41 protein-coding genes and 1 other annotated feature are annotated in these 41,823 nt (G+C 59.9%); of the genes, 25 read left to right on the top strand and 16 right to left on the bottom strand.

Annotated elements, in window-relative coordinates; genetic code table 11:
• Both topA and dprA read right to left on the bottom strand, forming a co-directional pair.
• On the bottom strand, positions 1-1,957 hold a 1,957-nt coding region (topA, locus tag ACLTXB_RS11925; protein ID WP_428227147.1), incomplete at its 3' end, for a type I DNA topoisomerase.
• 52 nt (positions 1,958-2,009) lie between these two features.
• Positions 2,010-3,242 carry a DNA-processing protein DprA gene (dprA, locus tag ACLTXB_RS11920; protein WP_428227146.1) on the bottom strand — a complete coding sequence of 411 codons (1,233 nt, stop codon included), beginning with the start codon at positions 3,240-3,242 and terminating at the stop codon, positions 2,010-2,012.
• Positions 3,243-3,362: 120 nt separating this feature from the next.
• Between dprA and ACLTXB_RS11915 the strand changes: the two genes are divergently transcribed.
• Positions 3,363-4,604 (top strand): MFS transporter, encoded by a 1,242-nt coding sequence (locus ACLTXB_RS11915; RefSeq protein WP_428227145.1) that lies wholly within the window; start codon positions 3,363-3,365, stop codon positions 4,602-4,604.
• A 36-nt stretch (positions 4,605-4,640) separates the two neighbouring features.
• On the opposite strand, the gene ACLTXB_RS11910 is transcribed toward ACLTXB_RS11915, so the two are convergent.
• From ACLTXB_RS11910 to ACLTXB_RS11855, 12 genes are all read right to left on the bottom strand, one after another.
• Positions 4,641-5,402: a TrmH family RNA methyltransferase gene (locus ACLTXB_RS11910; protein ID WP_428227144.1), complete on the bottom strand. Its 762-nt coding sequence runs from the start codon at positions 5,400-5,402 to the stop codon at positions 4,641-4,643.
• Complete coding sequence (locus ACLTXB_RS11905) at positions 5,399-6,049, bottom strand: potassium channel family protein (protein ID WP_428227143.1); 651 nt, start codon at positions 6,047-6,049, stop codon at positions 5,399-5,401. Before ACLTXB_RS11905 ends, ACLTXB_RS11910 begins: the two co-directional genes overlap by 4 nt.
• Positions 6,050-6,065: 16 nt before the next feature.
• On the bottom strand, positions 6,066-7,421 hold the full coding sequence (locus ACLTXB_RS11900) for a TrkH family potassium uptake protein (protein WP_428227142.1): 1,356 nt from the start codon (positions 7,419-7,421) through the stop codon (positions 6,066-6,068).
• Positions 7,422-7,913: 492 nt separating this feature from the next.
• A complete protein-coding gene (locus ACLTXB_RS11895; RefSeq protein WP_428227141.1) occupies positions 7,914-8,426 on the bottom strand; it encodes a DUF4358 domain-containing protein in 513 nt (170 codons plus the stop codon).
• 107 nt (positions 8,427-8,533) lie between these two features.
• A complete protein-coding gene (locus tag ACLTXB_RS11890; RefSeq protein WP_428227140.1) occupies positions 8,534-10,189 on the bottom strand; it encodes an ATP-binding protein in 1,656 nt (551 codons plus the stop codon).
• A gap of 27 nt (positions 10,190-10,216) precedes the next feature.
• On the bottom strand, positions 10,217-10,891 hold the full coding sequence (locus ACLTXB_RS11885) for a response regulator transcription factor (RefSeq protein ID WP_428227139.1): 675 nt from the start codon (positions 10,889-10,891) through the stop codon (positions 10,217-10,219).
• 37 nt (positions 10,892-10,928) lie between these two features.
• On the bottom strand, positions 10,929-11,570 hold the full coding sequence (gene phoU, locus ACLTXB_RS11880; protein WP_302667339.1) for a phosphate signaling complex protein PhoU: 642 nt from the start codon (positions 11,568-11,570) through the stop codon (positions 10,929-10,931).
• Positions 11,570-12,331 carry a phosphate ABC transporter ATP-binding protein PstB gene (gene pstB, locus ACLTXB_RS11875; RefSeq protein WP_008981077.1) on the bottom strand — a complete coding sequence of 254 codons (762 nt, stop codon included), beginning with the start codon at positions 12,329-12,331 and terminating at the stop codon, positions 11,570-11,572. The genes phoU and pstB overlap by 1 nt, the downstream gene beginning before the upstream one ends.
• A gap of 30 nt (positions 12,332-12,361) precedes the next feature.
• Positions 12,362-13,270, bottom strand: a complete 909-nt coding sequence (pstA, locus tag ACLTXB_RS11870) for a phosphate ABC transporter permease PstA (protein ID WP_008981078.1) — start codon at positions 13,268-13,270, stop codon at positions 12,362-12,364.
• Between the two features lie 3 nt (positions 13,271-13,273).
• Complete coding sequence (gene pstC, locus ACLTXB_RS11865; protein ID WP_428227138.1) at positions 13,274-14,188, bottom strand: phosphate ABC transporter permease subunit PstC; 915 nt, start codon at positions 14,186-14,188, stop codon at positions 13,274-13,276.
• Positions 14,189-14,344: 156 nt separating this feature from the next.
• Positions 14,345-15,217: a phosphate ABC transporter substrate-binding protein gene (locus ACLTXB_RS11860; protein ID WP_151076085.1), complete on the bottom strand. Its 873-nt coding sequence runs from the start codon at positions 15,215-15,217 to the stop codon at positions 14,345-14,347.
• A gap of 295 nt (positions 15,218-15,512) precedes the next feature.
• Positions 15,513-16,187 carry a Crp/Fnr family transcriptional regulator gene (locus ACLTXB_RS11855; protein WP_428227137.1) on the bottom strand — a complete coding sequence of 225 codons (675 nt, stop codon included), beginning with the start codon at positions 16,185-16,187 and terminating at the stop codon, positions 15,513-15,515.
• A 165-nt stretch (positions 16,188-16,352) separates the two neighbouring features.
• Here ACLTXB_RS11855 and ACLTXB_RS11850 point away from each other — a divergent pair, with 165 nt between their 5' ends.
• The 9 genes from ACLTXB_RS11850 to ACLTXB_RS11810 all read left to right on the top strand — a co-directional run bounded on the left by ACLTXB_RS11850 (position 16,353) and on the right by ACLTXB_RS11810 (position 25,513).
• Positions 16,353-16,583 (top strand): hypothetical protein, encoded by a 231-nt coding sequence (locus ACLTXB_RS11850; protein WP_428227136.1) that lies wholly within the window; start codon positions 16,353-16,355, stop codon positions 16,581-16,583.
• 18 nt (positions 16,584-16,601) lie between these two features.
• Positions 16,602-17,267: a cytochrome c biogenesis CcdA family protein gene (locus ACLTXB_RS11845; RefSeq protein WP_428227135.1), complete on the top strand. Its 666-nt coding sequence runs from the start codon at positions 16,602-16,604 to the stop codon at positions 17,265-17,267.
• A 14-nt stretch (positions 17,268-17,281) separates the two neighbouring features.
• Complete coding sequence (locus ACLTXB_RS11840; RefSeq protein ID WP_428227134.1) at positions 17,282-17,893, top strand: TlpA family protein disulfide reductase; 612 nt, start codon at positions 17,282-17,284, stop codon at positions 17,891-17,893.
• A 161-nt stretch (positions 17,894-18,054) separates the two neighbouring features.
• Positions 18,055-19,347 (top strand): adenylosuccinate synthase, encoded by a 1,293-nt coding sequence (locus ACLTXB_RS11835; protein ID WP_428227133.1) that lies wholly within the window; start codon positions 18,055-18,057, stop codon positions 19,345-19,347.
• A 73-nt stretch (positions 19,348-19,420) separates the two neighbouring features.
• A complete protein-coding gene (locus ACLTXB_RS11830; protein WP_428227132.1) occupies positions 19,421-21,295 on the top strand; it encodes a S41 family peptidase in 1,875 nt (624 codons plus the stop codon).
• 36 nt (positions 21,296-21,331) lie between these two features.
• A complete protein-coding gene (locus ACLTXB_RS11825) occupies positions 21,332-22,519 on the top strand; it encodes a CobW family GTP-binding protein (RefSeq protein WP_428227131.1) in 1,188 nt (395 codons plus the stop codon).
• A gap of 11 nt (positions 22,520-22,530) precedes the next feature.
• Positions 22,531-23,478 (top strand): GTP-binding protein, encoded by a 948-nt coding sequence (locus tag ACLTXB_RS11820; RefSeq protein WP_428227130.1) that lies wholly within the window; start codon positions 22,531-22,533, stop codon positions 23,476-23,478.
• 225 nt (positions 23,479-23,703) lie between these two features.
• Positions 23,704-24,567 (top strand): transketolase, encoded by an 864-nt coding sequence (locus ACLTXB_RS11815; protein WP_428227129.1) that lies wholly within the window; start codon positions 23,704-23,706, stop codon positions 24,565-24,567.
• Between the two features lies 1 nt (position 24,568).
• Positions 24,569-25,513 carry a transketolase family protein gene (locus ACLTXB_RS11810; RefSeq protein WP_428227128.1) on the top strand — a complete coding sequence of 315 codons (945 nt, stop codon included), beginning with the start codon at positions 24,569-24,571 and terminating at the stop codon, positions 25,511-25,513.
• Positions 25,514-25,573: 60 nt separating this feature from the next.
• On the opposite strand, the gene ACLTXB_RS11805 is transcribed toward ACLTXB_RS11810, so the two are convergent.
• Positions 25,574-26,497, bottom strand: a complete 924-nt coding sequence (locus tag ACLTXB_RS11805; protein WP_328245606.1) for a 4Fe-4S binding protein — start codon at positions 26,495-26,497, stop codon at positions 25,574-25,576.
• Positions 26,498-26,664: 167 nt separating this feature from the next.
• Positions 26,665-27,579: a LysR family transcriptional regulator gene (locus ACLTXB_RS11800; protein ID WP_428227127.1), complete on the bottom strand. Its 915-nt coding sequence runs from the start codon at positions 27,577-27,579 to the stop codon at positions 26,665-26,667.
• Positions 27,580-27,712: 133 nt separating this feature from the next.
• Between ACLTXB_RS11800 and ACLTXB_RS11795 the strand changes: the two genes are divergently transcribed.
• The 15 genes from ACLTXB_RS11795 to ACLTXB_RS11725 form a co-directional block, all read left to right on the top strand.
• Positions 27,713-28,297 (top strand): chromate transporter, encoded by a 585-nt coding sequence (locus ACLTXB_RS11795; RefSeq protein WP_428227126.1) that lies wholly within the window; start codon positions 27,713-27,715, stop codon positions 28,295-28,297.
• Positions 28,298-28,873 (top strand): chromate transporter, encoded by a 576-nt coding sequence (locus ACLTXB_RS11790; protein WP_110440326.1) that lies wholly within the window; start codon positions 28,298-28,300, stop codon positions 28,871-28,873.
• A 109-nt stretch (positions 28,874-28,982) separates the two neighbouring features.
• Positions 28,983-30,071, top strand: coding sequence for a DUF2974 domain-containing protein (locus ACLTXB_RS11785; RefSeq protein WP_428227125.1), 1,089 nt, complete (start codon positions 28,983-28,985; stop codon positions 30,069-30,071).
• A 73-nt stretch (positions 30,072-30,144) separates the two neighbouring features.
• Complete coding sequence (locus tag ACLTXB_RS11780; RefSeq protein ID WP_428227124.1) at positions 30,145-30,888, top strand: DUF554 domain-containing protein; 744 nt, start codon at positions 30,145-30,147, stop codon at positions 30,886-30,888.
• 108 nt (positions 30,889-30,996) lie between these two features.
• Positions 30,997-31,536 (top strand): RNA polymerase sigma factor, encoded by a 540-nt coding sequence (locus tag ACLTXB_RS11775; protein ID WP_428227123.1) that lies wholly within the window; start codon positions 30,997-30,999, stop codon positions 31,534-31,536.
• Positions 31,533-33,110, top strand: coding sequence for a hypothetical protein (locus ACLTXB_RS11770; RefSeq protein WP_428227122.1), 1,578 nt, complete (start codon positions 31,533-31,535; stop codon positions 33,108-33,110). The genes ACLTXB_RS11775 and ACLTXB_RS11770 overlap by 4 nt, the downstream gene beginning before the upstream one ends.
• Positions 33,111-33,215: 105 nt before the next feature.
• On the top strand, positions 33,216-34,055 hold the full coding sequence (locus ACLTXB_RS11765) for a fumarate hydratase (RefSeq protein ID WP_428227121.1): 840 nt from the start codon (positions 33,216-33,218) through the stop codon (positions 34,053-34,055).
• A gap of 14 nt (positions 34,056-34,069) precedes the next feature.
• Positions 34,070-34,639 carry a Fe-S-containing hydro-lyase gene (locus ACLTXB_RS11760; RefSeq protein ID WP_008981101.1) on the top strand — a complete coding sequence of 190 codons (570 nt, stop codon included), beginning with the start codon at positions 34,070-34,072 and terminating at the stop codon, positions 34,637-34,639.
• A gap of 3 nt (positions 34,640-34,642) precedes the next feature.
• The gene (locus ACLTXB_RS11755; RefSeq protein ID WP_428227120.1) at positions 34,643-35,275 is read left to right on the top strand and encodes a DUF1847 domain-containing protein; all 633 of its coding nucleotides are present in this window, start codon (positions 34,643-34,645) and stop codon (positions 35,273-35,275) included.
• A 115-nt stretch (positions 35,276-35,390) separates the two neighbouring features.
• Complete coding sequence (locus ACLTXB_RS11750) at positions 35,391-36,047, top strand: Crp/Fnr family transcriptional regulator (RefSeq protein WP_151076098.1); 657 nt, start codon at positions 35,391-35,393, stop codon at positions 36,045-36,047.
• A gap of 31 nt (positions 36,048-36,078) precedes the next feature.
• Entirely contained in the window at positions 36,079-37,116 is a 1,038-nt protein-coding gene (locus tag ACLTXB_RS11745) for an ABC transporter substrate-binding protein (RefSeq protein ID WP_428227119.1), read from the top strand.
• On the top strand, positions 37,103-37,870 hold the full coding sequence (locus ACLTXB_RS11740) for an ABC transporter permease (protein WP_428227118.1): 768 nt from the start codon (positions 37,103-37,105) through the stop codon (positions 37,868-37,870). Before ACLTXB_RS11745 ends, ACLTXB_RS11740 begins: the two co-directional genes overlap by 14 nt.
• Positions 37,857-38,432 carry an ATP-binding cassette domain-containing protein gene (locus ACLTXB_RS11735; protein ID WP_428227117.1) on the top strand — a complete coding sequence of 192 codons (576 nt, stop codon included), beginning with the start codon at positions 37,857-37,859 and terminating at the stop codon, positions 38,430-38,432. The genes ACLTXB_RS11740 and ACLTXB_RS11735 overlap by 14 nt, the downstream gene beginning before the upstream one ends.
• Before the next feature lie 162 nt (positions 38,433-38,594).
• On the top strand, positions 38,595-39,974 hold the full coding sequence (locus ACLTXB_RS11730; RefSeq protein ID WP_428227116.1) for an alanine/glycine:cation symporter family protein: 1,380 nt from the start codon (positions 38,595-38,597) through the stop codon (positions 39,972-39,974).
• Between the two features lie 50 nt (positions 39,975-40,024).
• Positions 40,025-40,235: a binding site (T-box leader), on the top strand.
• Between the two features lie 88 nt (positions 40,236-40,323).
• A partial coding sequence (locus ACLTXB_RS11725) for a valine--tRNA ligase (protein ID WP_428227115.1) occupies positions 40,324-41,823 on the top strand: 1,500 nt, incomplete at its 3' end.

The following is a 41,823-nucleotide window of genomic DNA, read 5'->3' as shown; positions in this document are numbered from 1 at the left end:
GCTCACAGCAGTAGTAGGTGTACTGCTTGCCCGTCTTCTTGCTCTTGCCGGTACGCTTGAGCAGGCGGCCGCCGCACTTGGGACACTTGCCGGGCATCTCCACCACCAGGGGCATGGTGAAGTCACACTCGGGCCAGCCGGGGCAGGCCAGGAAGCGCCCAAACCGCCCGGACTTGATGACCAGGTTCCGGCCGCACTGGGGGCAGATCTCCTCAGAAACCTCGTCGGGCACCTTGATGCGCTCGCCGTCCAACTCCTGCTCAGCTTTGTGAAGCTCCGCCTCAAAGTCATCATAAAATGCAGAGAGCACCTTCTTCCAGTCCACGCTGCCCTCTTCCACCTTGTCCAGCTCTTCCTCCATCTGGGCGGTGAAGGTGGGATCCACGATGTCCTGGAACTTGTCCTTCATTAGGCCGGTGACCACCTCGCCCAGGGGGGTAGGACGGAGGGCACGGCCCTCCTTCACCACATACTCCCGGTTGAGGATGGTGGAGATGGTGGGGGCGTAGGTGGAGGGGCGGCCAATGCCCTTCTCTTCCAGCGCCCGGATGAGGGTGGCCTCGGAATAGCGGGCAGGAGGCTGGGTGAAGTGCTGCTGCTTGTCCGCCTTCTTAAGGTCCAGGTCCTCCCCCTCCTTCAAATCGGGCAGAGGGGACTGGGGAGCCTCATCCTCATCGTCCTTACCCTCCTCGTAGACAGCGGTAAAGCCGGAGAATTTCAGCTCCGAGTGGCTGGCCCGGAAGGTATAGCCCGCCGACTGGGCCTCGATGGAAACGCTGTCATAGACGGCGGAGGCCATCTGGCAGGCCAGGAAACGGCTCCAAATGAGCTTGTAGAGCTTATACTGCTCGCTGGTCAGGTCCTTCTTGATCTCGTCGGGCACCAGGTTCACGTCGGAGGGACGAATGGCCTCGTGGGCGTCCTGGGCGCTGCCCTTGGTCTTGTAGTGCCGGGCCTGGGGCGGATAGTACTGCTTGCCATAGCGGGTCTCAATAAAGCCCTTAGCTGCGGCGATGGCCTCCTCGGAGAGGCGCAGGGAGTCGGTACGCATATAGGTGATCAAACCCACGGTGCCCTCGCCGGTGATGTCCACGCCCTCATAGAGCTGCTGGGCGATGGACATGGTGCGGGCGGGGGTCATGTTCAGCTTGCGGCTGGCCTCCTGCTGGAGGGTGGAGGTGGTGAAGGGAGGCGCAGGATTGCGCAGCTTCTCCTGCCGCTTCACCTTGGACACAGAAAAGGGAGCGGCGGACACTTCGGCCACGATAGCCTCGGCTTCCTCCTGGCTGTGCAGCTCCATCTTCTTCTCCCGGCCGTAGAACATGGCCTGGAAGCCGCCCAGGTTGGGGCGCACCCGCTCCAGGTCCACCTGGATGGACCAGTACTCCTGGGGCTGGAAGGCGCGGATCTCCTCCTCCCGCTCCACCACCAGGCGGGTTGCCACCGACTGCACACGGCCGGCCGACAGGCCCCGGCGAATCTTCTTCCACAGCAGAGGAGACAGCTCATAGCCCACAATACGGTCCAGAATACGCCGGGCCTGCTGGGCATCCACCAGGTTCTGGTCAATGGCCCGGGGTGCAGCAATGGACTCGTTGACCACCTTTTTGGTGATCTCGTTGAAGGTGACCCGGTAGGTCTTTTCATCGGGAATGTTCAGCAGTTCCTTCAAGTGCCAGGAGATGGCCTCGCCCTCACGGTCCGGGTCGGTGGCCAGATACACCTTTCCGCTCTTCTTGGCTGCCTTTTTCAGGGCGGTGATGGTCTCCTCCTTTCCCTTGATGGGCTGGTAGTCGGGCTGGAATCCGTGTTCCACGTCCACGCCCAGCTTGCTCTTGGGCAGGTCCCGGACGTGACCCATGGACGCCACCACCTCATAACCCGATCCAAGGTACTTGCCGATGGTCTTGGCCTTGGACGGGGACTCTACAATGACCAGATCTGTCTTTGTTGCCATGTGACAACCTCCAATTAGCTTGATATGGTAACAGGCACGAAGGGTGCCTGAATTATTCCTGTTCTAGTTCCACCAGGGGCGCGTAGCGGCCTCCCGGGCGCTGCTCCGCTGCGCCGTCCACCTGGAGCATGGTCAGCGCCGACAGCACCCGCCGGGCCGGAATCTGGGTGCGGTCCACCAGCACGTCGGCGGTGTCTGCCCCCTCCAGCATAGCATGAAGTACCACCAACTGATCCTCGGTGAAGCGCTCCCGCTGCTCAGACAGGGAGATCTTAGGACGACCAGGCTTCTCCTTGGACTTCTCCTGCTGAGGCTCCGGCTTTGGCTCTTCCTTTTGCGCCTTGGCAGGCAGTTCCAGCCGCTGCCGCAGATGCTCAGGTTCCAGAGCCTTGGCGTGGGCCAACTTCTGTGGAAACTGATCCCAGTAGTCGGCTAAAATGTCCTCTCCGCAGGTCACCGGACGGGCTCCCTGCTGAATGAGCCAGTTAGGTCCCTGGCTCATAGGGGCGTCAATATTTCCCGGTACGGCAAACACGTCCCGGTTCTGATCCAGTGCGTGGTCGATGGTACGCATGGTCCCGCTGAACCGGGCGCACTCCACTGCGACTACTCCCAGAGACAGTCCACTGATCAGGCGGTTGCGGATAGGAAATTGCTCAGCCCGGTGGGGTGTCCCCGGCGGATACTCGCTGATCAGGGCTCCCACCGCCGCCACATCCTGATAGAGGAAGCGATTTTCTTTGGGATAGGGCACATCCACGCCGCCTGCCAGCACGGATACCACGCTGCCGCCGCCCTTCAGGGCGCCCCGCAGGGCCAGGCTGTCAATTCCCTGGGCAATCCCGGACACCAGCAGCGCTCCACATCGGGCCAGCTCCAGCCCCAGCCTGGGAGCCACCTGCTGGCCGTAAGCGGAAGGCTTGCGGCTGCCCACCACTCCGATGGCCGCCTCTTCGTCAAAGCGGATGCGGCGCCCCAGAATATACAGAACTGCCGGTGGATCGCTGAGCTGGCGCAGGCGCTCAGGGTAGTCGGCATCCTGGATGGTCATGATCTGCACACCCAGCCGGTCACACCGCCCCAGGATCGCCTTGCTCTCCTCCATATTCTTGTCCAGAAGGCCTCGGATCGCCTGGGGAGCAAGACCTGGAATCATCTCCAGATCCTCCTGCTGCGCAAAGTATACCCGCTCCGGCTTGCCGAAGTACTCCAGCACCCGCAGCACGCCTCGCTGCCCCACCCCTTTCCGGGTGGTCAGCCAGAGCCAGTAGTTCAGCGCCGCCATGGGCCTTCTCCTTTCTCCCCAGGGGATTTTCTTTACAAGCCCATCCGGGCTGTGTTACAGTATTTTTACAAACCAGCGGGCGCAGGCCCGCGGAAATAATCTTGGAAACGGGGAATGGTCATGACTCAGCTTCGTACCCGGCCTCACCGGGCCTGGGCCGTCTGCCTGGGCTGCTCCCTGGCCCTGTTCACGGTGATGGGCCTGGGAGTCAACGTCTTTACCATCTATCAGCCCTGGATCATCCAGGTCCACCAGTTTTCCAATGCCCAGGGCTCCTGGATCACCACGGTACGCAGTCTGTTTGCCCTGCTGGCCATGCTCTCGGTGGATACTTTGTGCCGCCGACTGGGACTGCGGTACACCATGACCGCAGGGATGGCCTGCTTTGCCGCCTCCTACGCTCTGTTTGGCGCCGCCAGCACCTTTCCTGTCTACTGTGCCGCTGCCGCCCTGTCCGGGCTGGCCTACGGCTACGGTGGAATGATTCCCCTCACCCTGGTCATCTCCAACTGGTTTGATTCCCGGCGGGGTCTGGCCTTGGGTCTGGCGGCCGCAGGCAGCGGCCTGCCCACCATTTTGTTTCCACCCTTGGTTACCCAGGTCATCAAGCTCTGGGGGCTGAAAACCGCCCTGTACGGAGAGGCTGTGCTGGGTGTTCTGCTCACCCTGGGCGTCTTTCTTCTGGTACGCAGCCACCCTTCCCAGGTAGGGCTTGCCCCCTACTCCGGAACAAAAGCCGCGCCAGCCGCTCAGCCGCAGGCAGTCCGCCTCTCCCCTGCCGGATTGCGCCCCATCCACTGGTGGGCAGCAGCGGTGGCCGCCTTTCTCATCGGCGCACCCTCCGGTCCGGGTTTCTCGCATCTGACGGTGCTGTATACCAGCTGCGGCTATGACTCCCTGCTGGTGGCCTTTCTTATGTCCTACTTGGGCGTGGTGCTCATGGCAGCCAAGGTACTCTATGGCCAAATCAGCGACAAGCTGGGCAGCCGTACCGCCAACTTTTTGGTCTTTGCCGTTATGTTGGCAGGCTTCCTGCTGTGCGCCCTGGCCCCTCTTGGCAGCGTTCCCCTGGCCTTTGCCGCCATCACCCTTACCGCCCTGGGCATGCCCATCTCTTCCGTGACTCTGTCCGTATGGGCGGGAGATCTCAGCGGCGCAGACACCTATCAGCGCACGGTAAAGTGGTTTACCAGCGCCTATATGCTGGGCTCTCTGGTCACCGGACCGCTGCCCGGGCTGTCGGCTGACCGGTTGGACAGCTATGTGCCCGCCTATCTGCTCTTTGCTCTGATGCTCTTCATTGCCGCTGTGCTGGTTCAGGGGGTATACCGCCGCCTGGATCTGGGAAAGCGTCCTCAATAAGCTGCTCTCCACGCGGGCCGGATTTCGGCCCGCTTTTTATTTTCCCATCTCCCACAGGACTACCACCGCCGCACTGGCGGCGTTGAGGGACTCACACCTCTCCCGCATCGGGATCTTTACGGTCTGTTCAGCCCGCTCCAACAGAGCCTGGGACACCCCGCGGCCTTCACTGCCAATGACCACGGCGGCCCGACCAAGGTCCGCCTGGCGCACGTCCACCGTATCCTCCCGCAGGGCCGTGGCATACAGCGGGATCTGAGAGGTCTTCAGCAGTCCCTCCAGCTCCTCCACCGTGGTCTCCCACACCGGCAGGCGGAAGCAGGCTCCCATGGTGGCACGCACCACCTTCGGGCTATACGGGTCAGCGCAGCCGTTGACCAGCAGCAGCCCGTCTGCGCCCAAGGCATCGGCGGAGCGCCAGATGGTCCCCACGTTGCCCGGGTCCTGGACTCCGTCCAGCACCAAGTAACGGTTCCCTTCCAGCCGCTGGGGCGGGGTTGTGGAGGGCAGCTGAGCCAAAAACAGCGCGCCCTGGGGCGTCTTCATAGGGGAGATGGTCTCCATCACGTCCCGGGGTACCTGGACGAGCCGGACGCCGGCGGGCAAGACCGGCGGTGTCACCTCCGGGGTCACCACCACCGTGGTCAGAGGCACGTCCCATTTCAGGGCCTCCTCCAGCAGCTTTATGCCGTCGCCCAGGTGCTCTCCCGCCTTCTCCCGCACGCCCCGTCCTCCTGAGGAGAGCTGCCGGATCTTTTGCAGCAGGGGATTCTTTCGGCTGGTAATGATCTCCATCATGCCCGCTCCAATCGCTCAATATCGCTGTTGCGTCCCAGCACCACCAGGCAATCCTCCGGACTCTGGAAGACAAAATCTCCGCCCGGGGCGATGGTCATTGCATCCCCGCGGCGCACCGCAATGACGGTGAGCTTCCATTTGGCACGGATGTTCAGAGCCACGATGGATTTGCCCACCCAGCTCTCAGGCAGGGTGCGCTCCACAATGGAATATTCGTTGGACAGCTCGATAAAGTTAACGATGTCGCCGTTGATGAGACGGCGGGCCAGACTCAGAGCCATCTCCTGCTCCGGGAAGACCACCAGATCCGCCCCGATCTTCTCCAGCACCTTGCGGTGAACCGAGCTGTTGGCCTTTCCAACCACCCGAGGCCCATTCAGTTCCTTCAGATTTAGAGTAATCAGAGCGCTGGTGCCCACATCGCTGCCGGCAGCTACCACGGCACAGTCAAAGTTCCGCGCTCCCACGCCGGAGAGCACCTCCGGGTCCCGGGCATCACCCACCACCGCATGGGTCACATGGTCGGCCACTGCCTGTACCCGCTCAGGAAGGACATCAAGTGCCAGCACTTCATGGCCCTGCTCACACAACTCCTGGGCCAGCGAGGCGCCAAACCGTCCCAGCCCCACAATCAGAAAGCTTTTCATATATTCCTCCTAATACTCAGCCTATCATAACCTCTGTAGAAGGGTAGAGGATCTTGTTCTCCCCCCGTCCCCGGGTCAAGAAGGCAATGGAGAAGGACAGGATTCCTACCCGTCCTAAAAATATCAGTGCAATCACCAGCAGTGCGCTGGGCACGCTCAGTCCGGGGGTAATACCCATGGTCACACCCACCGTACCCATAGCAGATGCCGTTTCAAAGGCCGCCTGCACATAGGGCACCCGTTCCATCAGGGACAGGAGCATAGACGCGCTCAAAAACAGCAGCAGTACCGTCAGCGCCAAGGTCATGGCGTCCAGGACCTTTCGGCCGGGAATCCGTCTGCCCCGGAAGACGACCTGATCCCGTCCCCGCAGACCGTCCCGCAGGGCCAGCAGCAACACACCCACCGTCACCGTCTTCAATCCGCCCGCTGTGGAGCCGGAGGAGCCGCCGATGAGCATCAGCAGAATGGACATAACCGCCGATCCTTCCAGCAGTTTTCCCTGATCAAAGGTGGCATAGCCCGCCGTGCGCAGGGTAACCGACTGGAATAAGGCGTTGAGAGGCCGCTGCCACAGGGGCATGCTCCCCAACGTATCGGGGTTTTCCCACTCTGCGCAGGCAAAATAGACCGCGCCAAAAACAATGAGGCAGGCGGTGATGCCCAGTACCATCTTACTATAAAGAGTTAATTTTTTCCAGCAGCGCTTCTGGATCACATCTTCCCACACAAAGAAGCCCAGGCCGCCTATCACAATGAGGGCCATGATGGTGCCCAGCACCAACGGGTCTCCCTGGTAGGCCGCCAAACTGGAGTAGGGGCCGCTGTAAAGGCCCAGAATATCAAAGCCACCGTTACAGAAGGCAGAGATGCTGTGAAAAATGGAAAACCAAATACCCAGCAGTCCAAACTGAGGCACAAACCGAATGGCCAGCAGGACCGCTCCAATCCCCTCCACAAGCATTGTGCCCAGCAGGGCGTGGCGCACCACTCGCACCACTCCGGCTACCCGGTCCAGGTTCATGGCCGAGGCCATCACCAGGCGCTGAGACAAGCCGATACGACGGTGCAAAGCAAAGGGGATGATCGAAATCAGGGTAACAAACCCCAATCCGCCTAACTGAAGCAGCAGCAAAATAACTGCCTGACCAAATATCGACCAGTGTACCGCCGTATCCACCAAAACCAGTCCCGTCACGCAGGTGGCGGAGGTTGCGGTGAACAAACAGGTCAGCCATGGAGTCATCTGTCCGTCCTGGGCGGAGATGGGCAGATGCAGCAGCAGTGTGCCCAACAGAATAATGGCCCCAAAACCCAATACGATGTAACGGGTGGGGTTAATACTCTTTCGCTTATTTCTATGAAGTTGCATCGCTGCACACGTCTCCCTTTTGGGCTTGTTCCTTCGGCCTCAATTTGGCCGATATCCCTGTACGCCCCAGCTTTTCCAAGAAAAAACGGCAAAAAAGGGCTGTTTTTCAACAAAATATCCCATTGACGCAGGGTATCCCTTCCCGGGGCCGATTCGGCAGACCTTAATATAGCATACCCTCCCAGGATATTCAAGTCAACGATTTTCTCCCGGCAGTGCGTTCCGCCCAACCAATTGGGAAGGAATTTTTATCGTTCTCACGGCTCTTTATTTCCCTGAACGCCGCTTCAAAAGACGCTTCAGGCTCTATTATATATAATGTATCCCCCGCCACAAGTCAAGCGCCGAACAAGAAAAGTCCTTCTCCAATTCCAGCCTTCCCTCCGCTCTTTTTTAGCTGACAGGGAAGAAAAACCGGTCGGCGGACAATGCCGCCGGCCGGTAAGGCAGGTTTTTTGGTTGGATGCTTGGTGCGCTCCGGACGATCCGGCTTTACGCCTCAATAGCGGTGCGGATCTGGTCAAACACCGTATCGGAGCCTTCGCACATCACCATCAGCACCGTGCCGTCCTCCAGAGTCTCCAGGCGGGCATTCTCTGCCACAGCATACTGGTCCGCCAGGTAGGTCTCAAAGATCGTCTTCTGCTTGTCAATGAAGCCCTGAAGGCCCTCTTTCACGGCCTCCTCCTTGCCCTCAGCGGGCATGACGGCAGCAATGCCGTAGGCCTTCACGCTCATCATGGAACCGCTCACGCCAAAGGCGGTCATATCCTCTTCCTTAAGGCCCATGGATTCCAGGATCATACCATTGATCTCATTCTCGTCGTCGATCTGGGTAATGACGGGGTTATATTCCACCATCTCGCCCCCGCTCTCTGTGATGGCCTGGCTGTACAGCTGGGTCAGTTCCTCCGGGGTACGGGTGCTACCGGTCTTCTGTCCGCAGCCGGTCAGAGCAGTGATCAAAAGCGCGGCGCAAGCCAAACTGGCAAACAATTTTTTCATGAGTGGTCTCCTTTTTTCTTGTTCTGAACGGACTAATTATCGGCCCGTTTCATCTTCTTTGACGCCTTCCAAGAAAAAAGGTTCCCAGGAAATTCAATTTTATGCGCTCAGCCCTGGGGCAGCAGCAAAGTCACTGTGGTGCCCTTGCCCGGGGTACTCTCCAGACGAATCTGTCCGTCATGGAGGGCCGCGCCGTGCTTAACAATGGACAGGCCCAATCCAGTGCCGCTGATGTCCTTGGAGTGGCTCTTATCCACCCGGTAGAACCGTTCAAATACCCGGTTCTGATCCTCAGCGGGGATACCGATGCCGTTATCCTCCACTGAAACCTCTACGCCGCCCTCTACCGGGCCTACCGTGACGGCTACCGTGCCGCCCCGGCGGTTATACTTGATGGCGTTGTCGCACAGGTTGTAGATCATCTCATCCAGCACCCGGCGCACACCGTGGACCTGGACGGAACGCCCCATAGTCTTGATGGTCACATCATTTTTCTGAGCGGCGCTCTCCAGGCGTTTTGTCACCTCCAGAGAGAGCTGGAACAGGTCCACATCCTCCCGTTCCATGTTCACCGCACCCTCGTCCAGTTGGGACAGACGGATGATATCTTCCACCAGGGCAATGAGACGCTGGGCCTCCTGGTAGATGTCGCTGGCAAAGCCCTGTACGTCCTCCGCCTTTACCATGCCGCTCTGCATGATCTCCGCAATGCCGGAGATGGAAGTCAGTGGGGTCTTCAGCTCATGGGAGACGTTGGCGGTAAACTCCCGCCGCAGGTCCTCCCGCTGTTCCTGCTCGGTGACATCCAACAGGACCATCACCGCGCCCATCTGCTCCTCACCCTGCATGACCGGGTTGGCCAGTAGCTGGCAGCAGCGGCCGTTCAGACGCAGCATCTGCTGGCTGCGGTGGCCGGAAAGCACCTCATCCACCGCCTGGCGGAAGCTTTCGCTACGGTTGAGCACCAGGGCATTCACCTCTCCCTGTGGCGTCTGAGCACCCAGCTGGTTCAGGGCACCCTTATTATAGGAGAGCACATGGCCATGCCGGTCCATCAGCAGAAAACCTTCGGACATATTTTCTGTCAAAGCGGCAAACTCCTGCTGCTTCTGCTGCAGCTGCAGCAGCTGCTGCTGGATGGTATCGTTCTGATGCTTGATGCGGGAGAGCAGGGGGGTCAGCTCCTCATAGGTGTCGCAGTCCTCCGGGTGCTCCAAGTCCAGATTGACAATGGGGCGAATGATTCGCTTGGCCATTCGGGAGGCCAGCACGGCCGAAATCAGGAGCGACAGAGCCAGAATGATCAAAATCGGCTGTACCATGGACAGCAGCAGGGTCACCACCGTCTGCTGCGCGCTGGCCACACGGATCACGGTGCCGTCATTGAGCCGTCGGGCGGCATACAGGGTCTGCTGGGCCAGGGTGGAGGAGTAGCGCCGGGCGGTACCGGACTGACCGGTCATCGCCTGCTGGATCTCCTCCCGGTCACCATGGTTCTCCATGGCAGTTTCATCGGCCTGGCTGTCATAGAGCACAGTACCGTCTGTATCCACCCAGGTCACCCGGTTTTCCGTGTTGAGCCCGGTGAGATAGTCCATCCCGTTGAGCTCCACGCCCTGGGCTACCAGCCAGATCTCCGTCTCCAGCTCGGTCATCAGCTGGTTGCTGAAGTACTGGTACAGCATCCCCAAAAACAGGGCAATGGATAGCACCATCACAGAGACGGCTACTGCTGTGGAATTTCGAAATAATTTGGCGGTCATATTTTTCAACTTCTATCCCTCCGCCGGTCAGTCGGCACTGATCTTGTAGCCGATGCCCCGCACCGTCTCAATGCAGTCGCCGGATTTGCCCAGCTTCTGGCGCAGGGTACGGATATGTACGTCCACAGTCCGGCTGGCGCCGTCAAACTCATAGCCCCAGATGGTGTTGAGCAGCTGGTCCCGGGTAAATACGGTACCGGCCCGCTCCAACAGCAGGCACAAAACCTGAAACTCCTTCAGCGTCAGGGTGACTTCCCGGTCTCCGTCCCGGACGACGTGCCGCTCGGGGTCCACAAAGAGGCTGCCCAGGGAGTAGGTCTTTTCCTTGGGCTGGTTCTGCCCCGCGTGGCGCAGGGCGGTGCGTACACGGGCCATCAGTTCCATCATGCCGAAGGGCTTGGCCACATAGTCGTCCGCCCCCTCATCCAGTCCCAGCACCTTGTCATACTCCGTACTCTTGGCTGTGAGCATAATGACAGGCAAGGTCTTGGTGGCGGGCATGGAGCGCAGGCGTTTGAGCACCTGCAGGCCATCCTCCTCAGGCAGCATGATATCCAGCAGCACCAGCTCAGGACTGCCCTTCTCCATGGCCTCCCAAAACTGGGAGGGGCGGTCAAAGCCCTGGGCCTCCATGCCCTGGCTCTGTAAGGTATAGACCACCAGCTTACGGATGCTGGTATCATCCTCTAAAATATAGATCACGTGCGTTTACCTCTCCTCCGCTCCCCTTCCGGGAAGCTCACATATCGCCGTGCTGTCCGGTGAGGGAGTACTCCACCCACTCAGCAATGTTGCAGGCGTGGTCGCCGATGCGCTCAAAGTATTTGGCGATCATCAGCAGGTCCATACAGGTCTCCCCGCTGTCTCCCTGGCCAATGCGGCGAATGAGCTCGTCCTTGACTTCCAGGAACATGCGGTCGATCTCGTCATCCTTGCGAATGACCTCCTGAGCCAGGCCCAGGTTCTTGCGCACAAAGGAGTCGATGCTGTCGGTGACCATGCCGATGGTGCTGCGGGCCATCTCAGCGATGGGTACATGGGAAATCACAGGGCTATCCTCAATGTCCCGGGTAATCTCGGCAATATCGCTGGCCTGGTCGCCGATGCGCTCCATGTCGGAGATCATCTTCAGCGCTGCGGAGATGGTGCGCAGGTCCCGGGCCACCGGTTGCTGCTGGAGCAGCAGCTTCATGCACAGGCTCTCGATGTCCCTCTCCTTCTGGTCGATCTCCCGCTCAGCAACGCAGGCAGTCTCCCGCAGGGCGGCGTCTCCTTCCAGCAGAGCCTTGGCGGCGGCGGAAATGGCCTCCTCGCACAAGGCTCCCATTTTGATCAGCTCTACATTCAGCTGTTCCAGCTGTTCGTTGAATCTGTCCCGCATTATCCGAACCTCCCGGTGATGTAATCTTCCGTCTTCTTGTTCTGGGGCATGGAGAACATCTGCTCCGTGTCGCCGTACTCGATGAGTTCACCCAGCAGGAAGAAGGCGGTCTTGTCGGAGATACGAGCGGCCTGCTGCATATTGTGGGTGACCATGATGATAGTGTAATCCTTTTTCAGCTCGGTGGCAAGGTCCTCGATTTTGGAGGTGGAAATGGGGTCCAGAGCGGAGGTGGACTCGTCCATAAGCAGTACGTCGGGCTTGACCGCCAGCGCGCGGGCGATGCACAGACGCTGCTGCTGGCCGCCGGAGAGGCCCAAGGCGGGCTTTTTCAGCCGGTCCTTTACCTCATCCCAAATGGCCGCACTCTTCAGAGACTCCTCCACGATCTCGTCCAGCTTTACCTTGCTGCGGATACCGTGGGTGCGGGGACCGTAGGCCACGTTGTCGTAGATGGACATGGGGAAGGGGTTGGCCTTCTGGAAGACCATACCGATACGCTTGCGCAGATCGGTGACATCCTGGCCGGGGGCGTAGATATCCTCTCCCCGGTACAGCAGGGAGCCGTTGATCTTCACAATGGGAATAAGGTCGTTCATCCGATTGAGACAGCGCAGGAAGGTGGACTTGCCGCAGCCGGAAGGACCAATGAGCGCGGTGATTTGGTGCTCAGGGATCTCGATGTTGATATCCTTCAGCGCGTGGTTTTCTCCGTAATACAGGTTGAGGTTTTCGGCCTGTAAAATGACATTTTCGTTCATATTGTATCTCCCTATCCAAGTTCAGAAGGTTTATTTCTTTCTCAAATATCCGCCGGCAAATTTTGCGGCCAGATTGATGACAAAGGTGATGATCAGCAGCACCACCGCCACCGAGAAGGCCAGATCAAATTCGGCGCGTTCTTTGGCGTAGACGTACAAAGCCACAGTCAGGGTCGCGCCAGAGCTGTCCAGCAGGCCGCCGGAACTGAAGAAGTTCTGCAGGGTAGTGCCCATGCCGGCGGTAAACATCAGTACGGCGGACTCACCGACCACGCGGCCGATGGACAGGATACAGCCCGTTACAATGCCGTCCACAGAGGAGGGCAGCACCACGGTACGGATCATGTGCCACTTGCCCGCACCCAGGCCCAGGGAGCCTTCCCGGTAGCTCTGGGGGACGGTCTTCAGGGACTCCTGGGTGGTTCGAATGATAGTGGGCAGGGTCATAATGACCAAGGTGAGCGCGCCGGCCAGCAGGGTCTTGCCCAGATTCATAACCTGGCAGAACACCAGCATACCCACCAGGGCGTACAGGATGGAAGGAATGCCGGCCAGAGTCTCGGTAGCAAATTCAATGGCTGCTACCAGCTTGTGGTTGGTGGCATATTCGGTGAGGTAGATGGCCGCACCTACACCCAGAGGCAGGATAAAAATCAGAGTCACGATGATAACGTAAATGGTATTCTGAATGGCGGGGAGGATACCGTCAGTACCCCGCAGCACACTCTCCTGACTGGTCAAAAATGTCCAGTTCAGGTTGGGCAGGCCCCGATAGAAGATGTACCCGATGAGAAAGAGCAGCAGCAGAACCGTCGCTCCGGCAGACAGATAGAGAAGGGTCCGCATCCCCACCTCATAAACACGGCGGCGGGGAGAGAGCTTACTTTTGGCCTTACTGGCCGTCTGAGTGGCAGAAGTCGTAGTCATAGTATTCGTCATCCTTTACGCCTCCTTGTCCCGTTTCAGGAACACATTGAGGATCACATTGATACACATAATGAACAGGAACAGCACCAGACCGATGGAGTACAGGGCATTTCGCTGCAGGCTTCCCACAGCAGCATAGCTCATCTCACTGGCGATGGCTGTGGTGAGGAACTTGACGCTGGAGAGCATGGAGGGCATGTTGGCTACATTGCCGGCTACCATCAGGATGGCCATGGCCTCACCAATGGCACGGCCCACGCCCAGCACTACCGCCGCGGCGATGCCGCTTTTGGCAGCAGGAGCGGTGACCCGGAAGTAGGTCTCCAGCTCGGTGGCCCCAAGAGCCAGGCTGGCCTCCTCGTACTCTTTGGGCACCGCCTTCAGGGCGGTCTCAGACACCGAGATGATAGAGGGCAGGATCATAACAGCCAACACAACGATAGCAGCCAGCAGGCTGTCGCCGGCGGGAATATGGAAGAACTCCCGGATGGCGGGCAGCAGGATCATCATACCCACCAGACCGTACACCACCGAAGGGATGCCGGCCAGCAGATCCACCGCCGGACGAATCACCGATGCCACCTTGGGAGGCGCTACCTTGGCCAGAAATACTGCGGTCATAAATCCGATGGGCACGCCGATGATAATGGCGCCGGCGGTGCCGTAAATGGAGGTCAGGATAAAGGGCAGAATGCCGTAGGCCGGATCGGTCTTGTCGGTGGAGGCCCAACGGGTGCCAAACAGGAAGTCAATAAGACCGACCTCTTTGATAGCAGGCAGACCGGAAATGATCAGATAAACGGTAATCAGCAGCACAAAGGCAATGGCAATAAATCCGCAGATCATAAAAAGAGTCTTCATGATCCATTCCATGGCGTCTTTCGCCCGGCGCACACCGCCCTGATTTCCAATGACTTGCTCTTTTTTCATATCACTCAACCTTTTCTTTTCGTTTGTCTCCTCAGCTGACACTGAGACACGAGCTATGTCATGTCCCCGTGTCAACTGAGGAATATGGCAGAGGGGAGACATTGATTTAAAACAAGCCCCCGGGGACCGGGGGCTTGTTTTCATGTTTCTCAGGAATTAGCCCTTGGGAGACACAGCACCGGCAGCAGCAATGATGTCGGCAGCATCCGCGCTCATGGCGAAGTCCAGGAAAGCCTGGGTAGCCTCGGAGAGCTCAGCACCCTCCTTGGTGACCATCACGAAGGGACGCTGGATCTCATAGGAGCCGTCCTTCACGGTGTCCTCGGAAGGAGCCACACCGTTGACCTTCACAGCCTTCACAGTGTCATTCACAGCGGACAGGGAAGCGTAGCCGATGGCGTTGGGGTTGGAGGCCACGTTGCCGATCACGTCGCCGGTGGAGGAGTACTCGTTGGTGTACTTGCAGGTATCCTCTACGCCCACGATCTCCTCGAAGGCGCCGCGGGTGCCGGAACCAGCCTCACGGCCGAACACAGCGATCTCGCCGTCGGTGCCGCCCAGCTCGGACCAGTTGGTGATCTCACCGGTGAAGATCTGAGCGATCTGCTCCACAGTCAGGTCCTCCACGCCGTTGGCGGGGTTGATGACCACGGCCACACCGTCCAGAGCCACGATGTTCTCTACCGCGCCGTTCTGCTTCTCCTCATCCTTCAGAGCACGGGAGGACAGGCCCAGGTCGCAGGTGCCGTCGATGGCGGACTGGATACCGGTGCCGGAACCGGTGCCGGAGTAGTTCACGGTCACACCAGGATTGAGCTCCATGAAAGCTTCACCCAGGGCCTTGACCACGCTCTCCATGGAGGTGGAACCGTCGGTATTCACGGTGCCGCTGAGCTCCACGGTGGAGGAGTCATTGGTGTTGCTCTGAGAACCGGAGCTGCTGCCCTGATCCTGATTGCTGCTGCCGCAGCCGGTGAACAGACCCAGGGCCAGAGCAAGGGACAGGCCCAGGCAAGTAAGCTTCTTCATATTCATCATTCTCCTTTGGTTCGTTTTCATTTAAGTACTGTGCAATCCGTTTCCCGTTTTGCGTATCTCAGTATAAAAAAGCCATGTAAAATGAAAAAGCCCCTTTGTGTTAAATCTACGTAAAATCGCATATTCACCGTGAATTTGGTCACTTTTCATCAAAAGAACCCCCTTCTATCTGGTTTCAATGTAAAATCAGCCCGTTTTTTCTTCTCTTCATACTGCCGCAGGCAAAAAAGATCCGGGACGGTTTCCTAATGGGAACCGCCCCGGTTTTACATTTCCTTTTGTGATTTTACAAGCCGCCCCGCTCTACCAGCCGTTCCAGCCCCTTCCGGTCCCGGATACGCACACCGCCCCGAAACAGCTCCACCGTCTCCGCAGCGGACAGTTTTTTTAAGGTACGGGTCACCGCCTCCCGGGCACTGCCGATGGCCTGGGCCAGCTGCTCCTGGGTAACTTGAATGGTATCGGTCTCCAGCCGCTGGGACTCCTCCAGCAAATAGGAGGCCACCCGCTGTTCCAACGTATAAAAGAGCATCTGTTCCACGGCCCGGATGGCGTGGGAGAACCGCTGCGCCGCCGCCTTGTAGATGAAATTCTCTACATAGATATTCTCCCGCATCAAAACGGACAGATATTGAATGGGGATGACCAGTACCTCCACCGCTGTCTCGGCCTGGATCTGTACATCAAAGGTGATGGCATTGAGCATACAGGAGGCGGACAGCACACACACCTCCCCTTCCGTCATGCGGGAGATGGTGGCTTCCCTACCGTCCTCTGAGAGCAGGTAGATGCGCACCACACCGCTCTGGATCAGGAGAGCTCCCAAGCAGTCAGTATCCGGGGAGCGGATGATCTGTCCAGGGGCATAGGACGCCCGCTGTACACAGTTCAGTAAGGTCTCCTGTTGCTGCCGGGTGAGGTGAGGCCAGAAGGACAGGGATTCAGAGGTCAGGGTATTCATAGTGGGCTCCTCTCTCCGGGGATCGTTTGTTTCTCCTTTATTATACTGTTTTTTCTTCCTGGGGCAAGAGGTTTGTGACCCTGTCACAGAGGGAACGATTTCACTGTGGTATGGTTACCCTATCCAAACCGATTTTTCTTGACAAACCCACAGGAGGTTTTTATCATGAAGCAAGTTCTTTCGTTTCTGCGCTCCAACGCCGCCGGTCTTATCTTTATCGCTCTTGGCCTGGCAGGGAGATACCTTTATTACCGTCTCACCCTGTGTGCCACTGGGACCTGCCCCCTCACCTCCACCCCCTATTACTCCATGCTGGTGGGAGGGCTGCTTGGCGCGCTGGCCGGAGACCTGCTGTCCGCCCTGCGGCAGCGCCTGACTTCCCGCTCATCTCAGTAATCAAACCGGAGGAATCCTATGGTCTATCTTGTCACCTTTCTGGAAGGTCTCATCACCTTCATCTCCCCTTGTCTGCTCCCCATGCTGCCCATTTACCTGTCCTACTTTGCCGGCGGACAGCCGGATGCCTCCCGGGGACGGGTGCTGAAAAACGCTCTGGGCTTTGTGCTGGGCTTTACGCTGCTGTTTGTAGCCATGGGCGCTTTTGCCGGCTCCATCGGCGCGCTGCTCACCCGGCACCAGCAGGCGGTAAACATCGTCAGCGGTCTGATTGTCATCTTCTTCGGCCTCAACTTCCTGGGTGTGTTCCGCCTGTCCCTGTTCCGGGGCTCCAAGGGCTATTCCGTGGGCCATGATATGGGCTTTTTCTCCGCTTTGATATTCGGCGCGGTCTTTGCCGTGGGCTGGACTCCCTGCGTAGGGGCTTTCCTTGGTTCGGCCCTGGTACTGGCCTCCCAGCAGGGCTCTACCCTGCGGGGGATTCTCCTGCTGCTGTGCTACTCCGCCGGCCTGGGCATCCCGTTTTTGGCCAGCGCCCTGCTCATCCAGTCCCTGAAAACTGCCTTTGACTGGATCAAGCGCCACTATTCTATCATCAACGCCGTCTCGGGCGGACTGCTCATCGTGGTGGGTATCCTCATGGCCACCGGCACCATGGGCACGCTGCTCTCCCGCCTTGTCTAAGGAGGTACTTCATTATGGGTAAAAAATCTACTGTCATCTTAGGCATCGCCCTGGTGGTAATTCTGGCCGCCGCCGGATTTCTCTACACCCGCCTGGCTCCCGGCGTACAGAACAGCCAGCTGGCCAATGAGCCCAGCCAGTCGGAGGGCTCTTCTTCCTCTTCCTCTTCTTCCTCTTCCCAGCAGGCCAATCCCGCTCCCTCCTTTCCCATGGAGGATTCCCAGGGCAATACGGTACAGCTGTCCGACTTTTTAGGGGATAAACCTGTTTTCCTCAACTTCTGGGCCTCTACCTGTTCCCCCTGCAAGCAGGAGATGCCCGACATCCAGGCTCTGTATGAGCAGTACGGGGACCAGATCCACTTCGTGCTGGTCAATGTGGGCGCGGCCATGAACGACACCCGGGAAAAGGCGGAGAACTACCTGAAGGAGGCGGGTTTCACCTTCCCGGTGTACTACGACGTAGACTACCAGGCCATCTCAACTTACGGTATCAACTCCTTCCCCTTCTCTATCTTTATTGACGCCCAGGGTAATCTGATCACCTACGGTCAGGGGAAGCTTTCGGCCGAACTGCTGCAAAAGGGCCTGAACCTGATGGCCCCCGATGTGGTCCCCGCCCCTTAGTTCTCCTTTTTGGCAAATCATTCACAAAAGCTCCCCTTTTTTCTACACGATTGGCTCTTGCGTCCCGAAAAAAAAGGAAGTATAATATGGTTGTTGCGTTATGAGCCGGATAAGGCAAATCCGTTTTTCGGTTGCGAATCCCGGTTCACGGAGGTAACATTATGGTAAAAGCGATCGTAGGCGCCAACTGGGGCGACGAGGGCAAGGGCAAGATCACCGACATGCTGGCGGAGACCTCTGATGTGGTCATCCGGTTCCAGGGCGGTGCCAATGCCGGCCACACCATCATCAATGATTATGGCCGTTTTGCTCTGCACATCCTCCCCTCCGGCACCTTCTACCCCCACATCACCAATATCATCGGCAACGGTGTGGCACTGGACATCCGCAAGCTGGTGGATGAGCTGAAATCCCTCACCGATCAGGGCGTGCCTGTACCCAACCTGATCGTGTCGGAGCGCTGCCAGATTCTCATGCCCTACCACACCCTGCAGGACGCCTATGAAGAGGAGCGTCTGGCCGGCAAGGCCTTCGGCTCCACCAAGAGCGGCATCGCCCCCTTCTACTCCGACAAGTACGCCAAGATCGGCATCCAGGTGTGCGACCTGTTTGACGAGGCGCGGCTGAAGGAGCGTCTGACTGCCGCTGTTTCCCTGAAAAACGTACTCTTCGAGCACCTCTACCACAAGCCCGCGCTGAATGTGGACGAGCTGATGCAGGAGCTGGTCACGCTGCGTGAGGAGATCCGTCCCTACGTGGGCGACGCGGTGGGCTTTGTCCACCAGGCCCTGAAGGAGGGCAAGACCATCCTGCTGGAGGGTCAGCTGGGCTCCATGAAGGACCCCGACCTGGGCATCTTCCCCATGACCACCTCCTCCCACACTCTGGCCGGCTTTGGCTGTGTGGGCGCTGCGGTGCCTCCCACCGCGGTGGAGGACGTCATCTGCGTCACCAAGGCTTACTCCTCCTCCGTGGGCTCCCACACCGAGCCCTTCGTCAGCGAGCTGCTGGGCGAGGAGGGTGACGAGCTGCGCCGCCGCGGCGGTGACAAGGGCGAGTTCGGCGCCACCACCGGCCGTCCCCGCCGTGTGGGCTGGTTTGATGCCGTAGCAACCAAGTACGGCTGCATGGTGCAGGGCGCCACCAAGGTGGCTCTCACCTGCCTGGACGTGCTGGGCTACCTGGATGAGATCAAGGTCTGCACCGGCTACGAGATCGACGGCAAGGTCACCGACGTCTTCCCTGTCACTCCCCTGCTGATGAAGGCCAAGCCCGTCTTCACCACTCTGCCTGGCTGGAAGTGCGACATCCGCGGCTGCAAGGACTACGAGTCTCTGCCCCAGCAGGCCAAGGACTATGTGGACTTTTTGGAGGCCCACATTGGCGCCCCCATCACCATGGTCTCCTCCGGCCCCAAGCGTGATGAAATGACCTACCGCACCCCCAAAATCTAACCGATCCATCGCGCCGGATGCCACCCCCTTGTGGCATCCGGCGTGCCATTTCTACGGACCAGGAGTTTTACCTATGAAACGTATCTTTTCTGCCGGCCTGTCTGTGGCTCTGGCGTGTTCCCTGTGCCTGACTCCCGTCTCCGCCCTTACCGTCCAACAGGCCGGTGCTCTTCTGGAACAATTCTATGTGGACCAGATTCCCGACTCCGTTCTGGCCCAGGAGGATCTGGACTCCATGCTGGAGGCCCTGGGTGACCCCTACACCGTCTACATGACCAAGGATGAGTACAGTGCCTTCCTGAACTCGGTCAACGGGGAAACTCTGGTGGGGATCGGCGTGTCCATTCAAAAGGAAGTCACGGAACACGGATTTCTGATCCTGTCCATCCTCCCCGACTCCCCGGCGGAGCAGGCCGGACTGGAGGAGGGCGACTGCATCATGTCCATTGACGGAGTGCCCGTCACCGCCTCGGAGCAGTCCTCTGCCCTGACCGGTCAGGAGGGCTCCCGGGTCACGCTGACCGTCCTCTCCGGCAAAACGGGTTCCACCCGGGAGCTGACCCTCACCCGCCGGAAGGTACAGGTGCCCATCGTCACCTACTCTCTGGTGGACGGGGTGGCCGTGATCGAGTGCATCAGCTTCGGTGACACCACCGCAGAAACCATCTCCCAGGCGCTGGCCCAATACGACGATCTGGACCGCCCCATCCTTCTGGACCTGCGCTCCAACCCCGGCGGCTCCACCAATGCCGCCGCAGACAGCGTCGGCAGCTTTATTGGCCGACACAATATCACCTATTTCCGGGACAGCGATGGGAAATACACGCAGGTTTACAGCAGCAGCGACTATGCTGACCGGACCGATCAGCCGCTCATCATCCTTACCGACGGCAATTCTGCCAGCGCCTCTGAGCTGTTTTCCGCCGCCATCCGGGACTACCGCGCCGGAATCGCTGTGGGCGGCCGCACCTATGGCAAGGGTATCGCCCAGATCGTGCTGGACGAGGAGTCTGCTCCCGGCCTTTTTGACGGGGACGCTCTGAAGATCACCTCCTACCGCTTTTTCTCTCCCGACGGTGCCACCAACGACACCATTGGTGTGCTGCCCACCCTCATGATCTCCCAGGAATATGCCCCGGCCGCGGCGCTGCTGCTCACGGCCGCTCAGCCCCAGGACAGCCAGGGATACTGGAAGCTGGAACTTGCCGGCTGTACCTTCTACATCTCCGGCAAGCAGGCCGCCCAAGAGGAATACCGGGAGGCCTTTGACCAGCTGCTGGAGGCCCTGCCTCCCTCCGCCCAGCTCAGCCAGGGTGCCGGAGGCAGCCAGTGGACCGCCGTCTCCCCTGCTCAGGCCGCTCAGGCTTCTGGGCTGAGCTACAACTGCCGCTGGAACTACACCGATCTGGAGCAGTGCGACTATGCCAACGATGTGGCCACCCTGTCCGCCTATGGGCTGCTGGGCGGCTTCCCGGACAGCTCTTTCCGGCCGGAGCAGTCCATCACCCGGGGCGAATTTGCTGTTTTGCTGGCCTCTGCCCTGAATCTGCGTCAGAGCGGCTCGGCAGGCTTTACCGACGTCCCCTCCGACGCCTGGTACACCAAGGCGGTGGATGCCATGGTGGCCAAAGGATTTTTGGCCGGACGGAGCAGCACCAGCTTTGCTCCCCAGGACAGCCTCACCTATGAGGAGCTGGTCACCATTCTCTCCGCTGTCTCCTCCTGGGCCTGTATGGACGGCTACGCTATGGCCGACCAGCCCATTTTCTCCGGCCAGCAGGCCGCCTACGCCGGTCTGAGCGACTGGGCTCAGGCCCCCGCCTGGCGTCTTTCCGCCCTCGGGGTGGAGCTGGATCTCAGCGCTCCTCAGGCTCCCGCCACCCGGGACCAGGCCGCCCACCTGATCTGCCAATTTCTGCGGGCTTCCGGCCTGCTTTGGAATGTATAATTTTTATCGTTTTACAGTAGAAAGGACGAATTCACCATGACAAAAATCGACATTGTCTCCGGCTTTTTGGGCGCCGGCAAGACCACTCTCATCAAGAAGCTGCTGGACGAGGTGTTCCGCGGCGAGAAGATCGTGCTCATCGAAAACGAGTTTGGCCAGATCGGCATTGACGGCGGCTTTCTGAAGGACGCCGGGGTGGAGATCACCGAGATGAACTCCGGCTGCATCTGCTGCTCTCTGGTGGGCGACTTCGGCGCGGCCCTCAAGCAGGTTCTGGCCGACTACGCCCCTGACCGCATCGTCATCGAGCCCTCCGGCGTGGGCAAGCTGTCCGACGTCATTGCCGCCGTGGAGCGCGTCCAGGCCGAGGCACCCGATCTGCACCTCAACAGCTTTGTCACCGTGGTGGACGCCACCAAGGCCAAGATCTATATGAAGAACTTCGGCGAGTTCTTCAACAACCAGGTGGAGCACGCCAGCGCCATTCTCCTCTCCCGCACCCAGAAGATGGACGAGGCCAAGCTGAACACCGCCGTGAAGCTGCTGCGGGACAAAAACGCCAAGGCTGCCATCCTCACCACCCCCTGGGACCAGCTCACCGGCGCTCAGATCCTTTCCGCCATGGAGGGCGGCCACTCTCTGGCCCAGGAGCTGATGGAGGAAATCGCCCACCAGCATCACCACCACGACCATGATGAGCACTGCGACTGCGGCTGCCACGATCACGACCACGAGCATCATCACCACGATCATGAGCACGAGGACGAGCATCACCACCATGACCACGACGAGCACTGCGACTGCGGCTGCCACGATCATGACCATGACCACCATCACCACGAACATGACCACGACCACAGCTGTGACGAGGCTGCCTGTGACGCCTGCCTGGCCTGCGATATGGGCCACGAGCACCACCATCACCACCACGACCACGACGCCGACGAGGTGTTCACCTCCTGGGGCCGCGAGACGCCCCGGAAGTACAGCCGCGAAGATCTCCAGGACGCCCTGTCCGCCCTGGCCATGGGCGAGGATTACGGCGTGATCCTCCGTGCCAAGGGTATCCTGCCCTGCGACGACGGCCAGACCTGGCTGCACTTCGACCTGGTGCCCGGCGAGTTCCAGATCCGGGAGGGCGCTGCCGACTATACCGGCCGTCTGTGCGTCATCGGCTCCGATCTCAAGGAGGAACAGCTGGAGAAGCTGTTCCTGCTGGCGTGAGGTGACGGAACATGCCTGATTCCCGAATTCCTCTCTATTTGATCACCGGCTTTCTGGACAGCGGCAAGACCACCCTGCTTATCGACACCCTGAATATGGACTACTTCAACGACGGCCAGCGCACCGTGCTCATCCGCTGTGAGGACGGCGAGGAGGAGTACGACCAGGAGAAGCTGTCCAAGCGCAACTGCCGTCTGGTGCCGGTGGAGGACCAGTCCCAGCTCACCCGCGGCTTTCTGGACGAGGTGGAGCGGCGCTATCAGCCCGAGCGCGTCCTGCTGGAGTATAACGGCATGTGGCCCATCCAGATCCTCCGGGATCTGAAGCTGCCCCGGGAGTGGGGACTGTACCAGGCCATCCACGTCATCGACGCCACTACCTTTGAGATGTACCGCACCAACATGCAGTCCATGATCGTGGACCAGGTGTCCGAGGCAGACATGGTGCTCTTCAACCGCTGCACCCCGGACATGCCTCTGTCGGGCTGGAAGCGGTCCATCCGGGCGGTCAACCGCATGTGCGAGATCGTCTTTGAGGACAAGCGTGGCGAGGAGCTGGAGGTGGAGGACATCCTCCCCTACTCTCTGGACAGCGACCACCTGGAGCTGGAGGATGACGATTACGGCATCTGGTATATTGACATCCAAGACCACCCCGAGCGCTACGAGGGCAAGACCGTCACCTTTAAGGCCCAGGCCATGACCAGCATGAAGCTGCCCAAGGGCACCTTCATTCCCGGCCGCAACGCCATGACCTGCTGTGTAGACGACATCCGTTTCTTCGGTTTCCTGTGCAAATATGACCGCAGCCGCTCCCTGCGCAAGGGGGAGTGGGTCACCGTCACCGCTCAGATCCGCTGGGAGCACGCCGCCGTCTACGAGGGTGAGGGCGTGGTGCTCTATGCCCAAACCGTGGAAAAGGCCGAGCCTCCCAAAGATCCCCTGGTTTATTTCCGCTGATTTTCCTTCCCCCGGTGAGGCATTTTGCCCTGCCGGGGGATTTTTCTGTCTCTTGGAGCCACCTCAAGGTTGACACCACTCTCCGTCACGCACTATAATAAACTCAGAAACTTATCATACATTCCATCTGTTCGGAGCATTCCGTGGGGGCTTGGTGCCCTTTTGTTTCGGACCCTGCGGGACTGGCCCTCCAGTCCACTTTTTATGCAACGGAAGCCAATGCGTATGAAAGGAGCGATCTACTTGACCGCAGCAGAAAAAAAGCAACTGATGGCCACCGCCTGTAAGGTGCGCATGGGTGTTATTGAGGGAACCCACGCCGCCAAGGCCGGTCATCCCGGCGGCAGCCTGTCCGCCGCTGACCTGTTTACCTACCTGTACTTTAAAGAGATGAACGTGGATCCCAAGAACCCCAAGTGGGAGGACCGGGACCGCTTTGTCCTGTCCAAGGGTCACACTGCCCCCGGCCTGTACGCCGCCCTGGCGCTGCGGGGATTCTTCCCCGAGAGCGACCTGCTCACCCTGCGCCACATCGGCAGCCACCTCCAGGGCCACCCCAACATGAACGAGACCCCCGGCGTGGACATGTCCACCGGCTCTCTGGGCCAGGGTGTCTCCGCTGCCGCCGGCATGGCTCTGGCCGCCAAGTACCAGGGCAAGGACTGCCGGGTGTACACCCTGCTGGGTGACGGCGAGATCCAGGAGGGCCAGGTTTGGGAGGCCTTTATGCTGGCCCATCACTACAAGCTGGACAACCTGTGCGTTATCATCGACAACAACGGCCTGCAGATCGACGGCAACATCGCCGACGTGATGAGCCCCTACCCCATCCCTGAGAAGCTGAAGGCCTTCGGTTTTGAAGTGGCTGAGATCGACGGCCACGACTTTGAACAGATGGAGGCCGCCTTTGCCAAGGCCAAGGAAACCAAGGGCGTGCCCTTCGCCATCGTGATGAAGACCACCAAGGGCAAGGGCGTCAGCTACATGGAGAACCAGGCTGGCTGGCACGGCAAGGCCCCCAATGACGAGGAATACGAGAAGGCCATGACGGAGCTGAAGGCTCAGCTGGCAGAAGTGGAGGCGATGTAAGATGGCAGACGTGAAAAAGATCGCAACCCGTGACAGCTACGGCAACGCTCTGAAGGAGCTGGGTGCCGAGCACGACAACCTGATCGTCTTTGACGCTGACCTGGCCGGCGCCACCAAGACCGCCACCTTCCAGAAGGCTTTCCCCGGCCGTCACTTTGACTGCGGCATCGCCGAGGGCAACATGATCGCTGTGGCCGCCGGTGCCTCTACCATGGGACTGGTGCCTTTCGCCTCCAGCTTTGCCATGTTCGCCGCCGGCCGCGCCTTTGAGCAGGTGCGCAACTCCATCGGCTATCCCCGCCTCAACGTGAAGATCGGCGCCACCCACGGCGGCATCTCCGTGGGCGAGGACGGCGCGTCCCACCAGTGCTGTGAGGACTTCGCCCTCATGCGCTCCATCCCCGGCATGGTGGTCATGTCTCCCGCCGACGATGTGGAGGCCCGTGCCATGGTGAAGGCCGCCTACGAGTATGTGGGCCCCGTCTACATCCGCTTTGGCCGCGCCGCTGTCCCCGTGTTCCACGAGGAAGAGGGCTACACCTTTGAGATCGGCAAGGGCGAGGTGCTCCAGGACGGCACCGATGTGGCCATCATCGCCAACGGCCTGATGGTCGCCGAGGCCATCGAGGCGGGCAAGGTCCTCGCCGAGGCCGGCATCTCCGCCCGGATCATCAACATGGCTACCATCAAGCCCCTGGACGAGGAGCTGGTGCTGAAGGCCGCCAAGGAGTGCGGCAAGATCATCACCTGTGAGGAGCACAACATCCTGGGTGGCCTGGGTGAGGCTGTGTGCGGTGTTCTGGCCGAGAAGTGCCCCACCCCTGTGCGCCGCATCGGCGTCAACGACGAGTTTGGCCACTCCGGCCCCGCTGCCGCTCTGCTCAAGCAGTTCGGTCTCTCCGCGGAGCACATCGTGGAGGTCGCCAAGGACTTCTGCGGCAAGTAATTTGTGTATAAAAAGTGCCCCAGGCAGTAGCCTGGGGCACTTTTTTGCGTTATTTTGATGTTACTGAGCCAGGATCTCGTCCTTACGCTCCAGCAGCTCATCGGACATCAGCATCTTCTTGACCTCGTCAAAGCCCAGACGGGTGACGGTATCGGCAAAGCGCTCCTTGGGCTCGCCGTAGGCCTTGAAGAGCAGCATGCACTTCTCCACCATGTTCAGCACTTCTTCCTCGCTGGTGAAGATCACATCCAGGCAACGGCCCATAGCGGTGCGCTTGCCCCAGCGGCCGCCCAGATAGACCTGATAACCGGTGGTCTGGGCCTCAATGGCGTGGAAGGGGCACTTGCGGATGCAGCGGCCGCAATGGTTGCAGGTGTTGGGGTCGATGGTGGCTTTGCCCTCCACGACCTTGGCCACGTGCATGGGGCACTCCTTCTCGCACATCTTACAGCCCTTACACAGCTCAGGGTGGACCAGGGGGATCCGCTGACCCACGATGCCCACGTCGTTCAGGTCGGGCTTGACGCAGTTGTTGGGACAGCCGCCCACGGCAATCTTGAACTTGTGGGGCAGCTTCACCTGATTGTAGCCCACAAAGAAACGCTCATGGATCTTTTGGGACAGAGCGTAGGTGTCAATGAGGCCGTACTGGCAGGTGGTACCCTTACAGGAGACCACCGGGCGCACCTTGGCGCCGGTACCGCCGGTCTCCAGACCGGCCTGCTCCTTCAGATACTGACGCAGAGGCTCGATGTTCTCAAAGGGAACACCCTGGATTTCCATGGTCAGGCGGGTGGTCATGGCGATCTCGCCGCTGCCGAACTTCTTGGCGGCCTCAGCTACCACCGCGCACTCCTCGGCTGTAATCTTTCCGTTGCGGGTGATGACCCGGCCATTAAAGCGGTCGGCAGTCCGCTTGTCCCACAAAAAGCCCAGGCCCTTGACCCGGGTGATCTCACTCTGAGGAATCTTGTTTTCACTCATAGATAATATAACCTCCCTGTTTTCCGTACCGCAATTTCATGCAGCACCGGGCATAAAATCTGCCGCATGTCCAAAGGACCCGGAAGGCTTCCCCACCTTCCTCTGCCGTACAGCCGGTCCTGGACATTCTTTTACAGATACTAGCATACAGGAATCCCTTTCCCCTGTCAATCACCTGCTGCACACGATTCTCCCTCTATGTCCTGGGGAGAGAGCAGTTCAAACAGCTGCCGGTACCGCTGGGCGAAGACGCTGCCCTTACGCCACAGGAAGGTGATATCATGGCTCTCCTGAAAATCCTCCAAGGGAATAGCCCGCAAAAGCCCCTGTCCCAGCTGAGGCTGAGCCGCAGCCTGATAGAGAAATCCCACCCCGCAGCCCAGCAGCAGCAGTTTTTTCAATACATTCATGTCGCTGACCTGAATGACGCTGCGAAAATCCTCCACCGCCCGATTCTCCCGACTCAGCGCCCGGCGGATGATCTCCCGGTTGCCGGAACCCGGCTCCCGCACCACCAGAGTCTCCCCCAGAAGGTCGGAGAGCACCTTAGGCTCCTGCTCAAACTGATACTCTGCCCCGCATACCGCCAGATAGGGTTCCCGCCGGTAGAGAAGGGAATCGTAGTCGCTTTTGCAAAAATAGCCCTCCACGATGGCAAAATCCAGCTCTCCCTGGTCCAGGGCGGCGCACAAACGTTCTGTATTGGACACCCGCATGGAGATGGGCGCGTCGGGATACAGCCGGTGGTACCGGGCCAGAGGCTCCGGGATCAGCGACATACCTACGGTAGGCGTCACGCCGAAAACCAGACGGTGGGCTCCAGGTCCCGGATCGTGAAGGCGGCGGCGCAGCATCTGCTCATCATGCTTTACCGTCAGCGCCATGCTCCGCAGCAGCTCTCCTTCCCGGGTCAGGGAGAGGCGCTTGTTGGCATAGGTGAACAGCGGTGCCTCATACTGCTCCTCCAGCCAGCGGATATGCTGGGAGACGGCAGGCTGGGTGATGTTCAGCGCTTCGGCAGCCCGGGTATAGTTCATATATTGGCACACAGCCAGAAAAGTATCCATTCGAAAATCTAGCATGGGTATCCCTCCTGCTTTTATCATAACATAGATTTATATATAAATAAAGATAAACAATTTTTCATTATGGAAAAAGTATGTTATGATAAGGCCACCTCAGAAAAAGAGAGTACGAAAGGGGAAACAACTTGTTATGAAAACGAAAGAGAACCCGGCACGGATGCTGTGGCAGCTGTTTAAAGCCACCTTCCTGCTCAGCGCTTTCACCTTCGGCGGCGGCTTTGTCATCGTATCCCTGATGAAGAAGAAATTCGTGGAAGATCTTCAGTGGCTGGAGGAGGAGGAGATGCTGGACATCACCGCCATCGCCCAGTCCTCTCCCGGTCCTATTCCTATCAACGCCTCGGTAATCCTCGGGTACCGGATGTACGGAGTGATCGGCTCCCTGGTTGCCATCCTGGGCACCGCCCTCCCCCCCATGATCATCATCTCGGTCATCTCTGTTTTCTACACCCAGTTCCGCTCCAACCGCATTATCGCCATCGCTCTGCAGGTCATGCGGGCCGGTGTAGCGGCAGTCATCTTCGACGTGGTCATCAACCTGGCCAAGAACGTGATCGCCACCAAGCGTACCCTCTACATTCTCCTCATGGCCACCGCTTTTGTGGGTAAGGTCATTCTGGGCGTAGACGCCATGATCGTGATCCTGTGCTGCCTGGTGGTCGGCCTGGTGGATCTGGCCATGAAGCTGCGCAGCAATCGAAAGGTGGTGGCGTAAATGAACATCCTTACGCAGTTGTTCTTCGCCTTCATTCAGGTAGGCATGTTCAGCGTGGGCGGCGGCTACGCCGCCATCCCCCTCATCCAGAACCAGATCGTGGACATCCACGGCCTGATGACGCTGGCTGAGTTTACCGACCTCATCACCATCGCGGAGATGACCCCCGGTCCCATCTCCATCAACTCCGCCACCTTCGTAGGCATGCGCCTGGCCGGCATCCCCGGCGTGCTGCTGTGCACCCTGGGCTGCATCATCCCCTCCTTCTGCATCTGCCTGGCTCTGGCCCACTTCTACTACAAGTACCGCAGTTTCAGCGGCGTGCAGACCGTTCTGTCCGCCCTGCGCCCCGCGGTGGTCGCCCTTATCGCCTCCGCCGGACTGTCCATCCTGCTGCTGGGTGTGTTCCAGTCCGACCTGGCCCACGTGGCTCTCTCCAATTTCCGCTGGATCGAGGCCGTGATCTTTGCGGGCGCCCTGTTTATCCTGCGCAAGTTCCGCCCCAGCGCCATCGCCGTCATCTTCGGCTCTGGCGTGGTAGGCACCGCAGCCTATCTGCTGCTGGGCCTGGCGTGAGCCTCTCTCCTTTCCACCCGGAACGGGATCTCCCGTTCCGGGCATTTTTTCTTGTCTTTGACACCCCGCCCTGCTATCATGAAATCACCATCCAACAAGGAGGAGTTTTGTGGGTACCATCTTTGACTACCTGGACTGGCGGGGAGACATCCCCTTTGCCCAAGTTCCTTTGAACCCAGTGGACGCGCTGATTTTATCCACCCTAGCCTACGTTCATTTTCAGGACCTGGTCCCCCAGCGGCCCGGTCCCGGCGTGCCTCTGGCCCAGGCCGCCCAGGCTTTTCTCTCCCTTCCGGAATCTTCTACGGAGGATCGGGTACGGTGTGACAACGACCGAAAGCTCCTCCGTGCCCTGATGGACGCTCCCCGGTTTTCCGGGCTGACGCTCACCTTTCACCAGGATATCTTCTCTCCCCAGCGGGAGACTCAGTTTGCCGCACTGGCCATCCGGGTGAGCCAGGCAGAGACCTTTCTGGCCTTCCGGGGGACCGACTCCACTCTGGTAGGCTGGAAAGAGGACTTCAACATGAGCTTTCTGGACACCGTCCCCGCTCAGCAGGCCGCCCTGGACTACCTTACCGCCTGGGTCGCCCACAGCCCCGGTCCTGTTATTCTGGGCGGCCATTCCAAGGGTGGTAACCTGGCCGTCTACGCCGCCGCCCTGGCCTCCCCCACGGTACGGGACCGGGTCAAAGCGGTGTACAACAACGACGGCCCCGGATTTACCAAAAAGGTGCTCACTGCGCCCGGCTATCTGGAACTCATCCCCCGTATCCACTCCTTTGTTCCCCAGTCCTCGGTGGTGGGAATGCTGCTGGAGCATGAGGACCCCTACACCGTCATCAAGAGCCGCCAGCTGGGCATTTTCCAGCATGACCCCTACTCCTGGGAGGTACAGGGCGGCGGCTTTGTGGTGGTAGATCAGGTGACGCAGGGCAGCCGAAAGCTGGACCAGACGGTAAAAAGCTGGCTGGACGCCCTCACTCCAACGGACCGGGAAGTTTTCCTGGACGGCCTGTATCAGGCTCTGGCGGGCACACAAGCCCGCTCCCTGGATGACCTGGCCCAGCCTAAAAATCTGTACACCGTCTTTCAGGGCCTCACCCGTCTGGACGAGGGAACCCGTACCAGCATCGCCCGCACCCTGGGACTGCTGGCCAAATCCGCCGCAGGCGTGCTATTAGACGACGATTCCTGACAATCTCTCTTTACATCCCCCTGAAATCTGCTATACTAAATGGTTAGTGCAGCAGATTTTGGGGGTGTTTTTTATGGTGGGCATGGGTACCATCGCCAACGTGCTGGCCATCGTCGTGGGCGGCTACATCGGCCTGCTGGCCAAAGGTGGGCTGAAGCAGTCTGTTCAGGACAGCGTCATCCGCTCCCTGGGGCTGGCCACTCTGTTTATTGGAGCAGGCGGAGCCCTGTGTGGGATGCTGGTGGTCTCTGACGGAGGACTGTCCACCGTCAGCACCCGGGACACCCTGTTTATGATCCTCTCTCTGGCTCTGGGTACTCTGGTCGGCGAATTTTGTGATTTTGACGGCAAGATGGAGCGGCTGGGCGTGTGGCTGAAAGCCCGTGCCGACCGTAAGGGAGGCGACAACCAGTTTGTCCAGGGCTTTGTCACCGCCTCTCTGGTGGTATGCATCGGTGCCATGGCCATTGTGGGCTCTATCCAGGACGGTCTGTCTGGCGACCCCTCCACCCTGTATACCAAGTCCATTCTGGACTTTCTTATTGTCATGATCTTTGCCTCCACCTATGGCAAGGGAGCCATTTTCTCCGCCCTGCCGGTGGGAGTGCTCCAGGGGACGGTCACTCTGTGCGCCAGGCTCCTCTCTCCCGTGTTCAGCCAGCCCGTTATTGACAATCTGTCCTTCCTGGGCAGCATGCTCATCTTCTGTGTGGGCGTCAACCTGTGCTTCGGCACCAAGTTCAAGGTTGCCAATATGCTGCCCGCTCTGGTCTTTGGTGCGGTGTTTACCGCCGCTGGACCGCTTCTCCCCTTTTAATTCCCTTTGCCCCGAGCTGAGATCATCGGCCCGGGGTAAATTTTTTCGTGGGATTTCCCGCCAAGCCGCGTATATACCAATAGAAACAACAACCAGGGAGGTGAGGACATGGACCTATGGGCATGGATGGAGCGTCTGGGCCAGGACGACCACGAGGCCCTGGAGCATCTGCTGGCCCACTACGACGGCATGCTGCGCTATATCATCAGCGGCATGCTCTCCGATCCCCAGGACCAGGAGGACTGCCTGGCCCAGGTCCGCGCCAAGCTGTGGGAGGGCCGTCACCAGTATGACCGGGAGAAGGCCAGCCCCACCACCTGGCTCACCGCCCTGTGCCGCAATACCGCCTACGACCACCTCCGCGCCCAGCGCCGCCGCGGATTTCCGGAAGAACTGGACCCCCGCCGTCCCGACCCGGCCCCCGGACCGGAGGAGAAGGTGCTTCAAAAGGAGCGGATCCAGCGTCTGCAGGAGGCACTGGACAAGCTGTCCGCCTGGGACCGCGCCCTCTTCTACCGCAAATATTACTACCTCCAGTCCACTGCCCGGATTGCCGCCGAGCTGGGCACCACGGAGCGAGCCGTGGAGGGGAAGCTCTACCGCATCCGCAAACGCCTGCAAACCTTGTTAGGAGGTGACGCCACATGAAGCCGGATGAATTTGACCTCCAGCTGATGGACGAGATGTCCCAACTCCCTCCCCCTGCTCCGGAGGTGCACGACTATACCCCCTGGCAGGCCTCCATCCGTAAGATCATCTGGGGCATGGTGCTGATCACCTTTCGCTTTGAATTCTTCTCCCTCCAGTACCTGTTGCCCCTGCTGGGAGCCACCCTCCTCTATCTGGGCTACCGTTCCCTGCGGAAAAGCGACCCTTGGTTTACTCTGTGCTGGAGCCTGTCCGCCTTTCTGCTGGTCATCCACATAGCCTATGACATTCTGACAGCCACCCCAATCATGGCACAAATCACGCAAAATACAGTCCTCAACAACTCCCTGACAGCCCTGATGGTGGTTGCCAACGCGGTGATTCTCTTCGCCCTGCGTGCCGGTATCCGCCGCCGCTTCGCTTCCGTAGCAGGAGTGAAACCCAAGGACTGGCTGGGCCGGGGACTGGTCGCCTACCTTCTGTGCCTGGCACTTGCCCTGTGGTCCACCCTGGAGCCAGCTACCGAATCCGGCCTGTTCGGCGACTCCATTACCAACGACTGGCTCTACTATGGCCGTATCCTTGCTGTCATCGTATTCCAGATCTATCTGCTGGTCTGCATCTTCCGCCAAAGTGAGTCCCTGGTCGGCCAGGGGTATGACATTGTTCCCGCACCGGTCCGGCTGCCAGGCAAGTTCTTCGTCCTGGGAGTCTTTCTCCTGGTTCTGCTGGCTATTCTCCCTGCTCTGTGGCTCAGCTGCTACCTGCCCATCGGGGAGACCCAGGAGGTCACCGCCCCCCTGGCCGGCTACCAGACCGCCGTACGGGACCATCTGGTAGAGCTGGGTCTGCCCCAGGAGCTGGCCGACACCCTAGACGAGGCAGAGCTTACCCGCTGCAAGGACGCCTACGCCGTGGAGACCGGGTCCTGGAGCGACCTGAATCTCACCGATGACATAGTCCCCCAGACCGAAGGAAATGATCTTCTTGTCCAGGTGGAGGACACCCAGGCCCGCTTCTCCGTGTGGCTGGTCTTTCTTCCCCAGGGGCAAGTGCGGTGGTACTACTTCTTCCAGTACGACACCCTGCCTGCTCTGCGCCTTCAGGAACAGTTCTCCCTGGACGTATCGGGCAACGATGCTCACGACGACTACACCGCCGCCCTGCTCTGGCAGGAAGGGGAGACTGCCTACCTCTCCCATCCCCAGGTGCAGCTGGCCGGCGGCCAAACCGCAGAGGAACTCAACGAGGCGCAGCAGTGGTGGTATGAGGAAGAGCTGGAGCGGCTGGGACACCTCCACTACGCCCCCTACTTCTCCTTCTCCATCCCCCAAAAGGCTACCATGCTAGGCGGCTATCTGGCCTATACCGCAGATGCCAGCGAACACTTAGAGCGAGAAAACGACTATCCTTACTACGACTTCACCCATCTCTTTCTCCGCCGCCAGACCTCTTTACTCCACTACCCCTTCCGCTCCATCGACGACCTGGGAGGTTTGGGCTCTTTGGGCGCTTACGGCCCCATCCGCTCCGCCTACGGAACCTTTGAGTACTCCGCTCCCTTCCCACAATGATCGAAAATTCCGCCGGAACTCCCGGCGGGATTTTTTTGCCCTCCTCTGGAAATGCCAGTCCCATTTTGATACAATGGAGAAAACGCGAAGAAAGAGGGAATGTGTATGCGTACCATCCAAGCCGCCGCCATCACGGAAGCGGTGGCTCGCCTGTGCATCCAGGCCAACACCTACCTGCCCGCCGATATCGTCGCCGCCCTGGACCGGCAGCGCAAGGCGGAGCCCTGGCCCCTGGCCAAGGAGACTCTGGGCCTGCTGTGGGACAACATGAAGCTGGCCGAGGAGACCCACATGCCCGTCTGCCAGGACACCGGCATGGCCTGCGTATTTGTGGAGCTGGGCCAGGATGTGCACATCGAGGGCGACTTTGAGGCCGCCATTCACGAGGGCGTGCGCCAGGGCTACGGCGAAGGGTATCTCCGCAAGTCCATCGTGGGCGACCCTCTGCGCCGGGTGAACACGGAGGACAATACCCCTGCTGCCATCACCGTGCGCCTGGTTTCTGGGGACCGGTGCACCCTCACCGTGGCTCCCAAGGGCTTCGGCAGCGAGAATATGAGCCGTCTCGGCATGCTTAAGCCCGCCGACGGCGTGGAGGGCGTAAAGAACTTTGTCATCGAGACCGTACGTCTGGCCGGCTCCAACCCCTGCCCCCCCATCGTGCTGGGCATCGGCATCGGCGGCAGCTTTGACAAGGTAGCCTATCTGGCCAAGCACGCCCTGCTGCGCCCCATCGACCAGCCCAATCCCGACCCCTACTACGCCCAGCTGGAGCAGGAGCTGCTGGAGGCTGTCAACGCTCTGGGCGTCGGTCCCCAGGGCTTCGGCGGGCAGACCACCTGCCTGGGGCTGTCCATTGAGACTGCCCCCACCCATGTGGCCGGACTGCCGGTGGCCGTCAATGTGAGCTGCCATGTGACCCGCCGGGCCACGGAAGAGCTGTAAAGGAGGTCCATGTCATGCAATATAAACTGACCACTCCCGTCACCCGGGAGGATCTGGCTCCCCTGCGGGCCGGAGATACGGTTCTGCTCTCCGGGGTGGTATACACCGCCCGGGACGCCGCTCACAAGCGGCTCATGGAGCGGCTGGACGCCGGGGAGCCCCTGCCCTTCCCTCTGGAGGGCAGCGCCATCTATTACGTAGGTCCCACTCCGGAGAAGCCCGGGCAGGTCATCGGCTCTGCCGGTCCCACCACCAGCGGGCGGATGGACGCCTACTCCCCCCGGCTTCTGGATCTGGGCCAGTCCATCATGATCGGCAAGGGCAAGCGCAACCAGGCGGTCAAAGATGCAGTGGTACGCAACGGTGCGGTGTATCTGGCTGCCCTGGGCGGCGCAGGCGCACTCATGGCGGGGAGCGTCAAAGAGCTGGAGGTCATCTGCTGGGAGGATCTGGGCTGTGAGGCCGTCCGCCGTTTGGAGGTAAAGGATTTTCCCCTTACGGTAATTCTGGATTCCCAGGGCGGCGACCTCTACGAGAGCGGTCCGGCGGCATACCTAGCTTCCCTTGAGGCAAAGGAGGGGTAAAGGATGTTCACCTGCACCCAATGTGCCATCGAGGCCTGCCGTTCCGGACAGCTGGACAAGATGCCCAAGAACTGTCCTATGCAGGATCCGGCCTTTTTTGAGCAGCTTTTAGAGGAATACTTTAAGCCGGAGAACCACGACTTCTTTGTCACCAGCGCCGTCATCGAAGCGGCGGGCTACTGCCGCTGGCCCCGTCTGCGGGAGACAGTGGAGTTTGCCAAGCGGATGGGCTACACCAAGCTGGGCCTGGCCTTCTGCGCGGGACTTCATAAGGAGGCCGCCATTGTAGACCGCATCTTAAGACAGAACGGCTTTGAGGTCTCCTCCGTGATCTGCAAGACCGGTTCCATCCCCAAGGACCGTGCCGGAGTCCCGGCGGATTACCGGGTACGCCCGGGCCCCTATGAGGTGATGTGCAACCCCATCGCCCAGGCGGAGCTGCTCAACAAGGAGGGCACCCAGTTCAACATCTGCCTGGGCCTGTGCGTAGGCCACGACTCCCTCTTTTATAAATATTCCAAGGCTCTGGTCACCACCCTGGTGGCCAAGGACCGGGCCACAGGCAACAACCCCGCCGCCGCCATCTACTGCGCCGACGGATATTTCAAATCCCGGCTGGATCTCAACAACCCTTAATTCTTTTCATTTTTAAGACCGGAGCAGTCGCTCCGGTCTTTTTTCTTCTTGACCGGGACACTCCACCGTGGTATGATCACTCTGTCTCAAATAAGACAGTTTGGAGGTGTCCCCTGTGACGGAGCTTACCGCGGCCGAGCGTTCCCTGCTGAGCCGCTGCCCCCTGCTTCTGGGCGGGGATGAGGCACTGGTGCTGCGCGTTGCCGGGTCGGAAGACGCCTGGGTCCAGGATTTTGCCGCTGGTGAGGTACTCTACCAGCCACACCGGTTTCTCCGCTGTCTGGGGGTACTGCTCTCCGGGCAGGTCCGGGTGACCAATGGGGCCCTGTCAGTCAGCACCCTGGAGGCTGGAGAACTCTTCGGAGCCGCTGCTCTCTATAACGACGCCCCTGACTACGCCACGACTCTCACCGCCCACACCCCCTGCCGGGCTATCTTCTTTCCCCAGGCCACGGTGGACCGGCTGCTGGGGGAAGAACCTCTGCTGCGCCGCAACTACCTGCGCTATCTCTCCGGCCGCATCCGATTTCTCTCCGGGCGGCTCCAGTCGGTGACCCAGTCGGGATCGGAAGGCAAGCTGGCCCGCTATCTGCTGGCCAATGCCGTGGACGGTCCGGTCAACATCTCGGCCACCGATCTTGCCCGGCAGCTGGGACTCAGCCGCGCTTCCCTCTACCGGGCCTTTGACGCACTGGAACAGGCGGATCTCATCCGCCGCTCAGGGAAGACCATTGAAGTTCCCAGCCTCCCCGCCCTCCAGTCCGTCCTATAATTTTGTAGTTTCAAAACGAAAGGAAGATATTATGAAACGCAAACTCTCTCTGCTCCTGTGCGCTGCACTCACCCTGTCCCTGCTGGCAGGCTGCGGTCCTAAAAATACCGGCAATGGCTCCGCTTCCGGTTCGGACAGCACCTCCCAGTCCACCAGTCAGAACACCGGGGACCGCACCCAGGTAGACTTCATGGTCCTCTCCGGCCCCACCGGCGTGGGCGCGGCCAAGCTGCTCTCTGACAACGACGCGGGCACCACCCTCAACGACTACAATGCCGAGGTGGTCACCGAGAATGGCCAGATTCAGACCGCCCTCACCTCCGGTGAGGTGGACATCGCCGCCATCGCCACCAATGTGGCCGCCAATCTTGCCGCACAAAGCGACGGCTCCATCCAGATGCTGGCGGTGAACACCCTGGGCGTGCTGTATATCCTGGATAAGAATGTAGGCGTCACCTCCCTGGCCGACCTGTCCGGCAAGACCATCTACACCACCGGCAAGGGCGCCAATCCTGAGTACATTCTCAACTACCTGCTCACCCAGAACGGTGTGGACCCCGCCACTGACGTAACCATTGAGTGGCTCACCGCCGAAGAGGTTTCCGCCAAAATGATCTCCTCCGACAGCGCCGTGTGTATGCTCCCCGTTCCCGCTGCCACCGCTCTGATGGCCAAGGACTCTGCGGTCAAGCAGGCCATCTCCCTGTCCGACGCATGGGACGAGCTGGGCAACGGTTCCCTGGCCATGGGCTGCGTGGTGGCCCGCACCGAGTTTATCGAGGAGAATCCCCAGGCTGTGGCCGACTTCCTCACCGAGTATGAGGCCTCCATCAACTACATGAAGGACGAGGCCAATGTGGATACCGCCAGTGAACTGGTGGCCCAGTATAAGATCACTCCCTCCACTGCCATCGCCGCTGCGGCCATTCCCCAGTGCAACCTCACCTTTGCCTCCGGTCAGGAGATGAAGGACCTGGTGGAGGGTTACTTCTCCGTTCTGTTCCAGGCCAATCCCGCCTCCATCGGCGGCGGAATGCCCTACGACAGCTTCTACTATGGCGTGGCGTAAATTTCTGACTTATCTGCTGCCCCCGGCCTTTTGGCTGGGGGGTTGGCAGTTGGCGGCCCTTTTTGCCCAGAAGCAGAAGCTGGGCATCTTCCTACCCACCCCCTGGACCGTAGTCCAGACTCTGGCTGCGCTTTGCGTCACCGGCGAATTTTGGTGTACCATTGCCCTGTCTCTGGGCCGCATCCTGGCCGGCATGGTTCTGGGCACTCTGCTGGGCGCTCTGCTGGCCGCCCTCACTTGTGCCTGCTCTTGGGCCGACCTTCTCTTCTCCCCTGTGATCCGCATGATCCGGGCCGTCCCGGTGGTGTCCTTCATTCTCTTGGTCATGCTGGCGGTATACCGCTCTACGGTCCCCATGGTCATCGTCACCCTGATGGTGCTGCCGGTAGTGTGGAGTAACGTGAAGCAGGGCATTGGCCAGGCAGACCGGCAGCTATTGGAGCTGGGACGGGCCTATCGCTTCTCCCGCTGGAAGAAGGTCAAGCTCATCTACCTCCCCTCTATCCAGCCCTATTTTCTCTCCGCCGTTACCACAGGCATGGGCCTAGCCTGGAAGTCCGGGGTAGCTGCCGAGGTGCTGTGTACCCCTCGCCAAGCCATCGGCACCGAGGTCTACAACGCCAAATTTTATCTGGAGATCCCCACACTTTTTGCCTGGACGGCGGTGGTGGTGGCCCTGAGCCTGACCATGGAGTGGCTCCTGGCTGCCGCCGTGCGGCGCTGGAAAGGAGGTGCGTCCCATGCAGGTCACTGATTTGACCCTCTCTTTTGGGAAAAAACAGGTGCTGGACCGCTTCTCCCTGAAAATTCCCCAGGGAGTGACGGTCCTCTCCGGCCCCTCTGGCTGTGGAAAGACCACCCTCCTGCGGGTCATTGCCGGACTGGAACATCCCCAGAGCGGACAGGTGGAGGGAATCACCCCCGCCGAGACCGCCTTTCTCTTTCAGGAGGACCGGCTTTTTCCCTGGCGCACGGTAGAGCAGCACCTCACCGACATACTGCCCCGCAGCCGCTGGGATGAGGTCCCCCGCTGGATCGCCCTGGCGGAGCTGGAGGGGGAGGAACACCGCCGTCCCGCCGCCCTCTCCGGCGGGATGCGCCGCCGGCTGGCTCTGGTGCGCTGTCTGGCTCTGGGTGGAAAACTCTACCTGTTGGACGAGCCCTTCACCGGCATCGATCCGGAACGCACAAAGCGGCTGATGACCTTTCTGCGGGAGCTGGGCACACCGGTTCTGCTGTCCAGCCACGAGACTCAGGTACTTTCTCTGGCCGACCAGGTGGTGCAGCTGGACGGATATCCTTTGCATATTTTGTAGAGTTTTCTCCTATTTTTCCCATTTTCCGTCCTTTTTTGCATTTTAACGATCTCTTGCTTGCATCTCTCCTCAAAAACCGCTATAATGTGGAGTATCTTTAGCCCTTTACACGGGCACAGCGGATGTGTGTGTTCCGCTGAAACACGAGAGCGAGGGATCACAATGCTTGCACAAATCGAAGCCATTAACAGTGCGGTAAACGGTGTGGTCTGGGGTCCTATCATGCTGGTTTTATTGGTTGGCACCGGCATCTACCTCACCTTCCGCACCCGGGGGCTGCAGGCCCGGCGCTTTGGGTTCATCCTGCGCAACACCATCGGCACCCTGTTTTCCAAGGATAAGAAAAAGAGCGGCAGCCAGCATAACCTCACCCCCTTCCAGGCGGTATCTACCGCTCTGGCCGGTACGGTGGGCACTGGCAACATTGCCGGCGTTACCGGCGCCATCTTTGTCGGCGGTCCCGGCGCGGTGTTCTGGATGTGGGTTTCCGCCTTCTTTGGCATGATGACCAAGTACGCTGAGATCGTGCTGTCCGTGAAATACCGTCAGGTAGACGAGAAGGGCGCCCACTACGGCGGCCCCATGTACTACATTGAGAAGGGCGCAGGCCAGAAGTGGCTGGCCATCCTCTTCGCCCTGCTGGGCGGCATCGCCTGCTTCGGCATCGGCAACATTGCCCAGTCCACCGAGATCGCCGGCGCGGTGCAGTCCCTCACTGGATTGGATCCCCTGTATACCGGCATCATCCTGGCCATCCTCACCGCCATCGTCGTCATCGGCGGGGTCAAACGCATCGGTCAGGTGGCCTCCTACCTGGTACCCTTTATGGCCTTGTTCTACATCGTGGCCGGTCTGGCCATTATCCTCCTGCGCATTACCGACGTGCCCGCCGCTCTGGCCTCCATCTTTACTCAGGCCTTTAGCCTGGAACCCCGTGAGATCGGCGGCGGTGTGGCCGGCTACACGATTATGATCTCCATGCAGCAGGGCGTGGCCCGGGGCCTGTTCTCCAACGAGGCCGGCCTTGGTTCCGCTCCCATGGCTCACGCCGCCTCCGATACTCAGGAGCCGGTGGAGCAGGGCATGTGGGGTGTATTTGAGGTATTTGTGGACACCATCGTGATTTGTACCCTCACCTCCATGGCCATCCTCCTCTCCGGCGTTCTGGAGTATGACCTCAGCTCCTTCGCCTCCAACGGCGCGGCGGCCGCAGCGGCCTTCAACGCCATTCTCCCCGGCACCATCGGCGGCACAGTCCTGCAAATTAGCCTCTTGTTCTTCGCCCTGTCCACCATTCTTGGCTGGAGCTACTACGGCGAGCGCTGCTGGGGTTACCTGAGCAACAACAACAAGGTGGTCAACGTCATCTTCAAAATCGCCTTTGTCCTTATGTGCGTGGTGGGCTCTGTGGGCTCCGGCACCCTCATGTGGAACATCTCCGACACCCTCAACGGTATGATGGCCATCCCCAACCTGGTGGGCCTGCTGCTCCTGTCCGGCACGGTCATTCGCCTGACCCGGGAGTATTTTGACAAGAAGTGAGTGAAGTTCCCCATTGACATTTGGAAACCGCCTCTTTATAATGTTATTTTGTAAAAGCATTGCGGAAGAGGAGTAGCCTGCCCAGGCGGCACAGCGAGGAGACGGTCGGTGCGAGTCTCCCCCCAAAGCAGGTGAAGGTGGCTTCCAAGCTCCGTCCCCCAAGTCGCAGTAAGGGACGGCGGCTCCCGCCGTTACCGGGTCAGAGCGCGGGCCTCCGGTCCGAACTCAGGTGGTACCACGGACGTTTCGTTCGCCCTGAGCCTTTTATGGCTCAGGGCGATTTTTTTGCCCGGAGCCGAACCCCGCCCGGCCCTGCCGGAGCACACAACAGAGGAGTGTTACAACACCCATGAAAAAAGAACTGCCAAAGGTTTATGAGCCCCAGGAAGTCGAATCCCGGGTCTATGAGACCTGGGAGAAGAACGGCTGCTTCAAGGGTCACCGTGACCCGGAGCGCAAGCCCTTTACTATCGTCATGCCTCCCCCCAACGTCACCGGCCAGCTGCATATGGGCCACGCCATGGACTGCGCCCTGCAGGATATCCTCATCCGCTTCAAGCGCATGGAGGGCTACGCCGCCCTGTGGGTACCCGGCATGGACCACGCCGGCATCGCCACCCAGATCAAGGTGGAAGAGGAGCTGCGCACCAAGGAGGGTCTGACCCGCTACGACCTGGGCCGCGAGAAGTTCCTGGAGCGTGTCTGGGACTGGAAGCACAAGTACGGCGACCGCATCGTCAAGCAGCAGAAGAAGATGGGCGTCTCCTGCGACTGGGACCGCGCCCGGTTCACCATGGACGAGGGCTGCTCCAAGGCGGTGCGTGAGGTCTTCTGCAGCCTGTATGAGAAGGGCCTCATCTACAAGGGCAGCCGCATCATCAACTGGTGCCCCCACTGCGTCACTGCTCTGAGCGACGCCGAGGTGGAGTATCAGGACAAGCCCGGCTACTTCTGGCACATCCGCTACCCCATCCAGGGCGAGGAGGGCCGCTATGTCATCGTGGCCACCACCCGTCCTGAGACCATGCTGGGTGATACCGGCGTGGCCGTCCACCCCGACGACGAGCGCTATAAGGACATCGTGGGCAAAAAGTGCATCCTGCCCCTGGTGGGCCGTGAGATGCCCATCGTGGCTGACGAGTACGTGGACATGGAGTTCGGTACCGGCTGCGTAAAGATGACCCCCGCCCACGACCCCAACGACTTTGAGGTCGGTCTGCGCCAGAACCTGGAGACCATCCGCGTGCTGGACGACAACGGCAAGGTGGTGGAAGGCTACGGCAAGTACTCCGGTATGGACCGCTATGAGGCCCGTAAGGCCATCGTGGCCGATCTGGAGGAGCAGGGCTATCTGGTGAAAGTGGAGCCCCACCAGCACAACGTGGGCACCTGCTACCGCTGCCACAGCGATGTGGAGCCCATCATCTCCGCCCAGTGGTTCGTCAAGATGGCGCCTCTGGCCAAGGAGGCCATTCGTGTAGTGGAAGAGGGCGAGACCAAGTTCGTCCCCGACCGCTTCTCCAAGACCTACCTCAACTGGATGGAGAACGTCCACGACTGGTGTATCTCCCGTCAGCTGTGGTGGGGCCACCAGATCCCCGTGTGGTACTGCGACAACTGCGGCCATATGACCGTCAGCCGCGAGGATGCCTGCGAGTGTGAGAAGTGCCACTCCAAGAACATCCACCGGGATCCCGACGTGCTGGACACCTGGTTCTCTTCCGCCCTGTGGCCCTTCTCCACTCTGGGCTGGCCCGAGGAGACCGAGGACTTGAAGTACTTCTACCCCACCGACGTGCTGGTTACCGGCTACGACATCATCTTCTTCTGGGTGGCCCGCATGATCTTC

The sequence above is a fragment of the Flintibacter sp. genome (assembly GCF_046973065.1).
This window is presented reverse-complemented; position numbering and strand designations above follow the sequence as displayed.

What these genes read in the sequence shown, in the direction of transcription:
- dprA (WP_428227146.1), bottom strand. Translation starts at nt 3,242, where the DNA reads ATGGCGGCGCTGAACTACTGGCTCTGGCTGACCACCCGGAAAGGGGTG.
- ACLTXB_RS11915 (WP_428227145.1), top strand. Translation starts at nt 3,363, where the DNA reads ATGACTCAGCTTCGTACCCGGCCTCACCGGGCCTGGGCCGTCTGCCTG.
- ACLTXB_RS11910 (WP_428227144.1), bottom strand. Translation starts at nt 5,402, where the DNA reads ATGATGGAGATCATTACCAGCCGAAAGAATCCCCTGCTGCAAAAGATC.
- ACLTXB_RS11905 (WP_428227143.1), bottom strand. Translation starts at nt 6,049, where the DNA reads ATGAAAAGCTTTCTGATTGTGGGGCTGGGACGGTTTGGCGCCTCGCTG.
- ACLTXB_RS11900 (WP_428227142.1), bottom strand. Translation starts at nt 7,421, where the DNA reads ATGCAACTTCATAGAAATAAGCGAAAGAGTATTAACCCCACCCGTTAC.
- ACLTXB_RS11895 (WP_428227141.1), bottom strand. Translation starts at nt 8,426, where the DNA reads ATGAAAAAATTGTTTGCCAGTTTGGCTTGCGCCGCGCTTTTGATCACT.
- ACLTXB_RS11890 (WP_428227140.1), bottom strand. Translation starts at nt 10,189, where the DNA reads ATGACCGCCAAATTATTTCGAAATTCCACAGCAGTAGCCGTCTCTGTG.
- phoU (WP_302667339.1), bottom strand. Translation starts at nt 11,570, where the DNA reads ATGCGGGACAGATTCAACGAACAGCTGGAACAGCTGAATGTAGAGCTG.
- pstB (WP_008981077.1), bottom strand. Translation starts at nt 12,331, where the DNA reads ATGAACGAAAATGTCATTTTACAGGCCGAAAACCTCAACCTGTATTAC.
- pstA (WP_008981078.1), bottom strand. Translation starts at nt 13,270, where the DNA reads ATGACGAATACTATGACTACGACTTCTGCCACTCAGACGGCCAGTAAG.
- pstC (WP_428227138.1), bottom strand. Translation starts at nt 14,188, where the DNA reads ATGAAAAAAGAGCAAGTCATTGGAAATCAGGGCGGTGTGCGCCGGGCG.
- ACLTXB_RS11860 (WP_151076085.1), bottom strand. Translation starts at nt 15,217, where the DNA reads ATGAAGAAGCTTACTTGCCTGGGCCTGTCCCTTGCTCTGGCCCTGGGT.
- ACLTXB_RS11855 (WP_428227137.1), bottom strand. Translation starts at nt 16,187, where the DNA reads ATGAATACCCTGACCTCTGAATCCCTGTCCTTCTGGCCTCACCTCACC.
- ACLTXB_RS11850 (WP_428227136.1), top strand. Translation starts at nt 16,353, where the DNA reads ATGAAGCAAGTTCTTTCGTTTCTGCGCTCCAACGCCGCCGGTCTTATC.
- ACLTXB_RS11845 (WP_428227135.1), top strand. Translation starts at nt 16,602, where the DNA reads ATGGTCTATCTTGTCACCTTTCTGGAAGGTCTCATCACCTTCATCTCC.
- ACLTXB_RS11840 (WP_428227134.1), top strand. Translation starts at nt 17,282, where the DNA reads ATGGGTAAAAAATCTACTGTCATCTTAGGCATCGCCCTGGTGGTAATT.
- ACLTXB_RS11835 (WP_428227133.1), top strand. Translation starts at nt 18,055, where the DNA reads ATGGTAAAAGCGATCGTAGGCGCCAACTGGGGCGACGAGGGCAAGGGC.
- ACLTXB_RS11830 (WP_428227132.1), top strand. Translation starts at nt 19,421, where the DNA reads ATGAAACGTATCTTTTCTGCCGGCCTGTCTGTGGCTCTGGCGTGTTCC.
- ACLTXB_RS11825 (WP_428227131.1), top strand. Translation starts at nt 21,332, where the DNA reads ATGACAAAAATCGACATTGTCTCCGGCTTTTTGGGCGCCGGCAAGACC.
- ACLTXB_RS11820 (WP_428227130.1), top strand. Translation starts at nt 22,531, where the DNA reads ATGCCTGATTCCCGAATTCCTCTCTATTTGATCACCGGCTTTCTGGAC.
- ACLTXB_RS11815 (WP_428227129.1), top strand. Translation starts at nt 23,704, where the DNA reads ATGAAAGGAGCGATCTACTTGACCGCAGCAGAAAAAAAGCAACTGATG.
- ACLTXB_RS11810 (WP_428227128.1), top strand. Translation starts at nt 24,569, where the DNA reads ATGGCAGACGTGAAAAAGATCGCAACCCGTGACAGCTACGGCAACGCT.
- ACLTXB_RS11805 (WP_328245606.1), bottom strand. Translation starts at nt 26,497, where the DNA reads ATGAGTGAAAACAAGATTCCTCAGAGTGAGATCACCCGGGTCAAGGGC.
- ACLTXB_RS11800 (WP_428227127.1), bottom strand. Translation starts at nt 27,579, where the DNA reads ATGCTAGATTTTCGAATGGATACTTTTCTGGCTGTGTGCCAATATATG.
- ACLTXB_RS11795 (WP_428227126.1), top strand. Translation starts at nt 27,713, where the DNA reads ATGAAAACGAAAGAGAACCCGGCACGGATGCTGTGGCAGCTGTTTAAA.
- ACLTXB_RS11790 (WP_110440326.1), top strand. Translation starts at nt 28,298, where the DNA reads ATGAACATCCTTACGCAGTTGTTCTTCGCCTTCATTCAGGTAGGCATG.
- ACLTXB_RS11780 (WP_428227124.1), top strand. Translation starts at nt 30,145, where the DNA reads ATGGTGGGCATGGGTACCATCGCCAACGTGCTGGCCATCGTCGTGGGC.
- ACLTXB_RS11775 (WP_428227123.1), top strand. Translation starts at nt 30,997, where the DNA reads ATGGACCTATGGGCATGGATGGAGCGTCTGGGCCAGGACGACCACGAG.
- ACLTXB_RS11770 (WP_428227122.1), top strand. Translation starts at nt 31,533, where the DNA reads ATGAAGCCGGATGAATTTGACCTCCAGCTGATGGACGAGATGTCCCAA.
- ACLTXB_RS11765 (WP_428227121.1), top strand. Translation starts at nt 33,216, where the DNA reads ATGCGTACCATCCAAGCCGCCGCCATCACGGAAGCGGTGGCTCGCCTG.
- ACLTXB_RS11760 (WP_008981101.1), top strand. Translation starts at nt 34,070, where the DNA reads ATGCAATATAAACTGACCACTCCCGTCACCCGGGAGGATCTGGCTCCC.
- ACLTXB_RS11755 (WP_428227120.1), top strand. Translation starts at nt 34,643, where the DNA reads ATGTTCACCTGCACCCAATGTGCCATCGAGGCCTGCCGTTCCGGACAG.
- ACLTXB_RS11745 (WP_428227119.1), top strand. Translation starts at nt 36,079, where the DNA reads ATGAAACGCAAACTCTCTCTGCTCCTGTGCGCTGCACTCACCCTGTCC.
- ACLTXB_RS11740 (WP_428227118.1), top strand. Translation starts at nt 37,103, where the DNA reads ATGGCGTGGCGTAAATTTCTGACTTATCTGCTGCCCCCGGCCTTTTGG.
- ACLTXB_RS11735 (WP_428227117.1), top strand. Translation starts at nt 37,857, where the DNA reads ATGCAGGTCACTGATTTGACCCTCTCTTTTGGGAAAAAACAGGTGCTG.
- ACLTXB_RS11730 (WP_428227116.1), top strand. Translation starts at nt 38,595, where the DNA reads ATGCTTGCACAAATCGAAGCCATTAACAGTGCGGTAAACGGTGTGGTC.